The sequence below is a fragment of the Rhodoferax antarcticus ANT.BR genome (genome assembly GCF_001938565.1).
Lineage (GTDB): Bacteria > Pseudomonadota > Gammaproteobacteria > Burkholderiales > Burkholderiaceae_C > Rhodoferax > Rhodoferax antarcticus.
Map to the genome: position 1 here is coordinate 170043 of NZ_MSYM01000001.1, position 55941 is coordinate 225983.

The 55941-nt window shown below is 59.2% G+C and carries 63 protein-coding genes and 2 pseudogenes (2 of these 65 running past the window's edge); 7 read left to right on the forward strand and 58 right to left on the reverse strand.

The features are described from left to right. From tatB to BLL52_RS01060, 41 genes are all read right to left on the reverse strand, one after another. Window positions 1–127: the 5' end (the start) of a Sec-independent protein translocase protein TatB gene (tatB, locus tag BLL52_RS00860; RefSeq protein WP_075584848.1), read on the reverse strand. It extends 347 nt beyond the left edge of the window; only the first 127 of its 474 coding nucleotides appear in the window; it begins with the start codon at window positions 125–127; its stop codon lies beyond the left edge, outside the window. A gap of 30 nt (window positions 128–157) precedes the next feature. Next, a complete protein-coding gene (gene tatA, locus BLL52_RS00865; protein WP_075584849.1) occupies window positions 158–388 on the reverse strand; it encodes a Sec-independent protein translocase subunit TatA in 231 nt (76 codons plus the stop codon). Window positions 389–456: 68 nt separating this feature from the next. Further along, a complete protein-coding gene (locus BLL52_RS00870; RefSeq protein ID WP_075584850.1) occupies window positions 457–831 on the reverse strand; it encodes a histidine triad nucleotide-binding protein in 375 nt (124 codons plus the stop codon). After that, a complete protein-coding gene (locus BLL52_RS00875; RefSeq protein WP_075584851.1) occupies window positions 828–1256 on the reverse strand; it encodes a DUF4870 family protein in 429 nt (142 codons plus the stop codon). The genes BLL52_RS00870 and BLL52_RS00875 overlap by 4 nt, the downstream gene beginning before the upstream one ends. Further along, window positions 1253–1645 (reverse strand): phosphoribosyl-ATP diphosphatase, encoded by a 393-nt coding sequence (locus BLL52_RS00880; RefSeq protein WP_075584945.1) that lies wholly within the window; start codon window positions 1643–1645, stop codon window positions 1253–1255. Before BLL52_RS00880 ends, BLL52_RS00875 begins: the two co-directional genes overlap by 4 nt. 5 nt (window positions 1646–1650) lie before the next feature. Beyond that, window positions 1651–2040 (reverse strand): phosphoribosyl-AMP cyclohydrolase, encoded by a 390-nt coding sequence (gene hisI / locus BLL52_RS00885; RefSeq protein ID WP_075584852.1) that lies wholly within the window; start codon window positions 2038–2040, stop codon window positions 1651–1653. Between the two features lie 83 nt (window positions 2041–2123). Beyond that, on the reverse strand, window positions 2124–2924 hold the full coding sequence (gene hisF / locus BLL52_RS00890) for an imidazole glycerol phosphate synthase subunit HisF (RefSeq protein WP_075584853.1): 801 nt from the start codon (window positions 2922–2924) through the stop codon (window positions 2124–2126). A gap of 167 nt (window positions 2925–3091) precedes the next feature. Beyond that, entirely contained in the window at window positions 3092–3832 is a 741-nt protein-coding gene (gene hisA, locus BLL52_RS00895; protein ID WP_075584854.1) for a 1-(5-phosphoribosyl)-5-[(5-phosphoribosylamino)methylideneamino]imidazole-4-carboxamide isomerase, read from the reverse strand. 133 nt (window positions 3833–3965) lie between these two features. Beyond that, window positions 3966–4649, reverse strand: a complete 684-nt coding sequence (hisH, locus tag BLL52_RS00900) for an imidazole glycerol phosphate synthase subunit HisH (protein ID WP_075584855.1) — start codon at window positions 4647–4649, stop codon at window positions 3966–3968. A gap of 50 nt (window positions 4650–4699) precedes the next feature. Continuing rightward, window positions 4700–5338: an imidazoleglycerol-phosphate dehydratase HisB gene (gene hisB / locus BLL52_RS00905; protein ID WP_075584856.1), complete on the reverse strand. Its 639-nt coding sequence runs from the start codon at window positions 5336–5338 to the stop codon at window positions 4700–4702. Next, on the reverse strand, window positions 5335–6450 hold the full coding sequence (gene hisC / locus BLL52_RS00910) for a histidinol-phosphate transaminase (RefSeq protein WP_075584857.1): 1116 nt from the start codon (window positions 6448–6450) through the stop codon (window positions 5335–5337). The genes hisB and hisC overlap by 4 nt, the downstream gene beginning before the upstream one ends. A 66-nt stretch (window positions 6451–6516) precedes the next feature. Continuing rightward, a complete protein-coding gene (locus BLL52_RS00915) occupies window positions 6517–7008 on the reverse strand; it encodes a hydrogenase maturation protease (RefSeq protein ID WP_075584858.1) in 492 nt (163 codons plus the stop codon). A 72-nt stretch (window positions 7009–7080) separates the two neighbouring features. Next, window positions 7081–7305 (reverse strand): hypothetical protein, encoded by a 225-nt coding sequence (locus tag BLL52_RS00920; RefSeq protein WP_139313248.1) that lies wholly within the window; start codon window positions 7303–7305, stop codon window positions 7081–7083. An 89-nt stretch (window positions 7306–7394) separates the two neighbouring features. Continuing rightward, window positions 7395–8768, reverse strand: a complete 1374-nt coding sequence (hisD, locus tag BLL52_RS00925) for a histidinol dehydrogenase (RefSeq protein ID WP_075584860.1) — start codon at window positions 8766–8768, stop codon at window positions 7395–7397. A gap of 49 nt (window positions 8769–8817) precedes the next feature. Continuing rightward, window positions 8818–9030 (reverse strand): hypothetical protein, encoded by a 213-nt coding sequence (locus tag BLL52_RS00930; RefSeq protein ID WP_075584861.1) that lies wholly within the window; start codon window positions 9028–9030, stop codon window positions 8818–8820. Continuing rightward, complete coding sequence (locus tag BLL52_RS00935) at window positions 9027–9440, reverse strand: PIN domain-containing protein (RefSeq protein WP_158025663.1); 414 nt, start codon at window positions 9438–9440, stop codon at window positions 9027–9029. The genes BLL52_RS00930 and BLL52_RS00935 overlap by 4 nt, the downstream gene beginning before the upstream one ends. Window positions 9441–9484: 44 nt before the next feature. Beyond that, a complete protein-coding gene (gene hisG / locus BLL52_RS00940) occupies window positions 9485–10129 on the reverse strand; it encodes an ATP phosphoribosyltransferase (RefSeq protein WP_075584862.1) in 645 nt (214 codons plus the stop codon). Between the two features lie 163 nt (window positions 10130–10292). Further along, a complete protein-coding gene (murA, locus tag BLL52_RS00945) occupies window positions 10293–11567 on the reverse strand; it encodes a UDP-N-acetylglucosamine 1-carboxyvinyltransferase (protein WP_075584863.1) in 1275 nt (424 codons plus the stop codon). A 27-nt stretch (window positions 11568–11594) separates the two neighbouring features. Continuing rightward, window positions 11595–11837 carry a BolA family protein gene (locus tag BLL52_RS00950; RefSeq protein ID WP_075584864.1) on the reverse strand — a complete coding sequence of 81 codons (243 nt, stop codon included), beginning with the start codon at window positions 11835–11837 and terminating at the stop codon, window positions 11595–11597. 61 nt (window positions 11838–11898) lie between these two features. After that, window positions 11899–12654, reverse strand: coding sequence for an ABC transporter permease (locus BLL52_RS00955; protein WP_075584865.1), 756 nt, complete (start codon window positions 12652–12654; stop codon window positions 11899–11901). Next, window positions 12651–13601 (reverse strand): ABC transporter ATP-binding protein, encoded by a 951-nt coding sequence (locus BLL52_RS00960; protein ID WP_075584866.1) that lies wholly within the window; start codon window positions 13599–13601, stop codon window positions 12651–12653. Before BLL52_RS00960 ends, BLL52_RS00955 begins: the two co-directional genes overlap by 4 nt. An 8-nt stretch (window positions 13602–13609) precedes the next feature. Next, window positions 13610–13930 carry an STAS domain-containing protein gene (locus BLL52_RS00965; protein ID WP_075584867.1) on the reverse strand — a complete coding sequence of 107 codons (321 nt, stop codon included), beginning with the start codon at window positions 13928–13930 and terminating at the stop codon, window positions 13610–13612. Window positions 13931–13932: 2 nt separating this feature from the next. Continuing rightward, on the reverse strand, window positions 13933–14595 hold the full coding sequence (locus BLL52_RS00970) for an MlaC/ttg2D family ABC transporter substrate-binding protein (protein WP_075584868.1): 663 nt from the start codon (window positions 14593–14595) through the stop codon (window positions 13933–13935). Between the two features lie 14 nt (window positions 14596–14609). Then, on the reverse strand, window positions 14610–15368 hold the full coding sequence (locus BLL52_RS00975; protein WP_075584869.1) for an MlaA family lipoprotein: 759 nt from the start codon (window positions 15366–15368) through the stop codon (window positions 14610–14612). 18 nt (window positions 15369–15386) lie between these two features. Next, window positions 15387–15866 carry an outer membrane lipid asymmetry maintenance protein MlaD gene (gene mlaD, locus BLL52_RS00980; protein WP_075584870.1) on the reverse strand — a complete coding sequence of 160 codons (480 nt, stop codon included), beginning with the start codon at window positions 15864–15866 and terminating at the stop codon, window positions 15387–15389. Between the two features lie 71 nt (window positions 15867–15937). Further along, complete coding sequence (gene mlaE, locus BLL52_RS00985) at window positions 15938–16720, reverse strand: lipid asymmetry maintenance ABC transporter permease subunit MlaE (protein WP_075584871.1); 783 nt, start codon at window positions 16718–16720, stop codon at window positions 15938–15940. Continuing rightward, a complete protein-coding gene (locus BLL52_RS00990) occupies window positions 16717–17535 on the reverse strand; it encodes an ABC transporter ATP-binding protein (protein WP_075584872.1) in 819 nt (272 codons plus the stop codon). Before BLL52_RS00990 ends, mlaE begins: the two co-directional genes overlap by 4 nt. A 56-nt stretch (window positions 17536–17591) precedes the next feature. Beyond that, entirely contained in the window at window positions 17592–19058 is a 1467-nt protein-coding gene (locus BLL52_RS00995) for a glutamate synthase subunit beta (RefSeq protein WP_075584873.1), read from the reverse strand. Window positions 19059–19085: 27 nt separating this feature from the next. Next, complete coding sequence (locus BLL52_RS01000; RefSeq protein ID WP_075584874.1) at window positions 19086–23816, reverse strand: glutamate synthase-related protein; 4731 nt, start codon at window positions 23814–23816, stop codon at window positions 19086–19088. A 188-nt stretch (window positions 23817–24004) separates the two neighbouring features. Further along, window positions 24005–24694 (reverse strand): REP-associated tyrosine transposase, encoded by a 690-nt coding sequence (locus tag BLL52_RS01005; RefSeq protein WP_075584875.1) that lies wholly within the window; start codon window positions 24692–24694, stop codon window positions 24005–24007. Window positions 24695–24727: 33 nt separating this feature from the next. Next, window positions 24728–25195, reverse strand: coding sequence for an outer membrane lipoprotein (locus BLL52_RS01010; RefSeq protein ID WP_075584947.1), 468 nt, complete (start codon window positions 25193–25195; stop codon window positions 24728–24730). A 36-nt stretch (window positions 25196–25231) separates the two neighbouring features. Continuing rightward, window positions 25232–26248, reverse strand: a complete 1017-nt coding sequence (locus BLL52_RS01015) for a class I SAM-dependent methyltransferase (protein ID WP_083633708.1) — start codon at window positions 26246–26248, stop codon at window positions 25232–25234. Continuing rightward, window positions 26229–26852: a DUF1415 domain-containing protein gene (locus BLL52_RS01020; protein WP_075584876.1), complete on the reverse strand. Its 624-nt coding sequence runs from the start codon at window positions 26850–26852 to the stop codon at window positions 26229–26231. Before BLL52_RS01020 ends, BLL52_RS01015 begins: the two co-directional genes overlap by 20 nt. A 74-nt stretch (window positions 26853–26926) precedes the next feature. Continuing rightward, the gene (locus BLL52_RS01025) at window positions 26927–28117 is read right to left on the reverse strand and encodes a deoxyguanosinetriphosphate triphosphohydrolase (protein ID WP_075584877.1); all 1191 of its coding nucleotides are present in this window, start codon (window positions 28115–28117) and stop codon (window positions 26927–26929) included. Between the two features lie 63 nt (window positions 28118–28180). Further along, window positions 28181–29290, reverse strand: a complete 1110-nt coding sequence (gene aroB, locus BLL52_RS01030; protein ID WP_075584878.1) for a 3-dehydroquinate synthase — start codon at window positions 29288–29290, stop codon at window positions 28181–28183. Window positions 29291–29310: 20 nt separating this feature from the next. Further along, window positions 29311–29835, reverse strand: coding sequence for a shikimate kinase (locus BLL52_RS01035; protein WP_075584879.1), 525 nt, complete (start codon window positions 29833–29835; stop codon window positions 29311–29313). A gap of 34 nt (window positions 29836–29869) precedes the next feature. Then, window positions 29870–31969, reverse strand: a complete 2100-nt coding sequence (locus BLL52_RS01040) for a type IV pilus secretin PilQ (protein ID WP_083633709.1) — start codon at window positions 31967–31969, stop codon at window positions 29870–29872. Then, window positions 31966–32511 (reverse strand): pilus assembly protein PilP, encoded by a 546-nt coding sequence (locus tag BLL52_RS01045; protein ID WP_075584880.1) that lies wholly within the window; start codon window positions 32509–32511, stop codon window positions 31966–31968. The genes BLL52_RS01040 and BLL52_RS01045 overlap by 4 nt, the downstream gene beginning before the upstream one ends. Next, on the reverse strand, window positions 32508–33179 hold the full coding sequence (locus BLL52_RS01050; RefSeq protein WP_075584881.1) for a type IV pilus inner membrane component PilO: 672 nt from the start codon (window positions 33177–33179) through the stop codon (window positions 32508–32510). Before BLL52_RS01050 ends, BLL52_RS01045 begins: the two co-directional genes overlap by 4 nt. 11 nt (window positions 33180–33190) lie before the next feature. After that, complete coding sequence (locus BLL52_RS01055; protein ID WP_075584951.1) at window positions 33191–33838, reverse strand: PilN domain-containing protein; 648 nt, start codon at window positions 33836–33838, stop codon at window positions 33191–33193. Then, a complete protein-coding gene (locus BLL52_RS01060) occupies window positions 33835–34914 on the reverse strand; it encodes a pilus assembly protein PilM (protein WP_075584950.1) in 1080 nt (359 codons plus the stop codon). Before BLL52_RS01060 ends, BLL52_RS01055 begins: the two co-directional genes overlap by 4 nt. A 265-nt stretch (window positions 34915–35179) precedes the next feature. Here BLL52_RS01060 and BLL52_RS01065 point away from each other — a divergent pair, with 265 nt between their 5' ends. After that, a complete protein-coding gene (locus BLL52_RS01065; RefSeq protein WP_406681736.1) occupies window positions 35180–37576 on the forward strand; it encodes a penicillin-binding protein 1A in 2397 nt (798 codons plus the stop codon). Here BLL52_RS01065 and cyaY read toward each other — a convergent pair. Continuing rightward, window positions 37573–37905: an iron donor protein CyaY gene (gene cyaY / locus BLL52_RS01070; RefSeq protein ID WP_075584882.1), complete on the reverse strand. Its 333-nt coding sequence runs from the start codon at window positions 37903–37905 to the stop codon at window positions 37573–37575. The two genes, BLL52_RS01065 and cyaY, sit on opposite strands and share 4 nt — an antisense overlap. 15 nt (window positions 37906–37920) lie before the next feature. Between cyaY and lptM the strand changes: the two genes are divergently transcribed. After that, entirely contained in the window at window positions 37921–38160 is a 240-nt protein-coding gene (lptM, locus tag BLL52_RS01075) for an LPS translocon maturation chaperone LptM (protein ID WP_083633710.1), read from the forward strand. A 40-nt stretch (window positions 38161–38200) separates the two neighbouring features. On the opposite strand, the pseudogene BLL52_RS01080 reads toward lptM, so the two are convergent. From BLL52_RS01080 to BLL52_RS01090, 3 genes and pseudogenes are all read right to left on the reverse strand, one after another. Next, window positions 38201–38887: pseudogene (locus tag BLL52_RS01080) on the reverse strand (protein-methionine-sulfoxide reductase heme-binding subunit MsrQ). Further along, window positions 38887–39858 carry a protein-methionine-sulfoxide reductase catalytic subunit MsrP gene (gene msrP / locus BLL52_RS01085; RefSeq protein WP_075584884.1) on the reverse strand — a complete coding sequence of 324 codons (972 nt, stop codon included), beginning with the start codon at window positions 39856–39858 and terminating at the stop codon, window positions 38887–38889. The pseudogene BLL52_RS01080 and the gene msrP overlap by 1 nt, the downstream one beginning before the upstream one ends. Before the next feature lie 230 nt (window positions 39859–40088). Next, window positions 40089–40718, reverse strand: a complete 630-nt coding sequence (locus tag BLL52_RS01090) for a c-type cytochrome (protein WP_075584885.1) — start codon at window positions 40716–40718, stop codon at window positions 40089–40091. Between the two features lie 70 nt (window positions 40719–40788). Between BLL52_RS01090 and yihA the strand changes: the two genes are divergently transcribed. After that, window positions 40789–41532, forward strand: coding sequence for a ribosome biogenesis GTP-binding protein YihA/YsxC (gene yihA, locus BLL52_RS01095; RefSeq protein WP_075584953.1), 744 nt, complete (start codon window positions 40789–40791; stop codon window positions 41530–41532). Between the two features lie 51 nt (window positions 41533–41583). Here yihA and BLL52_RS01100 read toward each other — a convergent pair whose 3' ends face one another. Further along, entirely contained in the window at window positions 41584–42453 is an 870-nt protein-coding gene (locus BLL52_RS01100; RefSeq protein WP_075584954.1) for an LpxL/LpxP family acyltransferase, read from the reverse strand. A gap of 28 nt (window positions 42454–42481) precedes the next feature. Then, a complete protein-coding gene (locus BLL52_RS01105) occupies window positions 42482–43318 on the reverse strand; it encodes a lysophospholipid acyltransferase family protein (RefSeq protein WP_075584886.1) in 837 nt (278 codons plus the stop codon). Between the two features lie 189 nt (window positions 43319–43507). Here BLL52_RS01105 and metK point away from each other — a divergent pair, with 189 nt between their 5' ends. Further along, a complete protein-coding gene (metK, locus tag BLL52_RS01110) occupies window positions 43508–44689 on the forward strand; it encodes a methionine adenosyltransferase (protein ID WP_075584887.1) in 1182 nt (393 codons plus the stop codon). A 65-nt stretch (window positions 44690–44754) separates the two neighbouring features. After that, complete coding sequence (locus BLL52_RS01115) at window positions 44755–45345, forward strand: 1-acyl-sn-glycerol-3-phosphate acyltransferase (protein ID WP_075584888.1); 591 nt, start codon at window positions 44755–44757, stop codon at window positions 45343–45345. Window positions 45346–45557: 212 nt separating this feature from the next. On the opposite strand, the gene BLL52_RS21665 is transcribed toward BLL52_RS01115, so the two are convergent. Continuing rightward, window positions 45558–45680, reverse strand: a complete 123-nt coding sequence (locus tag BLL52_RS21665) for a hypothetical protein (protein WP_264568133.1) — start codon at window positions 45678–45680, stop codon at window positions 45558–45560. On the opposite strand from BLL52_RS21665, the gene BLL52_RS21930 reads away from it, so the two are divergent. Both BLL52_RS21930 and BLL52_RS01125 read left to right on the forward strand, forming a co-directional pair. Then, the gene (locus tag BLL52_RS21930) at window positions 45679–45828 is read left to right on the forward strand and encodes a BrnT family toxin (RefSeq protein ID WP_406681769.1); all 150 of its coding nucleotides are present in this window, start codon (window positions 45679–45681) and stop codon (window positions 45826–45828) included. The genes BLL52_RS21665 and BLL52_RS21930 overlap by 2 nt on opposite strands. Further along, on the forward strand, window positions 45815–46102 hold the full coding sequence (locus tag BLL52_RS01125) for a hypothetical protein (RefSeq protein ID WP_075584889.1): 288 nt from the start codon (window positions 45815–45817) through the stop codon (window positions 46100–46102). The genes BLL52_RS21930 and BLL52_RS01125 overlap by 14 nt, the downstream gene beginning before the upstream one ends. 68 nt (window positions 46103–46170) lie before the next feature. Here the strand turns inward: BLL52_RS01125 and BLL52_RS01130 are convergent. From BLL52_RS01130 to BLL52_RS01170, 10 genes and pseudogenes are all read right to left on the reverse strand, one after another. Further along, a pseudogene (locus BLL52_RS01130) lies at window positions 46171–49541 on the reverse strand (error-prone DNA polymerase). Further along, window positions 49454–49945, reverse strand: coding sequence for a hypothetical protein (locus BLL52_RS19820; RefSeq protein WP_083633712.1), 492 nt, complete (start codon window positions 49943–49945; stop codon window positions 49454–49456). Before BLL52_RS19820 ends, BLL52_RS01130 begins: the two are co-directional and overlap by 88 nt. A 3-nt stretch (window positions 49946–49948) precedes the next feature. After that, window positions 49949–50134, reverse strand: coding sequence for a hypothetical protein (locus tag BLL52_RS01135; RefSeq protein ID WP_139313250.1), 186 nt, complete (start codon window positions 50132–50134; stop codon window positions 49949–49951). Window positions 50135–50164: 30 nt separating this feature from the next. Continuing rightward, a complete protein-coding gene (locus BLL52_RS01140) occupies window positions 50165–50737 on the reverse strand; it encodes a DNA polymerase Y subunit UmuC family protein (RefSeq protein ID WP_139313251.1) in 573 nt (190 codons plus the stop codon). A gap of 54 nt (window positions 50738–50791) precedes the next feature. Then, the gene (locus tag BLL52_RS01145) at window positions 50792–51223 is read right to left on the reverse strand and encodes a hypothetical protein (RefSeq protein WP_075584892.1); all 432 of its coding nucleotides are present in this window, start codon (window positions 51221–51223) and stop codon (window positions 50792–50794) included. Continuing rightward, the gene (locus tag BLL52_RS01150; RefSeq protein ID WP_075584893.1) at window positions 51224–51421 is read right to left on the reverse strand and encodes a hypothetical protein; all 198 of its coding nucleotides are present in this window, start codon (window positions 51419–51421) and stop codon (window positions 51224–51226) included. Between the two features lie 325 nt (window positions 51422–51746). Next, on the reverse strand, window positions 51747–53627 hold the full coding sequence (locus BLL52_RS01155) for a hypothetical protein (protein WP_075584894.1): 1881 nt from the start codon (window positions 53625–53627) through the stop codon (window positions 51747–51749). A 39-nt stretch (window positions 53628–53666) separates the two neighbouring features. Further along, the gene (locus tag BLL52_RS01160) at window positions 53667–53849 is read right to left on the reverse strand and encodes a hypothetical protein (RefSeq protein WP_075584895.1); all 183 of its coding nucleotides are present in this window, start codon (window positions 53847–53849) and stop codon (window positions 53667–53669) included. 18 nt (window positions 53850–53867) lie between these two features. Then, a complete protein-coding gene (locus tag BLL52_RS01165) occupies window positions 53868–55091 on the reverse strand; it encodes a multidrug effflux MFS transporter (RefSeq protein ID WP_075584896.1) in 1224 nt (407 codons plus the stop codon). Window positions 55092–55289: 198 nt separating this feature from the next. Next, window positions 55290–55941, reverse strand: partial view of a bifunctional diguanylate cyclase/phosphodiesterase gene (locus BLL52_RS01170; protein WP_075584897.1) — the 3' portion only. It continues 2480 nt past the right edge of the window; only the last 652 of its 3132 coding nucleotides appear in the window; its start codon lies beyond the right edge, outside the window; it ends in the stop codon at window positions 55290–55292.

The following is a 55941-nucleotide window of genomic DNA, read 5'->3' on the forward strand; positions in this document are numbered from 1 at the left end:
TGTAGCGTTGCGCCTTGCCCAGCAGGGTCCCCATCGTGCGCGCCACACGCGGCAACTTTTCCGGCCCGATGACGATCAGCGCCACCGCGCCAATCAAGGCCAATTTCGAAACACCAAGATCAATCATGCCAACCTTGCACCCTGCCCGCGTTTTGCATCAAGACTTTTGCTTGGCTTGGACGTCAATCGTGGTTTTGTCAGCTTTGACTTGTGCAACCTGCTCAGGGGTTTTGTCGTCCGCGGTGGTGCTACCGTCCTTCATGCCTTCCTTGAAGCCCTTGACCGCACCGCCCAAGTCGCTGCCCATGTTTTTGAGCTTTTTGGTGCCAAAAACCATGACCACGATCAACAAAACGATCAGCCAATGCCAAATTGAAAATGAACCCATGCTGCTTCTCCTAACGATTTCTGAAATTTTTGACGGGTACCCGCTACGTCTGCGGGAAAAGAGCGGGATTATCCCCGCAACCAGGGCCGGGGACCACCCATCACATGAATATGCAGGTGCTGCACTTCCTGGCCGCCTTCCAACCCAGTATTGCAGACCAGGCGAAAGCCCCCGGATGGGTAAGGGTTGCACCCCTGCTCCAGCGCCAGCTTGGGCGCCAGCACCAGCATGCGCCCCATCAACCCGGCTTGCGCGTCGGTGAGTTGGGCCATCGACGGGATGTGCAGTTTGGGGATCAACAAGAAATGCACCGGCGCCCACGGGTGAATGTCGTGAAACGCGTACAACTCGTCGTCCTGATAGACCAGTTTTGACGGGATTTGGCCCGACGCGATTTTGCAGAACAGGCAATTCCGGTCACTGTCAACAATCTTCTCCGTCATGCGGGGATCTCCATCGGCAAACCTTTGTTCAAACGCACCATGCCACTGACGATGCGGTACAAAAACCAGATTGAAATGGCCAGCCAAGCCAGCCAGCCCGGCAAAAACAGCAGCAACCACAAAGGCGCGGTCACCAGATACAAGATGCCGGCAATGATCACGGTGCGAATACGCCAGCGAAAGTGCGAGGCATGCCAGGTGCCCACCGCGTCACCACGCTTGACCAGATCAATCACCAGTGCCACGACCAGCAGCAGCGGCCCCATCTGTGCGCCCGGAATCAGCGCCGCCACCGCGACGATCAAATGCAGGATGTAGCTGACCGTGCCCCAGGCGTTCAGGCCGTTGAGGGTTTGCACGTCCAGCTCGCGCGACTCTCCGCTCTGACCGTTGGCCGCCTGGTTGCTTGAAAAATCCTGTGTCATGAAGGGTCTCCTTGTGGCTCGGCTTCGCGCGCTTTGACCTTGCGCAGCGCCTTTTCCTCGATGCCGCTGGTGCCGACGCGGCGGTTCAGCTCAGTCAGCACATCGGCCGGGCTGAGCCCATAGTGCGCCAGCGCAATCATGCTGTGAAACCACAAATCGGCCACCTCGTAGACGATCTTCGCCTTGTCACCGCCGTGGTCGGCGTCCTTGGCGGCCATGACCACCTCGGTGGCTTCCTCGCCAATTTTTTTCAGAAAGGCATCCGGCCCCTTATGCAGCAAACGCGCCACATAACTGGCGTCGGGGTCGCCACCGCGCGCGGGCAAGCGCGATTCGATCACCGCAGCCAGCGCGGCCAGCGAGTCGGAAGATGAAGTGGTGGATTGCATGGCACTCATTTGTAGATGGTTTGCGGATCTTTCAAGACCGGGTCAGTGACTTTCCACACGCCATTTTCATAAACACTGAAAAAACAGCTGTGTCGCCCAGTATGGCAAGCAATGCCCGGCGTGTGGCCGGTTTGGGTCACCTTGAGCAACACCACGTCGGCATCACAGTCCACACGGATTTCATGCACGGTCTGCACATGGCCGGACTCTTCGCCCTTGAACCACAGCTTGTTGCGTGAGCGACTGAAATACACCGCACGGCCCAGCTCAGCGGTTTTTTGCAGCGCTTCGCGGTTCATCCAGGCAAACATCAGCACGTCGCCCGTGCCCTGCTCTTGCGCGATGACCGGCACCAGGCCTTGCGCGTCCCACTTGATGGCATCGAGATAATTCATGAAAGCATTGTCCCTGATCAGCGGGACAATCTAAATTGATAGCTATCAGCGCTTTATTTATAAGGGCTGGAGGCCAATTTTTCTTAGAACCTGACGGGAATGCCTCGCTCAGCCATGCGGGCCTTGGCCTGCGCCACGGTGAACTCGCCGTAGTGAAAGATGCTGGCCGCCAGCACCGCATCCGCGCCTCCAAGCTGAATGCCGTCGGCCAGATGGTCCAGCGTGCCTACGCCGCCCGAGGCAATCACTGGCACACTCACTGCATCGCTCACCGCACGGGTCAGTGCCAAGTCAAAGCCAGCCTTGGTGCCGTCGCGGTCCATGCTGGTGAGCAAAATCTCACCCGCGCCAAACTCCGCCATCTGGGTCGCCCAGGCCACCGCATCCAGGCCGGTGTTTTGGCGTCCGCCGTGGCTGTACACGTCCCAGCCTTCGCCTACAGGTTGGCCATTGGCGCCAAGTCGCAAAGCGTCTTCAGCAGTGCGCCGTTTGGCATCGATGGCCACCACGATGCACTGCGCACCGTACTTGCGCGACGCATCACGAATGATCTGCGGGTTGGCAATCGCCGCCGAATTGAAACTGGTTTTGTCCGCCCCAGCATTCAGCAGGCGGCGCACATCTTCCACCGTGCGCACACCACCACCGACAGTCAGCGGAATGAACACCTGACTGGCCACCGCCTCAATGATGTGCAGAATCAGGTCGCGCCCGTCACTGGTCGCGGTGATGTCGAGAAAGGTGAGCTCGTCCGCACCCTGATCGTTGTAGCGCGCCGCAATTTCCACCGGATCACCGGCGTCGCGCAGTTCGACAAAGTTGACGCCCTTGACAACCCGGCCACCGGTCACGTCCAAACAGGCAATGATGCGTTTAGCCAGCATGAGTCACCCACGAGTAAACACCAACATCGCCAGATTTGGCTGTCTGGGTGTTCTGTGTAGCGTGGACTTGGGGTTTGGCCAAATCAAGGATGAGACCGCAGGTCGGGGGACAGCCGCGCAGCAGAATACCCAGGCAGCCTAATCCCCGAAAGACGCGGCATTGGCCTTCAACCATTGAGTTCATCCGCCCGCTCTTGCGCCTTTTCAAAATCAAGGTCACCGCTGTAAATAGCGCGACCGCAGATGACGCCTTCAACGCCCTCTTCTTCCACCGCGCACAAGGCCTCGATGTCGGCAATGTTGGACAGGCCACCCGAGGCAATCACCGGAATGGTCAAGGCTTGCGCCAGCCGCACGGTGGACTCGATGTTGATGCCGCTGAGCATGCCGTCGCGGCCAATGTCGGTGTAAATGATGGATTCGACACCGAAATCTTCAAACTTCTTGCCCATGTCGATCACACCGTGGCGGGTGAGCTTGCTCCAGCCGTCGGTGGCGACCTTGCCGTCCTTGGCGTCTAGGCCGACGATGATGTGGCCGCCAAACGCGGTGCAGGCATCTTGCAAAAAACCCGGGTTGCGCACCGCCGCCGTGCCAATGATGACGTAGCGCAGGCCAATATCCAGATAACGCTCGATCGTGTCTAGGTCACGAATGCCGCCGCCCAGTTGCACATCCACCTCGCTGCCCACGGCTTTAAGGATTTTGCGTATGGCGGCCTCGTTTTTTGGCTGCCCGGCAAATGCGCCGTTCAGGTCGACCAGATGCAGACGGCGCGCGCCTTTATCCACCCAACTGCGCGCCATCACGGCGGGTTCCTCGCTGAAGGTGGTGACAAGTTTCATGTCGCCTTGTTGCAGGCGCACGCAGTGACCGTCTTTAAGATCGATGGCAGGAATTAAAAGCATGATGCTTCGCGTTGGAGGGTGAAAAAAACGGGGGGAACCGGTGGCCTGGAAAAAGCTGTGCTGATTCAAGCCCGGCGCGGGGCGCACTCAAAACGAGGGGTCGATGACATGACGCGTGTCGGGTGAAACTGAATCAAGGATTCCAGTGAAGAAAGTTGCGGTACAGGGCCAGCCCGTGGTCAGCACTTTTTTCGGGATGAAATTGTGTCGCAAAAATATTATCACGTGCAATAGCCGAACTAAAGCGCTGGCCATAGTCTGTCTCGCCCACGCTGTGGCGCGCATCCGACGGTTTGGCGTAAAAACTGTGCACAAAGTAGAAATAGCTGCCGTCGGGCACCTCACCCCACACCGGGTGCGGCGCGCCGCTATGGTTGTTGCGCCACACCTGGTTCCAGCCCATTTGCGGCACCTTGTAGCGGCTGGCGTCGGGTTGCAACTGGCCTACTAGGTCAAATTTGCTGACCTGGCCGTGGATCAGGCCCAGCCCCGGCGTGTCGCCCTCGGCGCTGTGATCTAGCAGCATCTGCATGCCGACACACACACCAAACAGCGGCTTGTTGGCTGCGGCTTCCAGTACCGATTCCTGCAGACCGGATTCACGCAGCTCGCGCATGCAATCCGGCATGGCGCCCTGGCCGGGCAGCACCACGCGTTCGGCCGCGCGCACCTCGTCAGGGTTAGCGGTGATGACCACTTGGTAACCAGTGCCCACCGCCGCCGCCTGCACCGCCTGCGATACCGATCGCAAATTGCCCATGCCGTAATCGACCACCGCTACGATTTTTTCCGAGGGATTAGTAGATACACTATTCATAGCTATCAGCGCTTATATCTAAAGGGCCAGAGGCCAATTTGGCATATAAATTACAGCGAACCCTTGGTGGAGGGAATCTGGCCTGCTGCGCGGGGGTCGAGTTCCACGGCAGCGCGCAGCGCCCGGGCAAAGGCCTTAAACACCGACTCACACTGGTGGTGCGCGTTGACGCCTTTGAGGTTGTCGATGTGCAGCGTGACAAAGGCGTGGTTGACAAAGCCTTGAAAGAACTCATGCACCAACTGGCTGTCAAAGTTGCCGATCATGCCGCTGGTGAACGTCACATCCATCACCAGACCCGGGCGGCCGGAAAAATCCACCACCACGCGGCTCAGTGCTTCGTCCAGCGGCACATAGGCGTGGCCGTAGCGCCGGATGCCTTTTTTGTCGCCCATGGCCTTGTGCACCGCCTGACCCAGCGTGATGCCCACGTCTTCCACGGTGTGGTGGGCGTCAATATGCAGGTCGCCCTCGGCGTCAATGTCGAGGTCAATCAGGCCGTGGCGGGCGATCTGGTCCAGCATGTGGTCAAAAAAGCCGATGCCGGTGTGCAGGCGCGACTCCCCGGTGCCATCCAGGTTGACGCGCACCGACACATTGGTCTCGGCTGTGTTGCGAACCAGTTCGGCGATGCGCGGCACGGTGGTACCCAAGGCTTCAGGGAGTTCAGTCAGCGGGTAGTTGGTCATAGCGAGGTTTCCAGGGCTGCCAGCATTTGGCGGTTTTCGGGCGCGGTGCCCACGGTCAGGCGCAGGCAGTGGTTTAACAGTGAATGCATTTTAGAAACGTTCTTGATCAACACCCCGCGCGCTTTCATGCCGTCGAAGGTTTTTTGCGCGTCCGGCACGCGCAGCAGGATCATGTTGGCTTCGCTAGGGAACACCTGCACGCCAGGCAGTTGCGCCAATGCTTCCAAAAGTAAAGCGCGTTGTGCAACGACATCAAGGGCTTGCGCGGTGAAAACCGCTTCATGCTCAAGCGCGAACAGCGCTGCCTCGGCATTCAGCACACTCACGTTGTAGGGCGGGCGGGCCTTGTCGAGCTGGGCGATCAAGGCTTGCGGCCCGATCAGATAACCCAGGCGCACACCCGCCAGACCAAACTTGCTCAAGGTGCGCAACAGCAGCACATGCGGGTGTTGCGTCAGGCGGTCCAGATAGCTGCTCGCGGCAAAGGGCTGGTAAGCCTCGTCAATCACCACCAAGCCGCCCTGCGCGCCAGCCGCCGCAATGACGGCCTCCATGGCAGCGTCGTCCCACAGATTGGCGCTGGGGTTATTCGGGTAAGCAAGGTAGGTGATGGCCGGGCAATGCTGCGCTATGGCTGCAAGCATGGCGGGCACATCCAGTTCAAAGTCTGTGGTCAAGGGCACGCCGACATAGTCCAGCCCCTGCAACTGCGCGCTCATGGCGTACATGACGAACCCCGGCTCTGGCGCCAGCACGCAGGCTTTTTGCTGGCCGTTGGCGGCAGACGGTGGCACCGCGCAGGCCAGCGACAGCAGGCTGATGAGTTCATCCGAGCCGTTGCCGAGCATCAGCCCATAGTCTTGCGGCACGCCAGCGTGGCGGCGTAAAGCGGCCTGCAAATCGTTGATACGTGGACCGGGGTAGCGGTTTAGCGCCACTGCGCCCAGGCGCTGGCCGAGTTCGGCCTGCAGCTCTAGCGACAGGCGGTGCGGGTTCTCCATGGCGTCCAGCTTGATCAGGCCATCGGCGTTTTGCACCACATAGGCGTGCATGGCTTGCACGTCGGCCCGGATGCGGGGTAGGCCAGGAATCACTGCTGAGGAAAGGGTCATGAGGCGAAAGGCAAAGAAGCGTCGTCTAAAAAATTTTCTTGGGAATAGATGGTTGCAATGCCCCGATTAAGGTGCGGCGGAACTGTGATCCGGGGCGGGAAAAGCCTGGTACAGCCACTCGGTAAGCACCCAGCGCAGCGCAGCGTCCAAGTTCTGCAGCGCCTGGGTGCTTGGCGCTTCACCCAGTTCAACGCGCTCAGCGCGGATCGCCAGCAGCGTACAGGGCGGTGGCGATGTGGCGTGCAGTTCCTGGTACAAATGCAGCAGCCCAGGGGGCGACAAGGGGTCGGAGGTGTAACTTTGGTCCGGCGCCGGCAGCGGCTGGCTCACCTCAAATGGCGTAGCGCCGCTCAGGCTGGCGTTGACCAAAAGCACATGCCTGCGCCCAAGCAGTGCCATCGCGTGCTCGATCTTCAACTGGAATTCATCCAGAAACTCGACCTGCTCGCGCAGACGATCCGGCAGGCCGAGGTGCAGCGCATCCAGCAACAAGGGGCCCAGCGCATCGTCGCCACGGCTGAGGTTGCCCCAGCCCAAAATCAACACAGGGGCGCTCATACGCGGCACATACTCAGTACTGAAACTGTAGCTACCAACGCTTTATCTATAAGGGCTAGAGGCATAAAAAGCTTATAACTCCAAAAGGCTGTAAACATGTGTCGCCTGACCACTGGATGCGCTGTTTAGCGGGCCCAACTGCTTTGGGTCGGCGGCTGCAAGGCTCATCACCAGCGGCATCTGGCCCAGCGCTTTGGTGGCGCATGAAAGGAGCGAATCATAGGCCTGATTCGCCACGTCGATGTTCTTGAGCAAACCCTCGGTCAGTTCATGTCCATCCAGATCGTCGTGCGCCACTGAACGCACCAACGACAACAGTTTCGACTTAAAGCCGCTCAACCTGTTATCTGGCCCCGGAGGTTGCGCTGACACGCAGCAAACCGAGTTTAGTCAGGCGTCTTCAAGCGCATTTCAGCCGCCCGCGCATGGGCCTGCAAACCTTCGCCGTGTGCAAGGACCAAGGCAATCTGCCCCAGCGTTTGCGCCCCGGCCTCGCTGACTTCAATAAGGCTGCTGCGCTTTTGAAAGTCGTAAACACCCAGGGGTGACGAAAAGCGCGCGGTGCCGCTGGTAGGCAGCACATGGTTGGGGCCGGCACAGTAGTCGCCCAGGCTCTCGGAGGTGTACGCCCCGAGAAAAATCGCGCCAGCGTGCTTCAGCAGCGGCTCCCAGCGGTGCGGGTCGCGGCTGGAGACCTCCAGATGCTCGGGTGCGATGCGGTTGGCAATGTCGCAGGCCTCTTCCATGCTGCGGGTGAGGATCAGCGCGCCGCGGTCGTTGAGGCTTTTGGCGATGATCTCGCGCCGTGGCATCTCAGGCAACAGGCGGTTGATGCTTTCCTGCACCTGGTCGATGTAGTCTTTGTCAGGGCACAGCAGGATGCTTTGCGCCAACTCGTCGTGTTCAGCCTGGCTGAACAGGTCCATCGCCACCCAATCCGGCGGCGTACTGCCATCAGCCAGCACCAAAATCTCGCTGGGGCCGGCAATCATGTCGATGCCGACGGTGCCGAACACGCGGCGCTTGGCGGCGGCCACGTAGGCATTGCCGGGGCCGGTGATCTTGTGCACGGCGGGAATCGTCAGTGTGCCATAGGCCAGCGCGGCCACGGCCTGCGCGCCACCAATGGTGAAGACGCGGCTGACGCCCGCGACATAGGCGGCGGCCAGCACCAGTGTGTTGACTTCAGGTTTGGCGTCAGATGCAGCGCCATTACCGCCGCTGGCCACGCTGCCGCGTACCGGGGTCGGCACCACCATGATGATCTCGCCGACACCGGCCACATGCGCGGGAATGGCATTCATCAGCACGCTGGAGGGGTACGCCGCCTTGCCGCCGGGCACGTAGATGCCGACGCGGTCCAGCGGGGTGACCTTCTGGCCAAGCAGGGTGCCATCGGCGTCGCGGTAGCTCCAGCTCTCGCCGCTGGCTTGCTTTTGCGCCTCGTGGTAGCTGCGCACGCGTTTGGCGGCCTGCTCCAGCGCATAGCGCTGTGCATCAGGCAAGGCGTCAAAGGCACTTTTTAGCTCAGCTTGCGTGAGTTCCAGTTCAGCCACGCTGGCCGCCTGCAGGCCGTCAAAACGCGCGGTGTAGTCCAGCACAGCGGCATCACCACGGTGTTGCACGTCAGCCAGGATGTCGGCCACACGCTGTTCGATGCCCGCATCAGTCTCGGCAGACCAGTACAGACGCGCCTTGAATTCAGCTTCAAAAGTGCTGCTAGCCGTTGATAAATATGCGGGGGTAGCTATGACTTTCATTGCGACTTGACGAAGAATTAGACGTGGAATGAACCGATGAAAAAACCAGCTAGGCTTGATTTGGCCGTTGTGCCCGAATGGCAGCGGCGATACTTTTGACAGTTTCACCCTTGAACAGGGGCTCGCGCTCTCGCGTGTAGTCGCCGCTACCTGCTTGAAACTGGTTTAGAAACCGGATTGCATCCGTCACCCCCAGTTCCTGAATCAGAACCTGCCTTGCTCGTTGCGAAATTTCAGCTAGCGGATGAATAACTGCGTTCATAGCGATACCTCCACAACAAGATTCAATAAAGAGATGATCTGGCAGCCCAAACCTGACATGCTATTGGCTTTGCGAAACAACCTGTCGTCACAGGTACAAAAATAATCCACTTTGGCCAGAGACGCACATGCCAGATGCAAGGCATCCACCGCGCCCAAGCCTTGCTCTTCAAATGACAAAGCCAGGGTTTCAGCAGCCTGCGTCACGACCAAAAGCTCGTCAGCCAAGGACAACATGGACAGCGATGCTGCCCGCCTTGCATCATCGGGTATTCGGCTGATTTCATACAGCAAAACCTCGGAATTGCAAAGCGTGACATCCTTGGCTTGAACTGCCGCAAGCACCGCAAAAACTGCCTCTGTTTCAACCCGGATTCGAGGCTGTGTCTGCTTGTCCAGAGGGCGCTGCAAGCAGCAATTGTCAAGATAAACGCGCATAAACATTTTACGGATGGTTATTGTGATGCCCCGACAGCGGACTCAAACGCGTCAATGATCGGACGAATCTGCGCCTGCTTGAGCTTGAGGGCGGCCTGGTTCACCACCAGGCGCGAGGTGATGTCCATGATGTGCTCCACCTCAACTAGATGGTTGGCCTTGAGGGTGTTGCCGGTGGACACCAAATCGACAATCGCGTCGGCCATGCCTACCAGGGGTGCGAGTTCCATGCTGCCGTAGAGCTTGATCAGGTCCACGTGCACACCCTTGGAGGCAAAAAACTCGCGCGCAATCGCCACATACTTGGTCGCCACCGTCAGGCGTGACCCCTTTTTGACAGCGGTTTTGTAATCAAAGTCCGAACGCACCGCCACGCTGATGCGGCATTGGGCAATGTGCAAGTCCAGCGGTTGGTACAGGCCCTGGCTGCCGTGCTCCAGCAGCGTGTCTTTGCCGGTAATGCCCATGTCGGCACCGCCGTACTGCACATAAGTGGGCACATCGGTGGCGCGCACCACCAGCACCCGCACATCGGGCTGGTTGGTGGTCAAGATCAGTTTGCGCGAGGTGTCCGGGTCTTCCAGCACCTCGATACCAGCGGCCTTGAGCAGAGGCAAGGTTTCTTCAAAGATGCGTCCTTTGGACAATGCAATAGTGATCATTTTGGCCTCTAGACCTTATAAAGCCTGCGTAAGCAGCTATAACAACAATAGTAAGAACAGCATCGCATCGTCTGCTTTCATGGCGTGAGCGCCGCCGGGCCGCCCCAAGGCGCGCGGGCCCCATCGGGGGGCAACGAAGTACACAAAGTGACGAGCGCGGGGGTCATCTCACCCGCTCGATGTCAGCACCCAGCGCGCGCAGCTTCTCTTCCATCTGGTCGTAACCCCGGTCCAGATGGTAGATGCGGTCTACCAGCGTCTCGCCCTGCGCCACCAGCCCGGCAATCACCAGACTGGCCGAAGCGCGCAGGTCAGTCGCCATCACCATGGCGCCGGAGAGCTGCGGCACCCCTTCCACCAAGGCGACTTTGCCGTCGATCTGGATGTTGGCACCCAGGCGAACCAACTCGTCGACATGCATGAAGCGGTTCTCGAAAATGGTCTCGGTCACCATCGATGCACCCTGGGCCACGGCGTTCAGCGCCATGAACTGCGCCTGCATGTCGGTGGGGAAACCGGGGTACTCGGTGGTGCGAAAGTTCTGCGCTTTCAAACCCGATGCACCGCCAGATCGCACGCGGATGCCGTCACCTTCAACCGTCACCGTTACACCCGCGTCGCGCAGCTTTTCCACCACGGCTTCCAGGTGGTCGATGCGGGCGTGGCGCACCAGCACATCGCCGCCCGCTGCCGCCACGGCGCACAAAAACGTGCCCGCTTCAATCCGGTCGGCCACCACCTGGTGGGTGCAGCCATGCAGTTTTTCAACCCCCTGGATGCGGATGCGGCTGCTGCCGTGGCCTTCGATCTTGGCGCCCATTTTGATCAACATTTCAGCCAGATCGGGAATCTCGGGCTCTTGGGCGGCGTTTTCCAGAAGGGTTTCGCCTTGCGCCAAGCAGGCGGCCATCAGAAAGTTTTCGGTGCCGGTCACGGTCACCATGTCGGTGGCGATGCGCGCACCTTTGAGGCGCGTGCGCCCCGCAGGAAGACGAGCAACCATGTAGCCGTGCTCGACCACAATCTCGGCCCCCATGGCGGTCAGGCCCTTGATGTGCTGGTCCACCGGGCGCGAACCTATCGCGCAGCCACCGGGCAGCGACACTTTGGCGTGACCAAAACGCGCCAGCAGCGGACCCAGCGCCAGCACCGAGGCGCGCATGGTTTTCACCAGCTCGTACGGGGCTTCGGGGCGAATCGGGTCAGCCGCATGAAAGCCCATGCCACCGCGCTCGCCAAAAGTCTGCGTGACCACGCCCATGTGCTCCAGCAAGGTACGCATGGTGCCGACATCTTTCAGGCGCGGCACGTTGTGCAGGTTCACCGGCTCCGCAGTCAGAAGCGCCGCGCACAGTTCGGGTAGGGCGGCGTTTTTGGCGCCGGAAATGATGACCTCGCCGTGCAGGCGGCGGCCACCGCGAATCAGAAGTTTGTCCATAGGTTGGGTGCGGTGTGAGGCGCAGGTTCAGGCGCGCTGTGCGGCCCATTCGGTCGGGGTAAAAGCTTTCATGGACAAGGCGTGCACCTCGTCCGTTTTCATCTTGTCGCCCAGCGTGGCGTACACCCGCTGGTGGCGGGCAATGGCGCGCTTGCCTTCAAACTCGCTCGATACGATGGTGGCAAACCAGTGGCGGCCATCGCCATCGAGTTCGATGTGCTCGCAGGCTAGTCCGGCGGCGATCAAGGCTTTGAGTTGGTCAGCGTTCATACATCAGTGGGTTGGCGGGGCAGGCATCTGGCCTGCCAAGGGTAAGAAAACAGGCTGATTATCAGTTGCGGATGCGGTAGCCAATACGCAGCAAATAGGCCGCCATGCTAGCCACCAGCAGCAGGGTCGTGCCCACCACACCGAGACTCAGCCAGGGCGAGACATCGCTGACCCCGAAAAAGCCGTAGCGAAAACCGTCAATCATGTAGAAAAACGGATTGAGGTGGCTCACACCCTGCCAAAAAGCGGGCAGCGAGTGGATGGAGTAAAAAACACCACTCAAAAACGTCAAGGGCATGATGATGAAGTTCTGAAACGCCGCGAGTTGTTCAAACTTTTCGGCGTGCAGCCCGGCGACCAAGCCCAAAGAGCCCATTAGCGCTGCACCCATCAGGGCAAACACCACAATCCAAAGCGGCCAAGCAAAAGACAGGTCGGTAAAAAACGCCGCCACCACAAACACCCCCAACGCCACCACCAGCCCACGGACCATGGCAGCGCCCACATAAGCCACAAACCAATGCCAGTAAGACAGTGGTGTGAGCAGCAAGAACACCAGATTGCCCATGACCTTGCTGGTGATCAGCGACGACGAACTGTTGGCAAAGGCGTTTTGCAGCAAACTCATCATCGCCAGACCGGGCACCAAAAAGGCGGTGTAGCTGACCTGGTCGTAGACCTTCACATGCGACTCCAGCGCATGGCCAAAGATCAACAGATACAGCATGGCGGTCAGGATCGGGCCGCCAATGGTCTGCCCCACCACGCGCCAAAAGCGCATGATTTCTTTGGTAAAGAGCATCTGCCAGCCGGTCATACCACCGCCTTCGATGCCTGAGATGGCGTCTGGGCGTGCTGCTTCATCACTTGCAAGAACACGTCTTCCAGGTCGGCGCGGCGGATTTCGATGTCGTGCAGCGTCAAACCCGCCTCGCGTGCGGCTGCCAGATACTGCTCAATGGCCAGCGCGTCAATCGCCGGGTACTGCACAACACGGCCTGTCACTCGGGCTCCAGCCGGCAAGGACAAGGGTAGTTCGCTATCAATTTTAAATTGAAGCACATTACCGGAGGCCGCTTTGAGCAAGGCGCGGGTGGTGTCGAGCGCCACCACCCTGCCCTCTTTGAGCATGGCAATGCGCCCACACAGCGCTTCGGCTTCTTCCAGATAGTGGGTGGTCAGCAACACGGTGCTGCCCTGCTTGTTGAGTTTGGAGATGAACGCCCACAGCGTCTGACGCAGTTCCACATCCACACCGGCGGTGGGTTCGTCCAGCACAATCACCGGCGGCCTGTGCACCAGTGCCAGCGCCACCAGCACCCGGCGCTTCATGCCGCCAGAGAGCACCCGCATGTTGACGTGGGCTTTGTCGGTGAGGCCCAGGCTTTCCAGCAGCTCGTCAATCCACGCGTCGTTGTGTTGGATGCCAAAGTAGCCGGATTGAAAACGCAAGGCCTCGCGCACATTGAAAAACGGGTCAAACACCAACTCTTGGGGCACCACGCCCAGCTTGCGACGGGCTGCAGCATAGTCGCTCTGCACGTCGCTGCCGAGCACCGAGACCGTGCCAGAAGTAGCTCGCGCCAGCCCGGCCAAGATGGTGATCAGCGTGGTTTTGCCAGCGCCGTTGGGGCCAAGCAGGCCAAAAAACTCACCTTGATCGATGTTGAAACTGACCTCATCGAGCGCCAGAAACGTGTCACTGGCGGCGTTGCGGGGAGACGGATAGGCTTTGGAGACAGACTGAAAGGAGATGGCTGGCATGAAGACGGCTATTTTTTCGGAAGGCTTTTTGCCGCAGGGGATTCAGCGGCAAGGGCAGCGCCAGCGGTGGCCGGGAGCAGCTCCGCAATGCCATAAAGCCGCGCCAGATCGGCCATGCGCTGCGGCAGTTCGCTGACCGCAAAGCTTTTGCCTAAGCCCAGCGCGCCACGGCGCAAAGACAGCAGCACAGCCAGCGCCGCCGAATCAAACCTGCTCAGGCCAGAGGCATCAACCACCACCGCCTCAGGCTGATTTGGCAGGGCGGCGCTCAACTCACGCAAGCAGGTGCTGGCGGTGGCTTGCGTCAGTAAAGCCGGCAGTTTCAGCACGCTCAGCCTTTGGTGGGCTTGGCATCGCCAAAGGCGTTGGATTTGTTGCGCGCAGACAGGGTGGCAATCAGTCCATCAATGCCTTTGGCGTTAATTTCTGCTGAAAACTGGCTGCGGTAGGTGTCCACCAGCCAGACGCCCAGCACGTTGAGGTTGTAGACTTTCCAGCCCGCGCCCTCACCGGGTGTTTTTTCCAGGCGGTAGTCGAGCTGCACCGGGTCGCCGCGGCCCTTGATCAGGGTGCGCACAATCACCTCTTTGTCCTCAGGCGACGAGCGCATGGGCTTGATGCTGAAGCTCAGGTTTTGCGATTGGCTCATGGCACCCGAGTAAGTGCGCACCAGCAAGGTTTTGAATTCGGCTTGCAGCTTGGCGCGCTGTTCTGGCGTGGCGCGCCGCCAGGCCGGGCCCACGGCAGACGCCGTCATGCGCTGAAAATTCACATGCGGCATGACTTTCCGCTCGACCAAAGCCAAGATGCGCGAGGCATCACCCGACTGCACGTCTTTGTCAGTCTGAATAAGATCAATTGCCTCTTGGGTCAACCGCTTGATCAAGGCATCCGGGGCTTCATCTGCAGCCCAAGCCGCACCTACTCTCAAACCCATTGCTGCCGCAGCCAAAACCGGCAGGCTATGCAGTAAAAAACGTCGTTTCATGGTCATCTCTCTCGAAAAATCTATTGGGCAGGATTGTCGTAGGTTGGCAGCAGATCGTCCTGGTCGGGGGGACTACCGTCATAGACCAAGCTCTGCCTGCGTTGCAAAAAGGCATCGCGGGTGAAGGTGTAGGGATCCAGCGCCACCTCTTCCAGCATTTTGCTGGCATCCAGCAGGCGGGAACGGCGATTCACCAGATTCAGGACGGTCGCCGAGTTGCGGGCGGGTATGTCACTGACATGAGACAAGGCGTTGCCGTTGGAATCAACCGGCAGCGCCGCCGTGTCACGCAAGGTAGACGGGCCAAGCAGCGGCAACACCACATACGGGCCAGCACCCACGCCCCAGTGCCCGAGTGTCTGACCAAAGTCTTCGGGGAAACGCTCAATGCGCATCTCGGAAGCAATGTCCAGCACACCGCCCAGACCAAACGCCGTGTTCACACCAAAGCGCATGATGCTGTTGCCAGCACCCTCGCCTTTGAGCTGCAAAGCGTTGTTGACAAACGACCACAGGTCTTGCAGGTTACTGAAAAAGTTGCTGACCCCGGTGCGCACCGGTGAAGGCAAAACGTCTCGGTAGGCCGTGGCGACTGGTTTGACCACCGCGCGATCAACCACATCGTTAAAGCTGTACATACCGCGATTGAACGGCTCCAGCGGATCGCGCGGGTCGGCGTTGGGGCCAGTGGCGCAAGCGCTGAGCAGCAGCGCGGCTGTCAGAAATGCTGTGCGCGCCGCAAAGCGGCGGTATCTTTGGTTACTTTTGGTTTGGCTCATGGTGTGCGATGCTGTTACTTAGTTACCGGACTCGGGCGCGGCTGGTTCCGCCGCCTTGCTAAATAAAAATTGGCTGATAAGGTTCTCCAGAACCACCGCTGACTGTGTGCTGGAAATGACATCACCGCCAGCCAAATTTTTGTCGTCTGCCCCGGCTTCAATGCCCAAATACTGGTCCCCCAGCAAGCCGCTGGTCAGAATTTTCAGCGAACTGTCTTTGGGGAACACAAAGCGATCTTCCAGTGCCAGGGTAACGTTGGCCCGATAAGACTTGTCGTCAAACGCAATATCTTCCACCCGTCCCACCACCACGCCAGCACTTCTGACCGCGGCTTTGGGCTTGAGGCCACCGATGTTGTCAAACTTGGCCGTGACCGCATAGGTTTTCTGAAAGCTCAAGCTCAACAGATTAGCCGACTGCAGCGCCAGAAACAAAATGGCGATGCCACCCAGCAGCACAAACAGGCCAACCCAGAGGTCGTTTTTCGAGCGTTGCATTTAAATCCCTTCTCAATGGTTGCAGGCAGAGCCAGCGCGCAATGCGTCGCCTGGGTCTGCCCTGCAGAAACTCAAATTGTGAACATCATGGCGGTCAGGATGAAATCCAGACCCAAAACCGTGAGCGAGGCCATCACCACCGTTCGGGTGGTCGCTTTGGCCACCCCTTCAGGCGTGGCCTGCGCGTTGTAGCCCTGCAATAGGGCGATAAAAGTCACCGCCACACCAAAGACAAAACTCTTCAACACACCGTTACCCAGGTCTTTAAACACATCCACCCCGCCTTGAATCTGGCTCCAAAACGCGCCGCCGTCCACACCGATCATCAGCACGCCCACCACCCAGCCGCCAATCACGCCGGCGGCGCTGAACATGGCAGCCAGCAGCGGCATGGTGATCACGCCCGCCCAGAACCGCGGCGCCAGCACCCGCTTGATCGGGTCTACCGCCATCATTTCCATGACGCTGATCTGCTCACCGGCCTTCATGAGACCGATTTCAGCGGTCAGCGAGGTGCCCGCCCGCCCGGCAAACAACAGAGCCGAAACCACAGGACCGAGTTCACGCAGCAAAGTCAGCGTCACCATCAAGCCTAGCGACTCGGCTGAGCCATAGGTTTTCAAAATGTAGTAACCCTGCAGCCCGAACACAAACCCGACAAACAAGCCTGCGACAGTGATGATGGGCAGCGAGTAGTTGCCCAAAAAATGAATTTGGTCGCGCACCAGCACATTGCGCTTGATGGCGTAGCTGAAGGTACCCAGCAAGCGGCCCAGCAATCGCGCCGCGTAGCCCATGGCGTCGAGGTGCCTGCGCACCGCAAACCCGATGTCTTTAGGCTGGTACCAGCTCATGACACCACTCCAGAAGAAAAGTCCTGCGCCAGACTGGGACCCGGATAATGAAAATGCACCGGCCCTTCCGGCAAGGCATGAACAAATTGGTGCACCAGCGGGTCGGTGCTGTTGCGCACTTCATCGGGCGTGCCCTGCGTGGCAATCTTGCCATTGGCCAGAATAATGATCTGATCGGCAACCGCGAAGGTCTGCTCCAGATCATGGCTGACAAAAATACTGGTCAGCCCCATGGCGTCGTTCAACTCACGGATCAGCGTCGCCGCGGTACCCAGGGAAATCGGGTCCAGCCCGGCAAAAGGTTCGTCGTACATCACCAGTTCGGGGTCCAGCGCCACCGCACGCGCCAGCGCCACCCGACGTGCCATGCCGCCTGATAAGTCACGGGGCATCAGATCGCGTGCCCCGCGCAAACCCACGGCGTTGAGCTTCATCAACACAATGTCGCGGATCAGGGCTTCTGACAAATCGGTGTGCTCGCGCAACGGAAATGCCACGTTTTCAAACACATTGAGATCGACAAACAAGGCGCCAAACTGGAACAGCATGCCCATGCGTCGACGTGCGACATAGAGCTCAGTCTGTGTCATGGGCGTGACATCCTGACCGTCAAACAGGGTCTGCCCTTTTTGCGCCCTGATCTGCCCGCCGATCAGCCGCAGGATGGTGGTCTTGCCACCGCCTGAGGCGCCCATCAACGCGGTCACCTTGCCACGCGGAATGGCCAGCGACACGTCGTCCAGAATCAAACGCTCACCGTAGCCAAAGCTCAGGTGATGCATTTCAACGAACGGTTTAACGGGATTTGTGGTCATGAATAAAAAAAGTTCGGGAAAACCCGAACCCGCGATGATAAGGGACAGACCCGCCCTTACCTTGGAAGGTCGCTAAAACCCATCAGGAACTCATCCACCGAGCGCGCCGCCTGACGGCCTTCACGGATAGCCCACACCACCAGGCTCTGGCCGCGGCGGACGTCACCAGCGGCAAACACTTTGGGCACGTTGGTGGCGTAACCACCTACAAAATCGGTGCTGGCCCGGGCGTTGCCACGCGCGTCTTTCTCGATGCCAAACGCATCCAGCACGGTGGACACCGGGTTCACAAACCCCATGGCCAGCAAGACCATGTCGGCCGGGTAAGTTTTCTCGGTGCCCGGAACTTCGACCATCTTGCCGTCTTTGAGTTCGATGTGTACTGTCTTCAAGCCGGTGAGCTTGCCCTTTTCGCCGATGAATTCCTTGGTGGAAATCGCGAACTCGCGGCTGCAACCCTCGTCGTGGCTGGAGCTGGTGCGCAGCTTCATGGGCCAGTTGGGCCAGGTCAAGGGGCGGTTTTCTTCTGCTGGGGGCTGTGGCATGACTTCAAACTGGGTCACGCTGGCAGCGCCATGGCGGTTGCTGGTGCCGACACAGTCAGAACCGGTGTCACCGCCGCCGATCACAATGACGTGTTTGCCGTCGGCCCGCAACTGGTGCTTGAGCTTGTCACCGGCGTTCACCTTGTTTTGCTGCGGTAGGAATTCCATGGCGAAGTAGACGCCTTCCAGGTCGCGCCCAGGCACTGGCAGGTCGCGAGACTGCTCGGAACCCCCGGTGAGGATGATCGCGTCAAATTGCGCCTGCAACTGTTCGGGCGACACGCTTTCCTTGGCCCAGTTGGTGACCTTGCTGCCCTTGGGCAAAGCGCCCACCAGCACGCCGGTGCGAACCGTCACACCTTCGGCCTTGATCTGTTCGACGCGGCGGTCAATGTGGCTCTTTTCCATCTTGAAGTCAGGAATGCCGTAGCGCAACAGGCCGCCGACACGGTCGTTTTTCTCAAACAAGGTCACCTCATGGCCAACCCGGGCTAACTGCTGCGCCGCGGCCATGCCCGCCGGGCCGGAACCCACTACCGCCACTTTTTTGCCCGTCTTGTGCGTGGCAGGCTGCGGTTTGACCCAGCCTTCAGCCCAGGCACGGTCGATGATGGCGTGCTCGATCGACTTGATGCCGACCGGGTCATCGTTGACATTGAGCACACACGCGGCTTCACACGGTGCCGGGCAGATGCGCCCGGTGAACTCGGGAAAGTTATTGGTGCTGTGCAGCACGTCAATGGCGTTTTTCCAGTCGCCTTGATAGACCAAATCGTTGAAATCCGGAATGATGTTGTTGACCGGGCAACCGCTGTTGCAAAACGGTGTGCCGCAGTCCATGCAGCGGGCGGCTTGGGTCTTGGCCTGTGCATCGTCCAGACCAACCACAAACTCCTTGTAGTTCTTCAGGCGCTCGGGCACGGGCTTGTAGCCCTCTTCGATGCGCTCGTATTCCATGAAACCCGTGATTTTTCCCATGAGATGTTCCTGCTACGTTGATTGACGTCAGACTTTAAATGCTACTTTTTCAATAGCAATCGACGCATGTTCTATAAGGGCTAGGGCCTCTTTTCTTGCCTGTATCTCAGCCAAGGCACGTTTGTATTCCAGCGGGAACACCTTGACGAACTTCTGACGGCTGATGTCCCAGTTATCCAGCAATTCGCGCGCGCGCTTGCTGCCGGTCCAACGGTTGTGGTCTTCCAGCAGTTTCTTGAGCTGCACCTCGTCTGCCAGCCCGCGGTGCCAGAGTTTTTCATTGATACCGGTCTGCTGCTCGGCCACAGTCAGCACTTTTTCCAACGCCACCATGGCGGTGTTGCAGCGCTTGGCGAACTGGCCGTCTTCATCAAAAACGTAGGCAACACCACCACTCATGCCTGCGGCAAAATTGCGCCCGGTCTTGCCCAGCACCGCCACGGTGCCACCGGTCATGTACTCGCAACCGTGGTCGCCCGTGCCCTCCACCACCGCTGTCGCACCAGATAGGCGCACCGCAAAGCGCTCACCGGCCACGCCGCTGAAGAACGCTTCGCCGCTGGTGGCGCCAAACATCACCGTGTTGCCGACGATGGTGTTGTTGATGGCGTCACCACGGAAGTCGATACTCGGGCGCACCACCACGCGGCCGCCAGACAGGCCCTTACCGGTGTAATCGTTGGCGTCGCCCATCAAATACAGCGTGATGCCGCGGCACAGAAACGCACCAAAGGACTGGCCGCCGGTGCCCTCCAACTGGATGTGGATGGTGTCGTCGGGCAAGCCTTCGGGGTGAACTTTGGTGACCGCACCGGACAACATAGCGCCCACCGAGCGGTTGACATTGCGCGCGACCTCCATGAATTTCACCCGCTCGCCTTTGTCAATCGCCGAGCGTGACTTGGCAATCAGCAGGTTGTCCAGGGATTTCTCTAGGCCGTGCTCCTGGGTTTCGGTGTGGAACTTGGGCACGTCTGCGGCTACCGCAGGCATGGCAAACAGGCGGCTGAAGTCCAGGCCGCTGGCTTTCCAGTGGTGGATACCGGCGCGCATGTCGAGCAAATCGGCACGGCCAATCATGTCGTCAAACTTGCGGATGCCCAGTTGCGCCATGATCAGACGCACTTCTTCGGCGATGAAGAAGAAGTAGTTCACCACATGCTCGGGCTTGCCCGAGAACTTCTGGCGCAACACCGGGTCTTGTGTCGCGACACCCACCGGGCAGGTATTGAGGTGGCATTTGCGCATCATGATGCAGCCCTCCACCACCAGCGGCGCGGTGGCAAAGCCGAACTCATCAGCGCCCAGCAGCGCGCCAATGACGACGTCGCGGCCGGTCTTCATCTGGCCGTCGGTCTGCACCCGGATGCGGCTGCGCAGGCGGTTTAAGACCAACGTTTGCTGGGTTTCAGCCAGACCAATTTCCCACGGGCTACCGGCATGTTTGATCGACGACCAAGGCGAGGCACCTGTGCCACCATCATGCCCGGCAATCACCACATGGTCTGCCTTGCATTTGGCGACGCCAGCGGCGATGGTGCCAACGCCAATTTCAGACACCAGCTTGACAGAAACCGAACTGTGCGGGGCGACGTTTTTCAGGTCATGGATCAGCTGCGCCAAGTCTTCAATCGAGTAAATATCATGGTGTGGTGGGGGCGAAATCAGGCCCACTCCGGGGACCGAATAGCGCAGCCTGCCAATGTATTCCGACACCTTGCCACCGGGCAGCTGCCCGCCCTCGCCGGGCTTGGCGCCCTGCGCCATCTTGATCTGGATCTGGTCAGCACTGCTGAGGTATTCGGCGGTAACGCCAAAGCGCCCGGAGGCCACTTGCTTGATGCGCGAGCGCAACGAGTCACCCGCTTGCAGTGGCATATCCACTTCCACCACGTCGGCGCCAATCACGCTCTTCAAGGTGTCGCCCAGTTTGATCGGGATGCCTTTGAGCTCGTTACGGTAGCGCGCCGGGTCTTCACCGCCCTCACCGGTGTTGCTCTTGCCGCCAATGCGGTTCATGGCGACGGCAAGCGTGGCATGCGCCTCGGTGGAAATGGAGCCCAGCGACATGGCGCCGGTGGCGAAACGCTTGACGATTTCTTTCGCTGACTCAACTTCGTCCAGTGCAATGGCTTTGGCAGGGTCAATCTTGAATTCAAACAGGCCACGCAGCGTCATGTGGCGCTTGCTCTGGTCGTTCACGATCTGGGCGTACTCCTTGTAGGTGTTCCAGTTGTTGGCGCGGGTGCTGTGCTGCAGCTTGGCAATCGCGTCGGGCGTCCACATGTGTTCCTCGCCGCGGACGCGCCAGGCGTATTCACCACCGGCATCGAGCCGGTTCGCCAGCACCGGGTCGGCCCCAAACGCTTCCTTGTGGCGGCGAATGGCTTCTTCGGCAATCTCGAACACGCTGATGCCTTCGACGCGGGTGGGGGTGCCAGTAAAGTATTTGTCAACGGTTGGCGTCGACAGACCGATGACCTCAAACAGCTGCGCTCCGCAATAGCTCATGTAGGTGGAAACACCCATCTTCGACATGATCTTTGACAAGCCCTTGCCCACTGCCTTGATGTAGTTGTAGATGGCTTTGTCAGCGCTCAGGTCACCTGGCAGGTCCTTGCAGATGCTGGCCAGGGTTTCCAGAGCCAGGTAGGGGTGAACAGCCTCGGCACCGTAGCCTGCGAGCACACCAAAGTGGTGCACTTCACGCGCCGAGCCGGTTTCAACCACCAAGCCAGCGGTGGTGCGAAGCCCTTCACGCACCAAATGCTGGTGGATAGCGGAGAGCGACAACAGCGCCGGAATCGCCACCTGGGTGGCATTCATGGCGCGGTCACTGATGATCAGGATGTTGTGGCCGCCCTTGATGGCATCCACCGCCTCAGCGCACAGCGACGCCAGCTTGGCTTCTACACCTTCACGACCCCAGGCCAGCGGGTAGGTGATATCCAGCATGTAGCTGCGGAACTTGCCCTGCGTGTGTTTGGCAATGTCACGCAGCTTGGCCATATCGGCAAAATCCAGCACCGGCTGGTTAACTTCCAGACGCAGCGGCGGGTTGACCTGGTTGATGTCCAGCAGATTCGGCTTGGGGCCAATGAAGCTGTTGAGGCTCATCACGATCGCTTCGCGGATCGGGTCGATCGGCGGGTTGGTGACCTGGGCGAACAACTGCTTGAAGTAGTTGTACAACGGCTTGTTTTTATCCGACAACACGGCCAGCGGGCTGTCGTTGCCCATGGAGCCAAGGGCTTCTTCGCCGTTGGCGGCCATCGGGGCAATCAGGAACTTGATGTCTTCCTGCGTGAAGCCAAAAGCTTGCTGGCGGTCCAGCAAGGTGCTCACCGACTCGTCCGCACTGGCTGGCTCGCCGCCACCAGGCAGGTCGCTCAGACGAATCCGCAGGTTTTCAATCCACTGCTTGTAGGGCTTGCTGTTGGCCAGGCTGGACTTGAGCTCTTCGTCCTCCACCATCCGACCCTGCTCTAGGTCGATCATGAACATCTTGCCCGGCTGCAGGCGCCATTTGCGAATGATCTTGTGCTCCGGGAACGGCAACACGCCGGACTCTGAGGCCATGACCACCAGATCGTCTTCGGTGATGCAGTAACGCGAGGGGCGCAGGCCGTTGCGGTCCAGCGTGGCACCAATTTGGCGCCCATCGGTGAAAACGATGCTGGCCGGGCCGTCCCACGGCTCCAACATGGCAGCGTGGTATTCGTAAAACGCGCGGCGGCGCTCGTCCATACCGGTGTTTTGCTCCCAGGGCTCGGGAATCATCATCATCACCGCCTGGCTGATTGGGTAGCCCGCCATGGTGAGCAATTCGAGGCAGTTGTCAAAGGTGGCGGTGTCGGACTGGTCAGGAAAGCTGATCGGGTAGAGCTTTTTCAAATCATCACCCAGCACCGGTGAACTCATTACGCCTTCGCGGGCCTTCATCCAGTTGTAGTTACCTTTGATGGTGTTGATTTCACCGTTGTGGGCCACATAGCGGTAGGGGTGCGACAGCGGCCACTCGGGGAAGGTGTTGGTGGAAAAGCGCTGGTGCACCAGCCCCAGGGCCGACACACAACGCGGGTCCAGCAGGTCCAGGAAATAAGTCCCCACCTGATCTGCCAGCAGCAAACCCTTGTAAATGACCGTGCGGCTGGACATGCTGGGAACGTAATATTCTTTGCTGTGCTTAAGCTTCAGCGCCTGAATGTGCGCACTGGCGGTCTTGCGGATCACATACAGCTTGCGCTCCAGGGCGTCCTGCACGATCACATCGGCACCACGGCCAATAAAGATCTGGCGCAACACCGGCTCTTTTTTGCGCACAGTCGGCGACATCGGCATCTCACGGTTCACCGGCACATCGCGCCAACCCAGCAGCACCTGACCTTCGGCCTTCACCGCGCGCGCCAGTTCCTGCTCGCAAGCCAGGCGGCTGGCGTGCTCCTTGGGCAAAAACACCATGCCCACCCCGTATTCGCCCGGCGGCGGCAGGGTCACGCCAGCGGCGGCCATTTCTTCCCGGTACAACGCGTCGGGCAACTGGATCAGAATGCCAGCGCCATCGCCCATCAGCTTGTCAGCACCCACCGCTCCCCGGTGATCGAGGTTTTCCAGAATCTGCAGTGCATTCTTCACAATGTCGTGCGACTTGACGCCTTTGATGTGGGCAACAAAACCAACGCCGCAGGCGTCGTGCTCCTGCGTGGAAGAATACAAACCGTGGTCTTGGAGATGCGAGATCTCTGCTGCCGTCGTCATGGGGCGCGCTCCTAAAATAACGAAAGAGTGAACTTTAACGCATTGCAACACCCATGCCAATAAATTTAATTGGGGTCAGATTCCAATTAAATCAAAGTTATTTGAATTTTCTTAAATTTAGGGACATATCAAAATATATAGCTACTAGCGCTTTATCCATAAGGTCTAGAGGCCTATTTCTTATATAACTAAGGCATTAGAGCGGGTCGCCCAGCGTTCACTTTACTGACCCGGCGTTCGGTGCGCTTTTGCAAATCAAACACAAAATCCGGCTCACCTAACGCCCAACCGCTCAGAGTGGCATCCGTCAGCGCCTGCTGTTGCACTGGATTGATGCCACTTTGCACCAGTTCGGCATAAGCGGCCTCGCGGGCAAACGGCGTGTTGCCGAGTTCCCAATAGAGTGCGTGCGGCTTGACCAAGCGGTCGCAGCGCAGGCCCACATAGTGAGCATGGCTGGACCAGGGGTGGTCCTGCGGCTGTGGAACCAGCCCGGCGCGCACCGGGTTGAGGTCAATGTAGGCCATGCAGGCCAGCAAATAGCGCTCCGACTGGATCACGGTGGACTTGTAGCGCCCCTCCCACAAGGTGCCGGTGCGTTGCTGCGCGTTATTGAAATAGCGCACATAACGTCGACCCAGCGCCTGCATCATTAGCGGCAACCCTTGCCCAGTCTGCGGGGTGACCAGCAGGTGAAAGTGGTTGCTCATCAGCACGTAGGCATGGATGAGCACCTCAAACTTGGCGGCATACTCTGCCAGTAAGTCCAGCAGAAACTGGTGATCTGCAGGTGACGCGAAGACAGTCTGGCGGTTGTTTCCGCGCTGAATCACGTGGTGCGCGTAACCCGGCAGCGTCAGGCGTGGCAGTCGCGCCATGGAGATCGCAATGCGACGACGAGTGAAGGCAGCTTAGCGCGGCGCCTTGGTGACGCGCACCTTGCCACCGGTAGTGACAATGATCACCGAATCACCGGGTACCAGCGTTTCGCTGCCCTTGGCCTGGACGACGGCACGGCGCTCGCCGCCTCTGAGTTGAATCAGCAACTCGTTGGCCTGTTCGCGGGTGGCCATGCGCTCAATCGTGTTGCCCGCTACCGCGCCTGCCACACCGACCAGCAAACCAATCACTTGGCTCTCGGCGCCTCCAGCGCCACGGCTGGCACCCGCCACCGCACCGGTCACCCCGCCCACTCCCGCGCCAATACCGCTCTGGCTGCCGTCCACGGTGACGCTACGAATCGACAACAACACGCCGTCCTGCACCTGGGACATGCGTTGCGCATCCCCGCGTTGGATCACATCCGGGCTGCTGGTGGCGCACGCCCCCAAAGCCAGCACCAGAGCGCCAGACAAACTTAACTTCGTGAAAGCTTTCATGAGCATCTCCTAAAAATTTCAATCGTTCAAAAAGGTCTACTGTGCAGCCACAGGCGGCATATTTTCCGACAAGGAAGTAAAGCGCGTGTGAAGCAGGGACAGCAGGCCAAACTCAGTCAGCAAAGCCCGCAGGCGCTCAGCGCTGGCGCGCTTTTTTTGACCGGTGTAGCGGGCGATGATGAGTTCGTTTTTCATGCTGTGTTCCCAGCCCACCAGTTCGGTCACGGTGACTTGGTAACCACACGCCTCCAAATACAGGCAGCGCAGCACATTGGTAATCTGGCTGCCCATCTCGCGGGTGTGCAAGGGGTGGCGCCACAATTCTGCCAGCGGCGTGCGCGACAACGACAGCGCCTTGTGCTGGCTCAGCACCCGCGCCACTTCGGCCTGACAGCACGGCACCAGCACCATAGCCCGCGCCTGTTTTTGCAAACCAAAGGCGATGGCGTCGTCAGTGGCGGTGTCACACGCATGCAGTGCGGTGACCAGGTCAATACGCTCGGGCAGGCAAGCAGATTGCGCGGACTGCGCCACCGTCAGGTTGATGAACGACATGCGCTCAAAGCCCAAGCGCTCGGCCAGCTCGGTGGACTTTTGTACCAACTCGGCGCGCGACTCGATGCCGTAGATATGGCCTTGGCTGCGCTGCCTGAAAAACAGGTCGTAAAGAATGAAGCCCAGATACGACTTGCCCGCGCCATGGTCAGCCAGCGTGATGCCAGGTGGCAAAGACCCGACCTGGTCAGGCTCAGCCGTAGCCCCTGCCCCTTTGGATGGCAACAAGGGCGCATCAGCCAACTCCAGCAGCAGCTTTTCAATGAACTGATAGAGGTGAACCACCTGCTTGAGCTTGCGCCGCGAGTCTTGGTTAAGCTTGCCCTCGCGGGTCAGGATATGCAGCTCTTTGAGCAGTTCGACAGACTGGCCAGGGCGCAGTTCATCGGCCAAGGGGTTCGCTGCGATGGCGTTCGCCCCTTTCGCTGCGCCCTTGTGAGTAGCCTGGTGCCTAACGCTTTTGGGTGAGCGGGGAAGATCAGTGTTTGGCGGCGTCATGGTCTGATGATGCCACGTCAAGCGGATGGGCCACCGGGCAACCCGTGGCAAGCGTGGTGCTTGGCCCCACCTGCAGCGCTTGCCAGCCCGCTCTACCTAGAGCCTGCAAGGTCTGCATGTTGGTCTCGAAAATCGACTCCGGGTTGGGGAAGGCGGCCACCGCACGGTCAATGCTGTCCTCGCGCAGCAGATGCAGCGTGGGGTACGGCGAGCGGTTGGTGAAATTGGTGATGTCGTCTTCAGCGGTGCCGGCAAACTGGTAGTGCGGGTGCAGCGAGGCGATTTGCAACACACCATCGAGCTCAAGATCAACCAGCGCACGGTCGGCCAGGTCGAGAAAATCATTGAAGTCCAAAAAGTCCTGCAAATAGTCTGGCACTATGAAAAGTGTAGTGTCCCGCGCTTTAGCATCAAGGGCTAGCAGTGCTTTTAGCTCTTCAACCAGATCTGCCAGCAAAGCCTCTCCGGAGGTGGCACGGCACACCGCGTAGTGCACCTGCCCCTTGACGTGAACGCTCTTGGCAAACGGGCACAGGTTCAGGCCGATCACCGCGCGCTCCAGCCAAGCCACGGTGTCGGCCACCACCCTTTTGTCGTCCATCATGGGAAATCACCTTGTTGTTTGGCTCAGCGCCGGAAATACCCGTAGCGCGCCAGTACGAAAAATAGCCAAAACCATCAGGTCAACAAGCGCTGACCCGTGATGCGCTCATGTTCGTGCAACGCAAAGCGGTCGGTCATGCCCGCAATGTAGTCGGCCACTACCCGCGCCGTGCGCGCCTGTGGATCTGCGGGCAACGCGGCGTCTTCAACGCCCGTGTGGCTGATGCGGTGCTGGTAGCGCTCGGCCATCTCGCCGGGTACGTTCATGTAAGCTGAAAACAGCTCTCGCACCACCACTTGCGCTTGGCCCATGGTATCTGCCACTTGGGGGTGGCGGTACAGGTGTTGCAACAAGAATGCCTTCAACGCTTTCGACTCGTCACGCATCTCGGCACCAAACTGCACTAGTGGCGCCAGGTTGCGTACCGCTTGCACATCCTGCGGCTGCGCCGCATTCAATGCAGATTGGGTGGCGGCAATCACGTCGTACACCTGACTGCTGAGCATGCGACGGATGGCTTCATACAACAAACGCCGTCCCTGGTGGCTCTCGGCCAGCTGCGGGTGGTCCGCCAGCGTTTGCACCCTGAACTGGTCAAACAAGGGCACCGCCTGCAGTTGGTCCAGCGTGAGCAGGCCGGAGCGCACGCCGTCGTCAATGTCATGCGCGTTGTAGGCGATTTCGTCTGCCAGATTGCACAGCTGCGCCTCCAGGCTGGGCTGCTGGTGCTGCAGAAACCGCTGCCCCACCCCACCCGGCTCCTGAAGCTCCAACTGCTCGGCATGGCGGCGGGCGCAGTGTTTCAAAATGCCTTCGCGGGTCTCAAAGCTCAGGTTCAGACCGTCAAATTCGGGGTACCGTTCTTCCAGATGGTCGACGATGCGCAGGCTTTGCAGGTTGTGCTCAAAGCCGCCAAAGTCAGCCATGCAGTCGTTCAAGGCGTCTTGCCCGGCGTGGCCAAAGGGCGTGTGCCCCACGTCGTGCGCCAGCGCAATGGCTTCGACCAGGTCTTCGTTGAGTTGCAGTGAGCGCGCGATGGAGCGGCCCAGCTGCGCCACCTCCAGCGAATGTGTCAGGCGGGTACGAAACAGGTCACCTTCGTGGTTCAGAAAAACCTGTGTCTTGTAAACCAAACGCCGAAACGCTGAACTGTGCACAATGCGGTCACGGTCGCGTTGGTACTCGGTCCGGGTGGGTGCCGGTGCTTGAGGGTAACGCCGCCCCCTGGAGAGCGCCGGATCACAGGCGTAGGGAGCCAACAGCATCTTGTATAAAAAATATGCCTCTAGCCCTTATGGGTAAAGCGCGGACAGCTATATTTTTGATAATTATTCTTTGCAACCGGCATCAATCACCTGGCGCACTACATCGTCGGGCGCACCGCGCACCACGGCATGGCCGGGCTTGTCGATCAATACAAATTTGATCTCGCCGGCCTCCGCCTTTTTGTCAACGCGCATCAGCGACAGGTAACGTCCGGCGTTATCCGCGACATCGAGCAACGGCGCTTTGACGGGCAAACCCGCTTTGGCAATCAGTTGCGTCAGACGGTTGACAAAGAAGGCGTCCACCAGCCCCAGACGCGCAGAAAGCTGCGCCGCCATGACCATGCCGCAACCCACCGCCTCGCCGTGCAGCCAGACACCAAAACCCAGACCAGCCTCAATCGCATGGCCGAAGGTATGGCCAAAATTCAATATAGCGCGCAGACCCGCCTCACGCTCGTCCTGCCCCACCACCCAAGCCTTGATTTCACAGCTGCGCTTGACAATGTGCGCCAGCGCCGCCGACTCACGCGCCTGGATCGCGCCCAGATTTGCCTCGATCCAGGCGAAAAAGTCCATATCGGCAATCGGCCCGTATTTGATGACCTCGGCCAACCCGGCACTGAGTTCACGCTGTGGCAACGTTTTGAGGGTATCGAGATCACACACCACCTTGAGCGGCTGGTAAAACGCGCCAATCATGTTTTTGCCCAGCGGGTGATTGATGGCCGTTTTGCCGCCGACCGACGAATCCACCTGCGCCAGCAGCGTGGTGGGCACCTGCACAAACGGCACGCCGCGCATGTAACTGGCGGCCGCAAACCCGGTCATGTCACCCACCACACCGCCGCCTAGCGCAAACAATGTCGTTTTGCGGTCACAAGCGTGGCTGAGCAGGGCATCAAAAATCAGGTTCAGGCTTTCCCAGGTTTTGAATTCCTCGCCATCGGGCAGCACCACCGTGTGCACCTGGGCATACTGCGGGGCCAAGGCTTTTTTCAAAGGCTGGGCATACAGCGGGCCGACCGTGGTGTTGGTCACGATCAACGCCGCACCCGCCTTGGGCAATTCGGCGTAACTTAAAGGGTTGTCAAACAGCGAGCCACGGATAGCGATGTTATAGCTGCGCTCGGCCAGATCAATGGAGACGGTTTGCAGTTCTGAAGCTTTCATGCCGCAGAGTTTAGAGGCTTTTATGACGGGGCAGCCCGACCACCCAATTCCAGTTGCATCAAAATCATGTTGACCAGGCTTGACACCGACGGGCGGCCAGTTGCGACCTGAAAGTGAGCCGTTTCCCGGTAAAACGGGTCGCGCTGGAAATACAGTTCCCGTAGCCTGCCCAAGGGGTCGGCGACTTGCAACAGGGGCCTATTTTTATCGTGGCGCAGCCGCCGGAACAAATCGTCAGGCGAAGAATTCAGGTAAATGACTTGGGTGCGCGCGTGCAGGTGAGCCCGGTTTTCAGGTCTGAGCACCGCGCCGCCTCCGGTGGACAAGACGCCTTCGGGAACTTGGGTGAGCTCGTCAATCACCCTGGCCTCAATGTCGCGGAAACGCTCTTCACCCTCGCGCTCAAAGAACTCACTGATTGAGCAGCCCAGTTGCTGCTCAATCACCGCGTCCGAGTCGAAAAAAGGCACCTGCAATCGCCTGGATAGTTGCCGCCCGACCGTAGTTTTACCAGAGCCGGGCAGGCCAATGAGACTGATGGTCAATTTAGAACCGCGTCTAAAGCATCAGCGCGAAAAGTCAGCGAGCCAATTTGTCGTTGAGTACTCTGGGTGTGATGAAAACCAGCATCTCACGCTTTTCAGAAGAACGGGCGGTGCGCTTGAACAGATTGCCCACACCCGGCAAGTCACCCAAGAATGGCACCTTGTCGATGGTGTCCACTTGGTCTTCGGTAAAGATACCGCCAACCACCACCGTGCCACCGTTTTCCACCAACACCTGCGTCTTGATGTGCTTGGTATCAATCGCATAACCCGCATCCGTGCTGATACCCCGAGTGTCCTTGTTGACATCAAGCTCCAGAATAATGCCGCCTTCAGGCGTGATCTGCGGCGTGACTTCCAGTTTCAGACTGGCTTTGCGGAAGGCAATCGATGTCGCGCCGCTGGATGAAGCCACCTGGTAGGGGAATTCGGTTCCCTGTTCGATCAAAGCTTTGATTTGATCCGCTGTGATCACGCGCGGACTGGAAATCACCTTGCCCTTGCCGTCCGCCTCCAAGGCCGAGATTTCAAGATTCAGAAAGCGCGTTGCTGCCGAGTTAAAAATGGAGAAAGCCATGCTCGCCCCACCCGCCACTGGGAAGTTGACAAAACTGTTCGACAACGTGCCAGCACTTCCGTCAGCATAGGACGATCCGATCGTCACGCCACCTCCGGGATCGCCCACTGCCGAGGCGGCATTGCCCGCACGCCCGCCCAGCCTGACCCCCAGCGATTTACCAAACGTGTCAGACGCTTCCACAATCCGCGCCTCAATCATGACCTGACGCACCGGGATATCCAGCTTGCTAATCAGTTGTTGCACCTGCTCGAGCTTCGACGGAATATCAGTCACAAAAAGCTGATTGGTGCGCGCCTCCGAAATCACACTGCCGCGAGGGCTCAGCAAGCGCGACGAACTAGCAGATGCGCCTGAAGGTCCGCCAGCACCAGTTGCTGTCAGTTGCGCCGCCACTTCTGCCGCCTTGGTGTAATTCATCTGAAACGACTGTGTACGTAGCGGCTCAAGGCTCTGCAACGCTGCCGCAGACTCGAGATCAAGCTTCTCCTTGGCATTGATTTCATCCTTGGGCGCAATCCACAGCACATTGCCGGTCTTGCGCATACCCAGCCCTTTGGCCTGCAAAATGATATCCAGCGCTTGATCCCAAGGGACATCCTGCAATCTGAGGGTGACTGCACCATTGACAGAATCCGAGGTGATCACATTGAAGTTGGTGAAGTCAGCAATCACCTGCAACAGCGAGCGCACCTCGATATTCTGGAAGTTCAGCGACAGTTTTTGGCCGCTGTAACCAGGTCCTTGAGTCAACTTGGTTGGATCCACTTTGATCGGCTTGACTTCCACAACAAATTGGGAATTGCTTTGGTAAGCACTGTGGACCCAGTCGCCCTGTGGCTCAATGACCATGCGCACCCGGTCACCGCTCTGGAATGTCGTGATAGTTTTCACCGGCGTGCCGAAATCGGCCACGTCCAGACGCCTGCGCAGTCCTTCCGGCAAGGTGGTTTTCATGAACTCAACCACCAGCGTCTGCCCTTGCTGGCGGATATCGACACCCACCTGGTCGTTGGCTAGCGACACGACGACCCGCCCTGACGCATCCTCACCGCGGCGGAAATCCAGATCCCGTAAAGGCAGGGCATCACGGTTCAAATTCTCGGCAAACACCTTCGGAGCCTCTGCTGGGGCAGTGCTGGCGACTGGATCCAGAGAAACATAGAGTGACTTGCCTTGAATCTGGGTTTTGTAGGCGGTGTACTGCTTCAAATTCAGCACCACACGCGTGCGGTCACCCGCCTGAACCACGCTGACAGACTTCAAATTTCCCTGATTGATGTCGATAGTGGAGCGACCCATGGCACTCACCACGCCAGGGAAATCAAGCGCAATCCTAGCTGGCGATTGAATGGAAAACCCGTTCGGCAGTGCTGGCAAAACATCGCTGAGATCAATCTTGACGATTTCTGCTCCGCCTTGCAAAGAACCGGTGACAGCTTGGATGGCCGTTTGGGCTTGTGCCGCTGCAGCGGCCAATAAAAAGCCCGCGACCAACCAAGCCCGACTACCCAGCTTGCCCAACTTGCCCAAACGATAGTGATGTGGGGATTTCATTTTGACCTCTCTTGCAACTGCAATGACGCAGTGCGTTCAATCCACTCACCTGCTGCGTCCTGAACGATTTCACGCAGGGTGACTTCTGTCTCAACGATCTTGGTTATGCGACCATAGTTCTGTCCCAAATGATCACCCAGACGCATCTGATACAACAATTTGCCCACCGTCACCAGCGCAACTGGCTGACCGCCCCGTACCAGACTGCCTACCAGTGCGATCGTGTCCAGAGGAAACTCTTCCAGCGGGTCTTTGCGCCGAGCCAGTTCAGGCTCAAGCAGCGCTGCGTTGGACGACGCTTGTTCCGAGTCTTTCCTCAGGGCCAGCGTGAGCTTTTTGGGGTTAAACGCGTCAAACTCAGTCGTTTCCGTGTAATTTTCTGGCTTGAACTGCTTCGGCTCCGACAAAGGCACGACTTTGGGGAAAGTCTGACTCTTCTGCTGCACCATCCAGTCACGCAGCTCCTCCTCAGACGCTGAAGAACAGGCCACCAGCAAAGTTAGCGGCAACAAAAAAACAGGAACCCAGCGCAGACGCCTCATTTTTGAACTCCAGCGGGTGCTGCTTTGCGCTGTGCGCTGATTTCTTGCGCATCGAGATAGCGGAACGTTTTGGCAACAGCATCCATACCCAAAACACCGTCTTTAGCAGGCACGATCGCGATGCTGTTGAGGGTCACGATTCGCGACAAATTGGAAATATCGGCAGCAAAGGCGCCGATGTCGTGGTACCTGCCGGTCACTCGCACCGAAATCGGCAACTCGGCGTAATACTCCCTGACGGTGACTTGGCCAGGCCTGAACAAATCAAACTGCAAACTTCTACCCAGCCCAGCCTGATTGATGTCAGACAGCAAGGCATCCATCTCCGCCTTGCTGGGAAGTTGCTTTTCTAACTGAGTCACATATTGCTGCACCTGTTCTCGCTGCTTTTTCAGGGCGTCCAAGTTCACAGCCTTGGCCAGCTTGACCTTGTATTCATCACGGAGTTTGAGCTCCTGCTCCTGCTCGGCAATGAGTTCGTCCTTGGAGTCGCTCAGCCACAAAAACCACAACATCACCACCAACACCGCCGCAATCGCCAAGAACATAGCGTAGCGCGGCAGTTGCGGCCAGCTTGATGGATCTTTGCTGTCTAGGTTGCGAAACTGGGCTGAAGCGTCTTCAAACCAGGACTTGATATCAACAGAAACGTTGGGGGACTTTGCCATGGTTCGTACCGTTACCTTGCCACGGAAAATGATGCAGCCAACACCGGATTGACTGGCGTGCCTGCTGTTGCTGCAACTGAAGCCTTGTTTTCTACCTCACCAGCGCGCACGAGCTTGACATTGATCTTGAAATTCGCCACCCGACGCTGATCACGTGGTGACACGCTGACTGAGCCCGCCACAATTTCGATCAAGTCCGGTTGTGTGAGCCATACTGACTGAGAGCTCAGGTTGCGTAGCAACTCGGAGACCCGCTCGTTGGATTGGGCCACACCCTGAAGCACCACATTTTGACCTTCCTGGCGCATGCTGTTGATGTAGACCCCTTCGGGCAGCTGTTTGACCAGTTCGGTCAGCAAGTGAACCGGCATGTTGCGATCAGCCTGCAAATCTTCTACCGCCTGCTGGCGCGCACGCAAGGCGGCGATCTCAGACTCCAACCCGGCAATATCCTTGATCTGGCGATCAAATTCAGTGATCTGACTCTTCAAAATCTGATTTTTATCCTGCTGGTCAGAAATCTGTGACTGAAACCAGAGAAAGATCAAGCCTGCAACCAAACCACCAGCCAGGGCCGACAACCCCAAACCAGCGTTAAACATGTCCTTGCGACGCTTACGGGCAGCTTCCCGGTGCGGAAGTAGGTTGATCAGTATCACTGCAGAAATCTCCGCAAAGCCAGACCGCATGAGGTCAGGTAAGAAGGCGCCTCCCGCTCCATCTTGTTAATCCGAATGTTGTCAGAAATTTCCATGCCTTCAAACGGATTGACCACCACACACGCAAACCCGGTCTGCTGGGTCACGGCTGCGGTCAGCCCCGGCAGTGAGGCCGAGCCGCCGGCCAACATGACCATGTCCACCTTGTTGTGGGTGGTGCTGGTGAAGAAAAACTGCATCGCTCGCGCCACCTCTTGCACCAAGCTGTCAATAAAGGGCTGCAAAATCACCGTTTTGTAGTCGTCAGGGAGCTCACCGGTGCGCTTTTTGCTCTCGGCCTCTTCCTGGGAAAAACCATACTGCCGGATGATCATCTGGGTGAGCTGGGCGCCACCAAACGCCTGATCCCGGTCATACAACACCTCATCATTGCGGATCACCTGCATGCTGGTGGTCATGGCACCCACCTCGAACAGTGCCACGATGCTGTCCACACCTTTGTTGGGCAGGTTGGCAATAATTCGACTCGTCGCCAGGCGCGAAGCATATGACTCCACATCGACAATCACCGGCTTTAACCCTGACGCCTCGGCCAACCCCTGGATGTCTTGCACTTTCTCACGCCGCGAAGCCGCAATCAGCACCTCAACATCACCTGAAGCATTCGCGGTCGGCCCAACGATACAAAAATCCAGGCTCACCTCGTCCAGCGGAAAAGGGATGTATTGACTGGCCTCGGTCTCCACCTGCAGCTCAAGCTCCTGGTCAGACATACCACCTGGCAGAACAATTTTTTTGGTGATCACCGCTGAAGGCGGCAACGCCATGGCGACGTTTCTGGTTTTGGTGCCGCTTTTTTTAATCAGCCGACGCACGGCGTCAGCGACTTCGTCGAATTTTTCGATGTTGCCATCGGTGATCCAACCTCGCTCCAGAGGAACGATGGCGCAATTCTCCAAAACCAAGCGACCGGCCCTGTCCTGACCCAACTCCACCAGTTTGACGCTGGACGAACTAACGTCCAGGCCCAGCATGGCTGCAGGTTGACGGCTGAATAACGAGTCCAAAGAAAGCAACATGGTCCCCTGTTTGATACGACAAAAATAGAGCTTGTCTTAAGAAATCACTTCAATGCTATCAGTAAGAGCATTGTTCAGCAAAGATATTTCAACTTTTTTCAGGCGTTGAATGTTGCCAAAATGTGGACAATTCGACCTTTGCTAGACTTAAATCGCTGTAGAGCGGTTGGGGAAATCGCTCTTCGCCATGACCAAACCAAGGATCCGGGTGCCCTAAACTATTGCCGTAGCTCTGTTGGGCTTTCGCTGACTCCCGCTATTTATGTCTGAAACAACTCCTCCTGCATCTTCCGGGTCAACCCCATCGGGTACCTCAAAGCCACGCCGTTCCCTGCACTGGGCTGTCAAGCTGCCGCTCTACGCGCTAGGGCTTTTGCTGGCGGCTGTGGCCTCTGTGCTGATGGTGGTTGCCATCGCCATGGCCATGGCTTACCCGAACCTGCCAGATGTCTCCGACTTGTTGGACTACCGCCCCAAACTGCCGTTGCGGGTGTTCTCGGCTGAAGGCACCTTGATTGGAGAGTTCGGCGAGGAACGCCGCCAGCTGACCCCGGTGCGTGACATTCCCCAAGTCATGAAAGACGCGGTGCTGGCCATTGAAGATGCCCGCTTTTATCAACACAACGGGGTGGATTTCATCGGCGTGGGTCGCGCGGCACTTGCCAATCTGGGCCAGCTCAAGAGCCAGGGTGCGTCCACCATCACCATGCAAGTGGCGCGCAACGTGTATCTGACATCAGAGAAAACCTACACGCGCAAGATTTACGAGATGCTGCTGACCTTCAAGATGGAGCATTTGCTGAGCAAAGACCAGATTCTTGAAATTTACATGAATCAAATTTTTCTCGGCAACCGCGCCTATGGCTTTGCCGCCGCCTCTGAAGCCTACTTCGGCAAGCCCCTGCAAAACGTAACCGTGGCTGAGGCCGCGATGCTGGCCGGGCTGCCCAAAGCGCCCTCTGCCTACAACCCGATCAACAATCCCAGGCGCGCTAAGTCACGCCAGCTCTACATCATTGACCGCATGCTGGTTAACGGCTTCATCACGCCCGAGCAGGCCGTCACCGCCAAAGAGGAAGAAATCCATATCAAACGGGGCGCCAATAGCGCACAAGTGAACGCCGAGTACTTCACGGAAACTGTGCGCCAGCTGATCTATGCCCAGTATGGTGATTCCACCTACACCCGCGGGCTAAACGTCTACACCACCCTGCGTGCTAATGACCAGATCGCCGCCTACCAGGCGCTGCGCCGAGGCATCATGAACTATGAGCGCCGTCAGGTTTACCGCGGGCCAGAGAAGTTCATCACCCTGCCTGACGATCCGCAAGGCTTGGAAGATGCCATTGACGACGCGCTTCTGGAGCACCCTGACAATGGTGACGTTTTGTCAGCCGTGGTGCTGCAAGCCAGTGCCAAGATGATCCGGGCCGTCCAGCAAAACGGTGATGTGGTCGAGATCAGCGGCGACGGCCTGACACCAGCCCGGTCCGGACTGGCAGACAAGGCCCCCGCCAACACCAAGATTCGTCGCGGCGCGGTGATCCGCATCGTCCAGACGCCGAAACTCAGCTGGGAAATCACCCAACTGCCCGAAGTCGAAGGGGCTTTTGTCGCCATGGATCCCAAAACCGGTGCAATTCGGGCGCTGGTGGGTGGCTTTGATTTTGAGAAGAACAAGTTCAACCACGTGACGCAGGCCTGGCGCCAGCCGGGTTCAAGCTTCAAACCTTTCATCTATTCTGCAGCGCTGGAAAACGGCGTCACCCCCGCCACCATCGTTAATGATGGCCCGCTCTTTTTTAGCGCCGGCGTGACCGGTGGCCAGCCTTGGGAGCCAAAGAACTACGACGGCAAGTTTGAAGGTCCGATATCGCTGCGCCGTGGTCTGGCCTTGTCCAAAAACATGGTGTCCATCCGGGTGCTGCAAGTGGTAGGCGCGCAAAACGCCCAAAATTGGGTTAACCGCTTTGGCTTTGATGCCGACAAACACCCAGCCTACCTGACCATGGCGCTGGGTTCGGGCTCGGTCACCCCCATGCAGATGGCTACCGCCTACTCGGTCTTTGCCAACGGGGGTTACCGGGTCAACCCCTGGATGGTGTCCAGAATCACCGACCAAAGAGGAAGAGTTCTGACAGAGATGGCCGCACCCACCCTGAACGAATCGGTGCGAGCCATTGACGCACGCAACGCATTTGTCATGGACAGTCTGCTGCAGGAGGTGACCCGCTCCGGAACGGCCGCCTCAGCGCAAAGAACGCTCAAACGGCCTGACCTGTATGGCAAAACCGGCACCACGAACGACTCGCTGGACGCCTGGTTTGCCGGGTTTCAGCCAACGCTGACTGCCATCACCTGGATTGGTTACGACACACCGCGCAAACTGGGTAGCCGCGAAACCGGGGGTGGCTTGAGCCTGCCGGTGTGGATTGAATACATGCGCCACGCGCTCAAAGATGTGCCAGTCACCGAAATACCTGTACCCGAAGGCGTGGTCAACTCAGAGGGCGAGTGGTTCTATACCGAATACACCCGAGCCACCGGCATTGCCACACTTGGCGTCGATGCCAGCATGACTGCGACAACTGAACCGCAGGTGATTCAGATGCCAGCAGCGGACGAGAGAAAGCAAATCCTCGAACTGTTCAAAAACTAGTCAGCAGCGAACACCAGTGCGCTGCCAGACTGTTCACTGGCAAACCGCGACAGCAACGCGAAAAACTCGCCTTGACCCTTGGTGTCTGACCACTGTATGCCATCAAACTGATAGTGAAAACCACCACACTTGGCGGCCAGCCAGACCTCGTGTAACGGTTTTTGCAGGTTGATCACAATCTGGCTGTGATTGGCAAATGCCAGCGTGACCATGCCGCCGGTGCGTTGGTTGTCAATGTCCACACTGGTGTCATCATTGATGCGGTCGCAACTGGTCTCCACAGCCTTTAGCAGGCGCTCCGCGCGGTCCATAAATTCGGCATCAGTCATTACAATTTCACCATCATGTTGTTTAACAAAATTTTAGTCTGGCGCCTCACTCTTGCTGGCGCCACAGTCATTGTGGCAGCGTGCGGGCAAACCGGGGCACTGTACCTGCCCACGCCCCCGGCAGGTGTGCACCGCGCAAGTTTGCCCGAGTCGCTGCGGCCTGCGTCGCTGATGAAGACGCCGCCAACTGATGCAGCCAAAACCCCCGCAACGCCTCCGGCCAAAACCGCCAGCCAGCCGCAAACGGCGCACTGAGGCAGTTTCAAGGCTTGGTTTTGGACGAAGGTTTACTATGTTAATAGTAGCTGCTAGCGCATATTTTATAAGGGCTAGAGGCCTTTTTCTTATATAAGAATTGGGTGCGACGCAGGCGCTTTGCTAACAGCACGCCGATGATCACGGCGTAGATCCACACCTGGACGAAATCATTTTTACCTGCCCGCATCCAGAAAAAGTGGCGCAAAGCCAGCGCCGCCACCAGGTAAAAGAGGCGGCGCAGGCGTTGCCAGTTTTTTACCGCCCAGCAGACGGGCCATGCGTTTGGGTAACGTTAGCGCCAGGGCGCTCAGCAGAACAAAAGCCAAAAATCCCACCCGAATGAACGGCCGCTTGATGATGTCGCCCGCCACATCAGACAGCGCAAAATCCATGTCAAACCAGGCGTAGTTCAGCAGGTGCAGCGTGGCGTAAAAGTAAACCCACAAACCCAACATGCGCCGCCAGAGCGCCAGGGCCGGTAGCTGCAAGGCCAGACGCAAGGGGGGCACCGCCCGCGCGCCACACACAGCAGGCGCAGCGTCCATTCGCCGGTGGCCCGCAGCAGCGCCTCTGCCGGATTGGCACCCAACTGATCAAACACCGCAGCCCACAGCAGCGACCCCGCTGGCCACAGTACCAACGCAAACAGCAGGGGCTTGCTCCAGGGATGCAGACACAGCGCGTTGACACGCTGAACCCAACGCCAACGCTGCACAGCGGCCATCAGTTGAACTTATTCAGGTCCATCCCGGCGTACAACTGGCCAACCTGCGCTTCATCGCCGTTGAACATCAGCGTTTTTCGCTTTTTGGCAAACAGACCGCTTTGGCCGATGCGCCGCTCTGTGCCCTGACTCCAACGCGGGTGATCCACCAGAGGGTTCACATTGGCGTAAAACCCATACTCGCGAGGCGCAGAGCGGCCCCAGGCGGCTGCTGGCCGCTTGTCGGTGAATTGGATTTTGACCAGGCTCTTGGCACCCTTGAAGCCGTATTTCCAAGGCACGACAAGCCGCAGCGGCGCGCCGTTCTGCTTGGGTAAGGCCTCGCCATACATGCCAAAGGCGAGCAGGGTCAACGGATGCATCGCCTCGTCCATGCGCAAGCCTTCCACATACGGCCATGACAACCCCTGCGAACGCACGCCAGGCATGGACTTGGGGGCAGCGAGCGTCACAAACTCAAGGTATTTGGCGCTGCCCTGAGGTTCCACCTTGCAGATCAACTCAGACAGCGAGTAACCCACCCACGGCATCACCATAGACCAGCCCTCGACACAGCGCAGGCGGTAAATACGCTCTTCCTGCGCACTGAGTTTGAGCAGGTCCTGCAGGTCGTAGCGGCCCGGTTTGTTGACCAAGCCTTCGATCTCGACCGTCCAGGGACTGGTGGGCATAGCCGAGACATACTTTGCCGGATCGGCTTTGTCGGTGCCAAATTCGTAAAAATTGTTGTACGTGCTGGCATCCTTGTAGCTGGTGAGTTTCTCAATGCTCATGGCCCCGCTCACCGACGATGTGACATGAGCCAGGCTGGCGTTCACGCCGGGCTGCGCTTGACTTGGTAACGCCAGCGCGTCCCGGCTGGCCCGGTCAGCCAACGCCGCGCCCGCGACACCTCTGACCAACAGGCGCATCATTTCGCGACGCGACCGGTAAGCAGCCAGCGACGTGATTTCGCTGGAGGCAGGGTGCACAAACCCTGATTAATGACCTTTGCTCAACATGCAAAAATTCCTAAATAAGGGGTAAACCCAAAAAGAAGGATTGACGTACAAATAATGGTTTGCATGCCACGCGGGTTAGCAAAAACCCCGCACACACTGGATTGAATCCAGGGTATCGCTGGGCGAAAAAAAAGGCACCTGAAAGTACCTTTTTTCTAAAACTTAACTGGTCAAACCCAGGGCCGCAGCCCTGATGGTGCTTACTTCAAGCTGGCAATGTACTCGACCACTGCCTTGATTTCGCGGTCATTGAGTTTGGCGGCTACGCCAGTCATCTGGGCGTTATTGTTGCGCTCACCGTTACGGAAGGTGTTCAGCTGATTTGTTGAATACTCGGCATGCTGGCCAACCAGGCGCGGGTACTGGCTGGGCATACCGGCAGCGTTCGGGCCATGGCAGCTTGAGCAAGACGGAATATTGCGCTCCAACACGCCGCCTTTGTAAATACGCTGACCAGCAGCGATCAGATCTTTGTCAGAAGCGGTGCCCGGAGCTGCTTTTTGGGTGGCTACCCAGTAGGCAATATTTCGCATGTCTTCTTCGCTAAGCATCGAGGAAAAACCCAGCATGATGGCATTTGCACGCTTGCCGCTCTTGAATTCCTGCAACTGTTTGACCAAGTACTCAGGGTGCTGCTGCGCCAGTTTGGGGTATTGAGTGATCACAGAATTACCGTCAACCGAATGACAGGCAACACACACCGCTGCAAAACTTGCTGCGCCTTTGGCAAGATCAGGCGCGCCGGGGGCAGCAGCAGTCTCTGCCGCCATACAGGCTACGGACGAAACAGTCAGCGACACAGCGATCCAAACAGAGGAGATAAGCTTCATAGTGTTTCCGGTCAAGTCAAAAGTAAAAATCAGGGTGATTCTACAATGGGGCGCCCATCAGACTGACCTCATGACTATTCCATCCAGCCCAGCCCAGGTTACGCAGGACAGCCCTAAGTACCTCGCAATCACGCCTCAAGAGGCCTTAGGCTGGTTGCACACCGCAAAGTTCCTGACCACCGCACCACAATTGCATTTTTTGCCACCCTTGAGCGTGCCGGAGATCGCCTTTGTGGGGCGATCCAACGCGGGCAAATCCACCTGCATCAACATCCTGACGCAGCAAAAACAGCTGGCGTTTGCCTCCAAAAAGCCCGGCCGCACCCAGCACATCAACCTGTTTTCTCTGGGCAAACAAGGTGTCACGGATGCGGTGCTGGCCGACCTGCCCGGCTACGGCTATGCCGCCGTACCCAAACAAGACAAAATCCGCTGGCAGCAGGTGATGGCCAACTATCTGGTCACCCGCGAAAACCTCAAGGCCATCGTGCTGATGTGCGACCCGCGCCATGGCTTAACTGAGTTGGACGAGGTCTTACTGGACGTGGTGCGCCCCCGCGTCGAAGAGGGCCTGAAATTCCTGGTGGTTCTGACCAAGGCTGACAAGCTGACGCGCTCAGAACAAACCAAGGCGCTGTCCATCATGAAGTTGCAGGCCGGTGGCGGCGAGGTGCGGCTGTTTTCGGCACCCAAGCGCCAGGGCATTGAAGAGGTGGCTACGCTGCTCTGGCAGTGGGCGCACCCGCAGACCCCTGACAGCGCCGCCACCCTGCCAACTGTGCCGCCTGCAACACCCCTTGACGCCAACACGTGATATAAAAAGAATAGCTACTAGCGCTTTATCTATAAGGGCTAGAGGCCAATTTTATGCATAAACGTCGGACTCACCCGCAGGCCGATCCTTGAAGCGTTTGTGCACCCAGTAATACTGGTCGGGCATGGCGTCAATATAGGTTTGCAAACTGACGTTCATGCGCGCGGTATCTGCCAACAGATCGTCGCTGGGAAAATCTGACCAAGCTGGCATGACTTCGACCGAGTAACCCTGTGGCGTGAGCCGGGTGACCACTGGCACCACCTTGGCGCGCCCAAGCCGGGCAAAGCGCGACAGGCTGGGCACCGTCGCAGTGCTCACCCCATAAAACGGCACAAACACCGACTCATGGGGCCCAAAGTTCATATCCGGCAGCAGGTACAGCGGGTCACCTGCACGCAAGGCGGCCACAATGGTTTTAACCCCATCAGCGCGCCCAAACAGGCGTCCTGAGCCAAAGCGCTGGCGCCCCGCCAGAATCCAGGCGTCCATGACCTTGTTGGCCTGATCGGTGTAAATGGTGGTGAAGCGGCGCGCCAACTGCTGGGTGAGCGCCGTCCAGCCCGCATCCAGCCCAACAAAATGTGGCGCAAAGATCACCACCGGTTCCTGCCCCGCCAATTCATGCACCGCACCGCTCAAGCGCAGGCGCTGGCGCACCAGCTCTGGGGAGCCGTGCCACAGCCAACCCCTGTCCAGCCAAGCCTGGGCAAAGTGAACAAACACGCCGCGCGTGTGCCGGCGCACCTCGGCCTCGGACCACTCTGGGAAACACAGGCGCAAATTGATCCGCACCACCCGCCGGCGCGACACCACCACCGCATACAACACCCAGCCCAGCAAGGTGCCAGCGGCGCGCACCCAAGCCAGCGGCCAAGGTGCCAGGCTGCGCATCAGCGCCAGGCTCAAGCGGCTCAGCATGGCGTTGGCACCAGAAAAACGCGCTTCATCATTCGTGCGCTGTCTCGCGGGGCAGTTTGTAGCGCGCATAACCCCACAAATACTGGCTGGGGCACTGCAAAACCAGGTCTTGCATGGCCCGGTTCACGGCGGTGGCGGCTGCAGTCAAGTCAGCAGGCAAGGCGGCACTCATGGGTTGCACATGCACCCGGTAGCCACGGGCGCCACCCAGACGCTCGCCCCAGGCCAGCAACATGGCGGCACCGGTCTGCTGCACCAGCCTGACGGACAAGGTCATGGTGTAGGCGTCGCGGCCAAAAAAAGCTGCCATCACACCCATGCCCTGCGGTGGCACCTGATCGGGCAAGAGGCCGACTGATTCACCGCGCCTGAGCGCCTTGATCAACTGCTTGACGCCAGACAGTGTGGTCGGTGCGGTGAGCAAACCCGGGCGCTGGCGCGCAGCACCCACCAGTTGGCGCAACCAACTTTGCCGGGGCGGGCGAAACAGCACGGTGATCGGGTGCGCGCCCTGGCCAAAACGCTGCGCATAGGCCTGCGCGGTGATCTCGAAGCAGCCCAGATGCGGCGTGAGGAAGACAACGCCGCGCCCTTCGGCCAAGGCGTGCTGCACATGCTCAGCACCGCGCCAGTCCACCGCCACCGGGCGGCCCAGCCACAGGCGCGGTAGCTCAGCCACCAACTGGCCACTTTGCCCTACGGCACCCAGGCAAGCGCGCAGTGTCAGGCCCGCCTGCTGAACATTGGCCAGAAACCGGCGCCGGTACACCCCGGAGGCCAGCCACACGATCCAGCCTAAAACCCAGCCCAACCCATGCAGCACGCCCAGCGGCAACGCGGACAGGAATTTGAAAAAGACGGGCATGGGGTGAGATAAACTACGGGCGTCGCTGAGTTACGGAACTACTTGCAGGGCGACACACACAAGAGCCACCCCACACGGGTCGCCATTGTGCCTTGTCAAATCTTTGACAAATCTGCTAAAGCGTTCGCCGAAAGCTCCAAAAAGCCCAAGCAACGCGACCCGGTTGTTAACTTTTTAGGAGCTTTAAACATGGCGAACGACTTTCTCTTTACCTCTGAATCTGTCTCTGAAGGCCACCCCGACAAGGTAGCTGACCAGATCTCCGACGCAATTCTTGACGCGATTTTCAAACAGGACCCTCGTTCGCGCGTGGCGGCTGAGACCTTGTGCAACACCGGTCTGGTGGTGCTGGCCGGCGAGATCACCACCAACGCCCACGTGGACTACATCCAGGTGGCGCGCGACACCCTCAAGCACATCGGCTACGACAACACCGACTACGGTATCGACTACAAAGGCTGCGCCGTGCTGGTGGCCTATGACAAACAGAGCAACGACATCGCCCAAGGCGTAGACCACGCCTCAGACGACCACCTGAACACCGGCGCTGGCGACCAGGGTCTGATGTTTGGTTACGCCTGCAACGAAACCCCCGAGCTGATGCCCGCGCCGATCTACTACGCACACCGCTTGGTTGAACGCCAGGCTCAATTGCGCAAAGACGGTCGCCTGCCGTTTCTGCGCCCGGACGCCAAGAGCCAGGTCACTATGCGCTATGTGGACGGCAAGCCACACAGCGTCGACACCGTGGTGCTGTCAAGCCAGCATTCGCCCGAGATGAGCCTGGGCCACCGCATGACCGACGCTTTTTATGAAGCCATTCGTGAAGAAATCATCAAGCCGGTGCTGCCCAAGGAGTGGCTGACCGAAGACACCAAGTACCTGATCAACCCCACCGGCCGCTTTGTCGTGGGTGGCCCGCAAGGCGACTGCGGCTTGACCGGACGCAAGATCATTGTCGACACCTACGGCGGTGCCTGCCCGCACGGCGGTGGTGCCTTCAGCGGCAAGGACCCCAGCAAGGTGGACCGCTCTGCGACCTACGCCGCGCGCTACGTGGCCAAAAACGTGGTGGCGGCTGGCCTGGCGCGACAGTGCCAGGTACAGGTGGCCTACGCCATTGGTGTCGCCAAACCGATGAACGTCACCATTTACACCGAGGGCACCGGCGTGATCCCTGATGACCAGATCGCCGCGCTGGTGAATCTGCACTTTGACCTGCGCCCCAAAGGCATCGTGCAGATGCTGGACCTGCTGCGCCCGATTTACGAAAAGACTGCTTCTTACGGCCACTTTGGGCGCGAAGAGCCCGAGTTCACCTGGGAACGCACCGACAAGGCTGCCGTTCTGCGCGAAGCGGCTGGACTGTAATCCAGCGTCTGAGGCGAGCCGTCCCATTGGGGCGGCTCGCCTCTTTTCTTGACATACCCATAACCATGCAACGCACCATCTTCACCACACCCATCATCAACGGGCTATTTCGCGGGCTGTCGGTGGTGGTTCTCAAATTGGCTGGCTGGAAAGTGCTGGGCAGCCTGCCGCTTGAGGCGCGTCGCTGTGTTTTCATCGCCGCGCCGCACACCAGTAACTGGGACCTGCCCTACATGCTGATGGTGTCTTTTGTGTTGCGGCTGAACGTGCATTGGATGGGCAAGGCCAGCATCTTCCGCTTTCCGTTTGGTGGTTTGATGCGCTGGTTCGGTGGCATCGCTGTGGACCGCTCCAAGGCCAACAACTTGGTGGCAGCTTCGGCTCAGGCCATTAACGCAGCCACCGGCGCACTGCAGCTGGTCGTGCCACCCGAAGGCACCCGCAGCAAAGTCCGCTACTGGAAAACCGGCTTCTATTTCATCGCACAAACCGCTCAGGTGCCGATCGTCATGTCCTACTTGGACTACGGCCGCAAGATCACAGGCCTGGGGCCTTTGCTTTACCCCAGCGGTGATATCGACGCCGACATGGTGATCATCAAGGCTTTTTACGCACCTTTTAAGGGCAAGAACGCCACGCAGTTTCACGCCGATTGACGCGCAGGCATCAGCGGCGGGAAAGCCGATGGCCTCGTTTTTGTCAGAGCGCGCCGATCGTTAATGAAAGTCCCGGCTGCTCAGCGTATGCGTGTGCGAGGCTTTAGGCCGATCAAGGCATCACCATGCTGATTAGCCGGTTTTGTATTGGCATAGTTAATACAAATTCTAGTATCGCTTCGTGGACATCCATTTTGAATTCAACCGCAATGTCATTTGACTGGAACGATAAAAAGGCGGGGATCAATCCCCAGCGGCATGACGGCATCACGTTTCAACAAGCTGCTACCGTGTTTTTTGATCCGTTTTTTCGGGTTGTTGATGCCAGCTGCCATGACGAGGCCCCACGACGCAGCGATTGGATTTGACGCAACAGGACGATTGCTGTTCGTGGTGCACATTGAAATTGAGGATACGTCCATTCGGATTATTTCCGCCCGCAAGGCGACCAACGAAGAAGGGCGAGACCATGAACATTCCTGAACGCATTCGCACCCGGCTGGTCAAGGATCGGCCCATGACCTCAATCACATTAAGAATACCGGTTGATGTGGTGGATTCGATGAAAGAGATAGCGCCGAAAAAAGGTTTTTCAGGGTACCAGGCGCTGCTCAAGTCCTACCTGAGCGATGGCCTGCGCCGCGATGAAGCGCAGTTTTCATTTGGACCCACAGCACAACTGATTGAGGCACTCAAAAAACGCGGCGTGCCGGACGCATTGCTGCAAGAGGCTGCACGCGATTTGACGCTGGTTTAAAGGTGAATTGTCAATGGGTTGGTGATCCGACCCTATCACGCAACATGGGCGATCATTCGCGCTGATCGCTAATGAAAATCCCGGCTGCGGGTGGCCAGATCACCGAGCAACGGGGTCAGATCACGCAGAAAACCAGCCACCACGTGGCAGACCTGGCCGCCACTGGCCTCGTCGCGTTGCCAGGAACCGTGCACCGCCAGCAGTTGTGCGTGCAGCAACGCACTGCGCTGGCGCTTTTTCAGGGCTTTCCAGACAATCACATTGACGCTGGCGGTTTCATCTTCCAGCGTCACAAAGGTCACGCCTTTGGCGGTGCCAGGGCTTTGCCGCATGGTGACCGGGCCGCAGGCGCGCACCAGTCTTGCGTTTGGTAAATCATGCAGTTGCGTGGCGGTTAATAACTTCAAGTTTGATAGCTTCTTGCGCAATAGCAGCAAGGGGTGGGCGCGTAAAGTCAGCCCAAGAGCGGCATAGTCAAAGCGGACTTCTTCGCCTTGTGCGGCCGCAGGCAAATGCAGCGCACTTTCATTGAAGCTGGCTTCTTGCAGCAGTTCGGGCGCACGGTGTAAGGCGCTGGCGTCCCAGACTTGCTGGCGGCGGTGACCACGCAAGCTGTGCAGCGCATCGGCGTTGGACAAGGCTTTGAGGTCGCCCGCAGCCAGCCCGGCGCGCAGGGCCAGATCTTCGGTGCTGGCGAAAATGAGTTGCTGCCGGGCGGCGACGATGCGTTGCGCTGCGGATTCGGCCAAGCTGCAGACCAGGCGCAGGCCGAGGCGTACCGCTGGTGCTAAAGCTTGGTTGACCCTCAAAGAGGGATCGGGCGCGTCCCTTTTACTGGCACCTGCGCCACCTGCGCCATTAGCTTCATTGACTCATTGGCTTGGGCGCTGCTTGGAGGGCCATCTGTTCTGACTCCCGTGGTTTGCAGCGTGCAATCCCAATCGCTGCAAGTCACATCCACCGCCAACACAGTCACCCCATGGCGCCGCGCGTCCTGCACCAGTTGTGACGGCCCGTAAAAACCCATCGGCTGGCTGTTGAGCAGGGCCGCCAGAAAGCAGGCGGGCTCGTGGCGCTTGAGCCAGCAGCTGGCCCACACCAGCAGCGCAAAGCTGGCGGCGTGGCTCTCGGGAAAGCCGTATTCGCCAAAACCTTCAATTTGCTTGAACAAGGCTTGCGCAAACTCGGCGGTGTAGCCGTTTTTCAGCATGCCGCTGGTCATGCGGTCGTCAAAGACGTGCACGCCTCCTTTGCGCTTCCAGGCGGCCATGGAGCGACGCAACTGGTCGGCCTCGCCGGGTGAAAAATCAGCCGCCGCCATGGCCACCTGCATCACCTGTTCCTGAAAAATCGGCACGCCCAGCGTGCGCTTAAGCACCTCTTTGAGCGCCGGGCTGGCGTAGCTGACCTGATCCGGCTGCGCACGCGCTTTCAGATACGGGTGCACCATGCCGCCTTGGATCGGCCCCGGGCGCACGATGGCCACCGCCACCACCAGATCGTAAAAACAGCGCGGTTGCAGGCGCGCCAGCATGCTCATCTGCGCCCGACTTTCGATCTGGAACACGCCCACGGTGTCGGCGGCGCAGACCATGTCAAAGGTGGCGGGGTCGTCCGCCGGGATGTCTTGCATACGCAGCGGGTGACCACGCCGGGTACTGACCCATGCCAGGCAGCGCTGTATGGCGCTGAGCATGCCCAGCGCCAGTACGTCCACTTTCAGCAGACCCATGGCGTCAAGGTCGTCTTTGTCCCACTGAATGATGCTGCGCTCCGGCATGGCGGCGTTTTCTACCGGCACCAGCCGGGTGAGCGGCCCGCGTGTCAGCTCAAAACCGCCCGGGTGCTGGCTCAGATGGCGCGCAAAGCCTTGTAACTGACGGCTCAGGTCCAGCCACAGCGCCAGCAGGTGATCAGGCGGTTTGACAAACGCCGGGCCCAGCCGCTCCAGCGCCGCCTGCAGCCGACCGGCCAGCACCGCGCGGGAGTGCATGCCGGGGTGCTCTTTGGCCATGGCGGTGATCAGCGCTTCATCCACGCCCAGCGCCCGGCCGACATCACGCAGGCTGCTGCGCAGGCGGTAGCTGATGGCCACGGCGGTGAGCGCGGCGCGGTCGCGACCGTATTTGGCGTAGATGTATTGAATGACTTCCTCGCGCCGCTGGTGCTCAAAGTCCACGTGAATGTCGGGCGGCTCGTTGCGCTCGCGGCTAATGAAGCGCTCAAACAGCAGGCTTGAGCGCGCCGGATCGACCTCGGTCACGCCCAGTCAACAACACACCGCCGAATTCGCCGCCGAGCCGCTGACCTGGCACAAAATGCCCTGCCCACGGGCAAAGGCGACGATGTCGTGCCCGGTCAAAAAGTACATCTCATAGTTCAGCTCAGCAATCAGCGCCAGTTCATGCTCCACCTGCACCCGCACTGCTTCAGGCAGACCCGCCGGGTAGCGCTGCCCGGCCCCTTGCCAGGTGTACTGGCGCAGGGTTTGCGCTGGCGTCTGACCGGGCAGCACGGATTCCATCGGGTATTGGTAACGCAGCTCGTCTAGGCTGAAGTGGCAGCGCGACGCCACCACAACAAGGGTGTTGGCCAGCAGCTCGGGTGGGTAAATTTGCGCCAGCCGCGTGCGAGAGCGCAGGTGCGCCTAGGCGTTAGGCTGCAGCGCCAGACCGCACTGGGACACCGGCCGACCCAGGTGCACAGCGGTCAGCACGTCTTGCAGCGGTTTGCGCGAACGCAAATGCATCAGCACCCTGCCGGTAGCGACCAGCGGCACACCAGCCAAGCGGGAGATCTGCGTGAGCTTGTGCAATTGCAGCGCATCTTCGGCCCTGAGCAGTTGGCTGGCGGTCAGCCAGAGATTTATGCCAAACAGACCTCTAGCCCATATGCATAAAGCGTTAGCAGCTTCTAAGGGCATAGCATCTGGTAAATCCAGCAAGATCTCGCAACCCTTCAACCGGGCGCAGCCTGGGTCGGGCCAGCGCACGCTGTACTGACCCTTGGGGGCACTGCGCCGGGCGGTGGTGATGAACTCGCACAGGTCGCCCCAGGCGGCCAAGTCGTGCGCCAAGGCGATGAGGGTGAACGATGCGCCAGACGGGGTGTGCGTGTGCCCGGCAGAGGACGCGGCAGTGGCACCGGCAGTGGCCAGCGTGCCCGCCAGCGGCACCGTAAAGCTGGCACCGGGCAGCAGCTTGAGCCCGCACTTTTTGGCTTCCAGATGCGCCCGAACCATGCCCGACACCGAGCACGCGTCGGCAAGCGCCAGAGCCGCGTAGCCCAAGGCATGTGCCCGCAGCACCAGTTCCTCCGGCTGCGAGGCGCCTATGCCAAAGCTGAAGTTGCTCAGGCAATACAGCTCGGCGTAGGCCGGGCTTGGGCTTGGGCTTGGGCTTGGGCTTGGGCCGCCGGTGGCGCCAGCGGCGAGTCCCACCAGCCAGATTCCAGCCGCTGCGGCCCGGCCAGCAAGGTGAGCGGGCCTTGGTCATTAGGGCGGCCCTGGCGCACGCTGAGTTTGCGGGGTTGCGCCAGCAGCCAGGTAGGTTGCAGGGCACTGGCCCAACCCTTGGGCAGCGATCGGGGTACCTTGGCTAGTTTTAAGTCTTTTTGGCAAAACCCCAAGTCCAGGCCTCTAGCCCTTACAGAATATGCGCCAGAAGCTATTGAATTCAATGCATCTGAAGCACATACCCAGGCTTGCATAGGTTCTGGTCGATGGTCAGCTTGGGGTTGCAACTGCAGCACTTTGTCGGCCCCCAGGCGCGCGCTCAGACGCTCCAGAAGTTGCGCCAGCGTGTCACCCTGCGGGGTGTCTTCCAGCAGCAAACTGGCACTCACACCCTAAAGCACCTGGGTTTCCAGTGAGCGCAGGCGCAGCCCTAATACCGGCGCGGGCAGCGTGATCTGGTTCAGGCGCTCGGCCAGCAGGCGCTGCAGGTGCTCGGTGCCTGGCGTGGGCTCGGCGGTGCGCAGTACCAGCGCGCCCTCTTTGGCGGTGTACCGGCGTGCGTCCACTTGCCAGCTCAACTCCAGCGCCAGCACGCCCCGCTGGCGCAGTTACAGCCAAACCTGCAGTTGCGCCAGCAGACGGCGGGCGCCAAACAGCAGGGCTGAGGCGTTTTCGACCTGGCTGGGCAACTCCAGCGTGGCCTCAAACACCTCGGGCAGGGTCAGCCAAGGGTAGATGTCGGGGCGCTGGCCGTAGGCCTGATCCAGCGCGTCAACCAGCGACTGGCCAAAACGTCGCGCCAAGCCCGCACGCGGCAGGGCACGCAAATCGCCCCAGCAGGTGCAACCCAAGCGCGCCAAGATGGGCAAGTGCGCTTGGGCTGCCATCAGGGTGTTCAGCGGAAAATCATCGGGCGCAGTGGGGAGTGGCTTGGTTGTGCGCGCAGAAGCTGAAATATCAGGCTGAACCGACGCCGAAGCAGACAAGGTTGACGCTTGGGTCAGACAGGCAAATGCTATTAAAGATGTAGCTCCTTGCGCATATCCTATAAGGGTTAGAGGCTTATTTAACGTATGAATACGGCGCATTAACGCGGCCTGCCCGCCCCACAGCCGGGTGCTGCCAGACACCTCCAGCAGCAGCGCACCGGGCAGCAACGCCACCTTGGGCGTGAACTGCAACGCCCACCAACCCAGCGCGCTCAGGGGGCGGCAAGCAGGGCGGTGGGCGCCGCCTCACGCTGCGGTTAAAAGGCGATCCAGTGCATGCAGCTGCCCGGAAAAAGGTTGGCCCACGGCCAGCAAGGCGGCCAGTGCCGCCGGGCGCGCTGGCAGGGACAGGGCTTGCGCTAACGGCGGGCCGCGCCGCTTTTGCACCTGCACCGCCAGCGCGCCCTCGGCACCCGCTGCTCCAGCGGCTTCCTCGCTCAGCACCAGCCGCAGCACGGCTGGCGAAGACTCGTCAAGCGCTGCCACCGGGCGCATCACCCACAGCAGCTTGGCGTGCGCCTGCGCCGCCAGGTGCAAACGGCGCAAATGCTCAGAGCGCACCGGTACCAGCCACAGCAGCACCGCTCCCACCCCGGCGCAGCGCAGCGCCTGTGCTTGCACCCACAGCAGTTGCTGCACGCTCAAACCTTGCGCCGCCAGACCAGGGCCAAAAGGCACCTAAGAAGGTGCCACCAGCACCACTGCTTGTGTGAGGCTGCGCAGGGCGGGCAACAGCAGGCGCCATTCGCCCTGCCCGGCTTGCGGCTGCAAAATTTCGCACGAGGCCCCTACTGGCCAGCCGCCGCCGGGCAACTGCGCATCCAGCGCGGCATGGCCGCTGGGCAGCGTGCGGCCCTCGCCCGCTGCGTGCGCCAATGCATCGGCACGCCAGACAGCATCGCCAAAAGTTTCAAGAAGGCAAGAGACAGAGCGCCTAGCCAGGGCGTATTAAACCTCAAATGACTGTATGAATGAACAGTTATTTGATGGCCCTGCGACGCTCTCTGGGAAATGCTTGCAGGCAAGGGCATACGCCTACGAAGAGTTGTGGATTCCGATTCAGGAACGGCAAACCAAGTTAATAAGCCATAAAAAAAACTCTTTTTATGAGAGCTACTAATCCTTTATCCATAAGGGCTAGAGGCCAATTTGATTGATAAGTTTTAGGGACAGAATCGGGTGGGCAAGCCACCCACAGGTTTCAGACCCGAAAGCGCAAGAACCACACCACGGCTGCGGCCGCCACCAGTATCAGCAGCAGCGCAGGCCAGCTCGATGACTTTTCAGCGTAGGGGTCGCTCAAGCTGCGTTGTGCATTGGCGGGCAGTTGCGCCACTTGGGTGAGCGAGGTGCCAAACGGAATGTTGATGCGCGCCCGTGCGTTGATGGCCCAGCCGTTGGCGTCCAGAATCGGGCCCAGGTTGCGGCTGCGCAGTTTGAACCAGGCCAGCATGACGGCGGGTAGCGAGATGATCAGCATCAGCCCCACCACCACCAGCGGCAGTTGCCACCAGGCCAGCAAGAACAGCCCCCCCACCACTGACACCCCCATGGTGCCGATGGCCCCCAACGCCAGGCCGATGGCGGCAAAAATACCCGCGAACTTGCCCACATCAAACGGCGCAGGCGGCGCGGCAGGTGCCCCGACTGCCGCTTTCTGCAAGGCACCGGTGGCCGTCTGATAGAGCTTGCCGGTAGAGGTGGCTGCCCTGCTGGCGGCCATCTTTTGCAGCTGCGCGCCCACCAGCCGACTCACCTGTTTGTAAGGTGACCAAAACGCCTGACTCAGGCTGATGGGCTGGTCAATGATTTTGGTGATGGTGGCGTCCCAGTCCAGGCCCGGGCGGTCATAAAACACACCGTTGCGGCCCACCATCAACTGATCCGAATCACCAGCGGTGAAGGCTGCTGCGATGCTGCGCTTGTCAGCGCCGCGCACGCAGTCGCAATACACCAGGCACACGCGCGACAAGCCCGCCAGCGCGGCGTGTTTGGCCGCGTCGTTCACAGAGACGCACAGCTCACACGAGCGTCCGTCTAGGTACAGCGTGCCGATCTGGAAGGTGCCCTTGCCTTGGCGGGTGTAGAAGTCTCTGAAGGCCACAAAGTTATTGGCCAGGGTTTGCAGGTCGCGCACATAGCGGGCGAGTTTTTCCAGATCACGCAAGCCATCGCCTTCGGCTGCGGCATCGGGCTTGGCGGCCAGCCAGGTGGTGTAAGCGGCCAGTTTGGTCTGAATGGTTTGCCAGTCTGCGCCAGTGAGGGTGTCTTGCGCGCCCAGCAACGGGGTGATCACCGTGTCATGCAAAGCGGCGATACGCGCAGCCCATGCCGGATTGATGCCGCCGGTGAGCGGCAAAATGGCTTTAGCCGTGATATGGGAAAGCGGCAAGGCGCTGATGGCCTCGGTGCTGGTTGCCAGGCTGCTGGGTGCCAGCGCCTTGAGCGCGTCTTGCGAGGCGTTGAGCAGGCCCCCAGCGCGCACATCAAACGCCGCCAACTGGCAGCGGGTAAAGAAATCCTGCACCTTGGCATCAAGCTCCGTCACCAGCGTGTGGGCCGCCTGTGTGGCCTCACCCAAGGGCAAAGCGTCAACGCCTGCCGCTTCCCAGGCAGCCAGTTCGCGCTCAGTATGGTTGGCCTGCGCGGCACTGGTCTCGGCCACGGTGAGCACATCGGCCTCGGTTTTGCCAAGCTCTTTGGCCAGCACCAGGGCAGCGGCCTTGATAGATTTGGCCGCGCCAGCTGCGTCGTCCTTGTTGTAGTCGTCTTGGTCGTCACGGATCAGCGACAGAGGCACGCCGTCATACTTTTGCACCAGCACATCGGGGTTGGTCAGGCAACTGTTGGCCCACTGAATGGCCGCCAGCAGTTCGGGCGCGCGCACATGGCCGTCGTTGTCAGCGTCAATGAACTGCAGGCTGCGCGCGTCAAACTCAATGCCCTGCACCGGGCAAGACAGCGCCACCCAGAGTTTTTGGTCTAGCTGACCCAGCGCCAGCAGGTCAGCCGCCGTATCCAGTTGCACCTGGTCAAAACCACCAGCGCGGAAAAACCGCCACTGATGCGAGGTATCTGCCATGGTTGCTCCTATCGACGGTTGAGTGAACTGAGCAAGATGTTAGCCCTTGACTGCCGCCCGGCAACCCGCTTGATTTACGAGTTGAAGACCCACACCAAAAATCAGATGAAATCCGATATGGATCGGGTTGCTGCGCACACGCTTGATAAATAGCCAACCCAACCACAGGCCCAAAGCCATGGAAGCCGTCAACGTCAGCGCTACCGGAATCGTCTCTTTCATCGCAAACTCCTGCAGAACTTAGACCAGGCGACCAATCTCTGGCCAGCGCCGGTGCAGCAGCACCCAGGCCACCAGGCCAATCAGCATCATGCCCAGCGAGGCAGCTGCCAGCGCCAGCGTGGAATGCATCACCAGCGGCGCCAGCAGCCCAGCCACCAGGCCATTAGCAGTGGAGCCAATAAACGCCTGCAGGCTCGACGCCATGCCACGCCGATCCGGGTGCAAGTCCAGCACCAGCAGCGTGACCACCGGCACCATCAACGCCCAGCCAAAGGAAAAAATGGCAATCGGAAACATGGCCCAGGCGGCGCTAGCGGTGAACAGGCTGTTGGCCACCAGGTTGATCGTGGCGATGCTCAGCATGATGGCAAAGCCATGGCGGATCTGCCGTTTGGGTGTAATCCGCCCCGCCATGCGCCCGCTGACCCAGGCGCCACTCATGATGCCGCTGATGGTCAGCACAAAAAACCAGAAAAACTGCGTCGGTGCCAGCGCCAGGTGCTCACCCAGAAACGCCGGGGCTGACAGCACATACAAAAACATGCCGTTGAACGGAATGCCGCTGGCCAGCGCCAGCAGCAGAAAGCGCGGGTCGCACCCCAGCTTCCAGTAGCCCTGCATCAGGTTGCTGACTTTGAGCGGCTGGCGGTGGCTCAGGTGCAGCGTCTCGGGCAGCAGCCGGTAGTTGGCCACCCACAAAAACACCCCAACACCGGTCAAAAACCAGAACACGCTGTGCCAGCCCAGGTGCTCGTACAACACACCGCCAATCATCGGTGCCACAGCGGGTGCCACACCAAAGTAAATGGTGATCTGGCTCATGACTTTTTGCGCCTGCACCGGCGCAAACATGTCGCGCACCACCGCGCGGGACACCACAATGCCCGCGCCGGTGGACAGGCCTTGCACCGCCCTGAAAAAAATCAGCTGCTCAATGCTTTGCGACAATGCACAGCCGATGGACGCTAAGGTAAACGCCGCCAGCCCCCACAGCACCACCGGCCGGCGGCCGACACTGTCAGACAGCGCGCCGTGAAAAAGGCACATGAAGGCAAAGCCAAAAAGATACGCAGACAGCGTCTGCTGCATCTGCACCGGCGTGGCATTCAGCGAGGTTGCCATGCCAGAAAACGCCGGAATGTAAGTGTCAATAGAAAACGGCCCGAGCATGCCCAGCATGGCCAGCAACACGGCCAGCGCCCAGCTTGGGGCGCGCCATAGGTGATGTGCGTCAGGGTTCATGTCGGGGTGCGCTGGTCAGGTGGCGGGGTTATTCCCATTGTCCGCACGTTACTGGCATTTTGTACTTTGTGCGGTCAATGTATAAGAAATAGGCCTCTATCCCTTATGGCATAAGCGCTAACAGCTACATAATAAATAGCTTATCAGGCCATTACCGGGTGCCGCGCAGCCTTGGATCCAGCGCGCCAGCAGGGTGGCTCAGCTTGGGCTTGATGCCAACAATCCACCGCCCTCACGCCACTGTAGCGCCCAGGCTGGCAACGCATCGGCGGGCATGGGCCGCGCCACCCCGTAGCCCTGCGCCAGATCGCAGCCAATGCTCAGCAACAAGTCGCCATGCGTTCTGGTTTCCACGCCTTCGGCAATCACCTGCCGGTGAAAGACCTCAGCCAGCCCGATCACGCCTCTGACGATGGCCAGATCATCTGGGTTGTCAGTCATGTTGCGAATGAAGCTCTGGTCAATCTTCAAAACGTCAGCGGGCAAATACTTGAGGTAGGTCAGTGACGAATAACCCGTGCCAAAGTCGTCTACCGCAAATGCCACACCCATGGCACGGCAGGCGTGCATGACGGCCGCTGCGCGGGCAATATCTTCTAGCGCACTGGTTTCCAGAATCTCAAGCTGCAGGCACTGCGGGGGCACATCCGGGTGCTGGGTCAGAATGTCATGTAGTTGCTCAGGAAAGTTTGCCTGTTGCAATTGCAACGCGTCGATGTTGACGCTGACCACCAGGTCCAGCCCCTGCGCGCGCCAGGCGCCCATCTGGGCTAAAGCGGTGTCAATGACCCATTCGCCCAAGGCAATGCTGATGGGATGGTCTTCAATGGTGGGCAGGAAGTCGCCCGGA

Bases quoted from the DNA above. Each gene is read 5' to 3' on its own strand.
- BLL52_RS01165 (WP_075584896.1), bottom strand. From the start codon at position 55,091: ATGAACCCTGACGCACATCACCTATGGCGCGCCCCAAGCTGGGCGCTG.
- BLL52_RS00870 (WP_075584850.1), bottom strand. From the start codon at position 831: ATGACGGAGAAGATTGTTGACAGTGACCGGAATTGCCTGTTCTGCAAA.
- BLL52_RS01040 (WP_083633709.1), bottom strand. From the start codon at position 31,969: ATGAAATCCCCACATCACTATCGTTTGGGCAAGTTGGGCAAGCTGGGT.
- BLL52_RS01155 (WP_075584894.1), bottom strand. From the start codon at position 53,627: ATGGCAGATACCTCGCATCAGTGGCGGTTTTTCCGCGCTGGTGGTTTT.
- BLL52_RS00990 (WP_075584872.1), bottom strand. From the start codon at position 17,535: ATGACCACAAATCCCGTTAAACCGTTCGTTGAAATGCATCACCTGAGC.
- hisG (WP_075584862.1), bottom strand. From the start codon at position 10,129: ATGATCACTATTGCATTGTCCAAAGGACGCATCTTTGAAGAAACCTTG.
- BLL52_RS01100 (WP_075584954.1), bottom strand. From the start codon at position 42,453: ATGCTGAGCCGCTTGAGCCTGGCGCTGATGCGCAGCCTGGCACCTTGG.
- BLL52_RS00955 (WP_075584865.1), bottom strand. From the start codon at position 12,654: ATGACCGGCTGGCAGATGCTCTTTACCAAAGAAATCATGCGCTTTTGG.
- hisH (WP_075584855.1), bottom strand. From the start codon at position 4,649: ATGAATAGTGTATCTACTAATCCCTCGGAAAAAATCGTAGCGGTGGTC.
- BLL52_RS00950 (WP_075584864.1), bottom strand. From the start codon at position 11,837: ATGAACGCTGACCAACTCAAAGCCTTGATCGCCGCCGGACTAGCCTGC.
- yihA (WP_075584953.1), top strand. From the start codon at position 40,789: ATGACTATTCCATCCAGCCCAGCCCAGGTTACGCAGGACAGCCCTAAG.
- BLL52_RS00970 (WP_075584868.1), bottom strand. From the start codon at position 14,595: ATGACCATGAAACGACGTTTTTTACTGCATAGCCTGCCGGTTTTGGCT.
- BLL52_RS01005 (WP_075584875.1), bottom strand. From the start codon at position 24,694: ATGGCGCGACTGCCACGCCTGACGCTGCCGGGTTACGCGCACCACGTG.
- BLL52_RS01050 (WP_075584881.1), bottom strand. From the start codon at position 33,179: ATGGCAAAGTCCCCCAACGTTTCTGTTGATATCAAGTCCTGGTTTGAA.
- metK (WP_075584887.1), top strand. From the start codon at position 43,508: ATGGCGAACGACTTTCTCTTTACCTCTGAATCTGTCTCTGAAGGCCAC.
- aroB (WP_075584878.1), bottom strand. From the start codon at position 29,290: ATGAAAGCTTCAGAACTGCAAACCGTCTCCATTGATCTGGCCGAGCGC.
- BLL52_RS00960 (WP_075584866.1), bottom strand. From the start codon at position 13,601: ATGCCAGCCATCTCCTTTCAGTCTGTCTCCAAAGCCTATCCGTCTCCC.
- BLL52_RS00915 (WP_075584858.1), bottom strand. From the start codon at position 7,008: ATGAGCGCCCCTGTGTTGATTTTGGGCTGGGGCAACCTCAGCCGTGGC.
- lptM (WP_083633710.1), top strand. From the start codon at position 37,921: ATGTTGTTTAACAAAATTTTAGTCTGGCGCCTCACTCTTGCTGGCGCC.
- BLL52_RS01090 (WP_075584885.1), bottom strand. From the start codon at position 40,718: ATGAAGCTTATCTCCTCTGTTTGGATCGCTGTGTCGCTGACTGTTTCG.
- BLL52_RS01015 (WP_083633708.1), bottom strand. From the start codon at position 26,248: ATGACGCCGCCAAACACTGATCTTCCCCGCTCACCCAAAAGCGTTAGG.
- BLL52_RS01115 (WP_075584888.1), top strand. From the start codon at position 44,755: ATGCAACGCACCATCTTCACCACACCCATCATCAACGGGCTATTTCGC.
- mlaD (WP_075584870.1), bottom strand. From the start codon at position 15,866: ATGCAACGCTCGAAAAACGACCTCTGGGTTGGCCTGTTTGTGCTGCTG.
- murA (WP_075584863.1), bottom strand. From the start codon at position 11,567: ATGGACAAACTTCTGATTCGCGGTGGCCGCCGCCTGCACGGCGAGGTC.
- BLL52_RS01065 (WP_406681736.1), top strand. From the start codon at position 35,180: ATGTCTGAAACAACTCCTCCTGCATCTTCCGGGTCAACCCCATCGGGT.
- BLL52_RS00995 (WP_075584873.1), bottom strand. From the start codon at position 19,058: ATGGGAAAAATCACGGGTTTCATGGAATACGAGCGCATCGAAGAGGGC.
- BLL52_RS01160 (WP_075584895.1), bottom strand. From the start codon at position 53,849: ATGAAAGAGACGATTCCGGTAGCGCTGACGTTGACGGCTTCCATGGCT.
- BLL52_RS01000 (WP_075584874.1), bottom strand. From the start codon at position 23,816: ATGACGACGGCAGCAGAGATCTCGCATCTCCAAGACCACGGTTTGTAT.
- cyaY (WP_075584882.1), bottom strand. From the start codon at position 37,905: ATGACTGATGCCGAATTTATGGACCGCGCGGAGCGCCTGCTAAAGGCT.
- hisC (WP_075584857.1), bottom strand. From the start codon at position 6,450: ATGACCCTTTCCTCAGCAGTGATTCCTGGCCTACCCCGCATCCGGGCC.
- hisI (WP_075584852.1), bottom strand. From the start codon at position 2,040: ATGAATTATCTCGATGCCATCAAGTGGGACGCGCAAGGCCTGGTGCCG.
- hisB (WP_075584856.1), bottom strand. From the start codon at position 5,338: ATGACCAACTACCCGCTGACTGAACTCCCTGAAGCCTTGGGTACCACC.
- BLL52_RS01125 (WP_075584889.1), top strand. From the start codon at position 45,815: ATGAACATTCCTGAACGCATTCGCACCCGGCTGGTCAAGGATCGGCCC.
- BLL52_RS01025 (WP_075584877.1), bottom strand. From the start codon at position 28,117: ATGCTGTTGGCTCCCTACGCCTGTGATCCGGCGCTCTCCAGGGGGCGG.
- BLL52_RS01105 (WP_075584886.1), bottom strand. From the start codon at position 43,318: ATGCCCGTCTTTTTCAAATTCCTGTCCGCGTTGCCGCTGGGCGTGCTG.
- BLL52_RS21930 (WP_406681769.1), top strand. From the start codon at position 45,679: ATGACGAGGCCCCACGACGCAGCGATTGGATTTGACGCAACAGGACGA.
- BLL52_RS00975 (WP_075584869.1), bottom strand. From the start codon at position 15,368: ATGAGCCAAACCAAAAGTAACCAAAGATACCGCCGCTTTGCGGCGCGC.
- hisD (WP_075584860.1), bottom strand. From the start codon at position 8,768: ATGAAAGTCATAGCTACCCCCGCATATTTATCAACGGCTAGCAGCACT.
- BLL52_RS00880 (WP_075584945.1), bottom strand. From the start codon at position 1,645: ATGCAATCCACCACTTCATCTTCCGACTCGCTGGCCGCGCTGGCTGCG.
- BLL52_RS00930 (WP_075584861.1), bottom strand. From the start codon at position 9,030: ATGAACGCAGTTATTCATCCGCTAGCTGAAATTTCGCAACGAGCAAGG.
- BLL52_RS01020 (WP_075584876.1), bottom strand. From the start codon at position 26,852: ATGATGGACGACAAAAGGGTGGTGGCCGACACCGTGGCTTGGCTGGAG.
- tatA (WP_075584849.1), bottom strand. From the start codon at position 388: ATGGGTTCATTTTCAATTTGGCATTGGCTGATCGTTTTGTTGATCGTG.
- mlaE (WP_075584871.1), bottom strand. From the start codon at position 16,720: ATGAGCTGGTACCAGCCTAAAGACATCGGGTTTGCGGTGCGCAGGCAC.
- hisF (WP_075584853.1), bottom strand. From the start codon at position 2,924: ATGCTGGCTAAACGCATCATTGCCTGTTTGGACGTGACCGGTGGCCGG.
- BLL52_RS21665 (WP_264568133.1), bottom strand. From the start codon at position 45,680: ATGGCAGCTGGCATCAACAACCCGAAAAAACGGATCAAAAAACACGGT.
- BLL52_RS01010 (WP_075584947.1), bottom strand. From the start codon at position 25,195: ATGAAAGCTTTCACGAAGTTAAGTTTGTCTGGCGCTCTGGTGCTGGCT.
- hisA (WP_075584854.1), bottom strand. From the start codon at position 3,832: ATGCTTTTAATTCCTGCCATCGATCTTAAAGACGGTCACTGCGTGCGC.
- BLL52_RS01045 (WP_075584880.1), bottom strand. From the start codon at position 32,511: ATGAGGCGTCTGCGCTGGGTTCCTGTTTTTTTGTTGCCGCTAACTTTG.
- BLL52_RS00875 (WP_075584851.1), bottom strand. From the start codon at position 1,256: ATGACACAGGATTTTTCAAGCAACCAGGCGGCCAACGGTCAGAGCGGA.